The sequence below is a fragment of the Pseudomonas mercuritolerans genome, assembly GCF_025706525.1.
Taxonomy (GTDB): domain Bacteria; phylum Pseudomonadota; class Gammaproteobacteria; order Pseudomonadales; family Pseudomonadaceae; genus Aquipseudomonas; species Aquipseudomonas mercuritolerans.
Window position 1 is genome coordinate 1 of sequence record NZ_JAMSHA010000012.1, and the last position, 57,671, is coordinate 57,671.

Genomic DNA, 57,671 nt, shown 5'->3' on the forward strand with positions numbered 1-57,671 from the left:
AAAACCAGGCAAGCCGCATCCCGTTTGAAATCTGTCGAAAAATATCGTCTGGTCATATCACACCTCGTCGCTGGGCGTAGATTACCGCCCTTTAGAAGTGTCCAGAATCATTAAGCCAGATCAGGTCGGCTCCCTCTCCCTCTGGGAGAGGGCTGGGGTGAGGGTGGCTCACTCCGCCGTCGAAGGCTTCTCCCACAGATTGATCCCGCCCTCCTGGGCAAACCGGTCAATCTCCGCCAGCTCTTCAGCGCTGAAATTCAGATTCTTCAGCGCGCCGACATTCTCGATAATCTGCTCCGGCCGGCTCGCGCCGATCAGTGCCGAGGTCACTCGGGGATCACGCAGCGTCCACGCCAGTGCCAGTTGCGCCAGGCTCTGGCCGCGACGTTTCGCAATCTCGTTCAATGCGCGCACATGGGCAATGTTGGCTTCGGACAAATGCGACGCCTGCAACGAACCGCCGCCCGGGCGATTGACTCGCGCATCGGCCGGTACGCCGTTGAGATATTTGTCGGTGAGCAAACCCTGCGCCAGCGGCGTGAAGGCGATGACGCCAGTGCCGAGTTCGTCAGTGGTATCGAGCAGATCCTTTTCCACCCAGCGGTTGAGCAGGTTGTACGCTGGTTGATGAATCAGCAGCGGCACTTTCCACTCTTTCAGCAGCGCGGCCATCTCGCGGGTTTTCACGCCTGAGTAAGACGAGATACCGATGTACAGCGCCTTGCCCTGCTGCACGGCGGTGGCGAGGGCGCTGGCGGTTTCTTCCAGCGGAGTGTCCGGGTCGAAGCGGTGCGAATAGAAGATGTCCACATAGTCCAGGCCGAGGCGTTGCAGGCTCTGGTCGAGGCTGGCCAGCACGTATTTGCGCGAACCGCCGCCCTGGCCGTACGGGCCGGGCCACATGTCCCAACCGGCCTTGCTGGAGATGATCAGTTCGTCGCGATACTGCTTGAAGTCTTCGCGCAGCAGGCGACCGAAATTGATCTCGGCGCTGCCGTATGGCGGGCCGTAGTTGTTGGCCAGATCGAAATGGTTGATGCCCAGATCGAACGCGGTGCGCAGCAAGGCACGCTGGGTCTCGATCGGCGTGCTGTCGCCAAAGTTGTGCCACAGGCCCAGCGACAATGCCGGCAGCACCAGACCGCTGCGACCGACGCGGCGGTAAGGAATGGAGTCATAGCGGTTATCGGCAGCGGTGTATGTCATCGAATCCTCTCTTGTCTGTCTTGAAATGGGTGTCGACTGCTTCGCGAGCAGGCTCGCTCCCACACCTGGAATGCATTTTCCTGTGGGAGCGAGCCTGCTCGCGAAAGCTGTTACGCAAATCTATTGCCGGGTCGAGCCAGCCCCAGGTTCTGCCGCAACGTGCGCCCTTCATACTCGGTTCTGAACAAGCCACGCCGTTGCAGTTCCGGCACCACGCCATTGGCGAAATCTTCCAGCCCGCCCGGCAGGTGCGGCACCAGCACATTGAAGCCGTCCGCCGCGCCTTGTTCGAACCACTCCTGCAGGCAATCGGCAATCTGTGCCGGCGTGCCGACCAGGCTGTGATGCCCGCGCCCGCCAGCGATCCTGCGACCAAGCTGGGCGAGGGTCAGGTTCTCCCGCCCGGCCAGCTCGGTCAGCAATTTCTGTCGGCTCTGCTGACCGCTGTCAGTCAGCGGCAACTCTGGCAGCGGCCCGTCCAGCGGGTACTTCGATAAATCGAAGTTGCCCAGCATACGCCCAAGCAGCGCGACGCCCACCTCGGGTTCGACCAATTGCTGAAACGTTTCACACTTTTCCTGCGCTTCAGCCTCGGTAGCAGCGACCACCACGAACACACCGGGCATGATTTTCAGCGAATCGGTGCTGCGCCCGAACTTGGCCAAGCGTCCCTTGATATCAGCGTAAAACGCCTGTGCGGCGGCCAGCGAAGTCTGCGCGGTGAACACCACTTCCGCCGTTTGCGCCGCCAGTTCGCGCCCGGCTTCGGAAGAACCGGCCTGGACGATCACCGGTTGCCCCTGCGGCGAGCGCGCGACGTTCAGCGGGCCTTTGACCCGGAAATGTTCACCGACATGATCGAGCACATGCAGCTTGTGCGGGTGGTAATAGGCGCCGCTGGCCTTGTCGCGGTGGAAGGCATCGTCTTCCCAACTGTCCCAGAGCCCGGTGACCACCTGATGAAATTCACGGGCGCGGCTGTAGCGTTCGGCATGGCCGATGTGTGCGTCGCGGCCGAAATTAAGCGCCTCGGCGGCGTTGTCCGAAGTCACCAGATTCCACCCGGCCCGTCCGCCCGACAAATGATCGAGCGAAGCGAACTTGCGCGCCACGTGGTACGGCTCGTTGTAACTGGTGGTGGCCGTGGCAATCAGGCCGATGTGCTCGGTCACTGCGCTCAGTGCCGAGAGCAAGGTCAGCGGCTCGAAGTGATCGGAGCGCGCCATGCGGCTGGCGATATCTTCGGTCGGTGCGGCGACGCTGTCGGCGACAAACAGCGCATCGAACTTTGCCGCTTCGGCGATCTGCGCCAGACGTTTGTAGTGGGCGAAATCCAGCCCCGCATCCGCAGGCACATCGGGGTGCCGCCACGCCGCCACGTGATGCCCGGTGGCCATGAGAAATGCACCGAGTTTCATCTGTCTGCTCATCTCAGAAATCCTTGCGCAATTGCACGCCGAAGTAGCGCTCGTCATCGCGAGGCACGGCGCGATAGATGTAGCTACCGCCACTGGCCAGCAACGGCGAATAGGACTTGTCGGCGAGATTCTTGCCGAGCAGCGCGACGCGCCAGCCATTGCTGTAATCGGCCAGGGCGACGCTGGCGTTCCACAGCCCGTAAGCGCCCTGTTTGGTATCCGGGTTCTGGCTGATGTCGTACTGCACTTCGCTTTGCCAGCTGTAGTCGGTGCCCAGTTCGATATCGAGACCGTTGTCCAGCGCAATTGTGTAGTCAGCGCGGACGTAGCCTTTCCAGTCCGGGCTGAATGGCAACGGTTTGCCGTTGACATTGCACGACGCCGCCGCGCCGGCCGGGCAAGCGAATTCGTCGATGCGTGCGCGGGTGTAGGCCAGTGCGCCGGAGAACTTCAGTTGCTGGGTAGCTTGCAGGGCATAATCGAGTTCGATGCCTTCGCTGGTGACGCTGCCGGCGTTGATCAAACGCGTCACCACCTGCCCGGCGACGGTGTCGAAAAAGTTCGCCTGATAGTTGTCGTACTCGCTGTGGAAGATCGCCAGGTTGGTGGTCAGGCGGTTGTTCCAGGAGGTGGCTTTGATCCCCGCTTCCCAGGTGTTGGAGGTCTCCGGTTTCAGCGCTTCGGTGTCGCGCGGCTGCATGTTGAAAAACACGTTGTACGCCGGGCCTTTGTAACCGCGCGAATAGGTCAGGTACGTGGTGACGGTATCGCTCAGGTCGTACTGCAAACCGAGGCGACCGGACCAGCCATCTTCGTCCACCGAACCTGAGCTGCTGGTCGCCGGTTGAATGCCGCTGACGGTGGTTGCTGATGTTGAAACGCGACGGTGATCGTATTCCAGATCGTCGTGGGTGTAGCGCAGGCCGGCGATGCCGCGAAAGTGCGAAGTGAAGTTCAGCGTGCTCTCACCAAACACCGCGTAGCTGTCGCTGGTGGTGCTGTAATCGGCAACGCCACGGTCGGTGCGTGTGGTGGTCGTGAGGGTGCGCTGATAGGTCTCGTCGTCCTTGCCGTGCATGTAGAACAGGCCGCCGACGTACTCGAGAAACTCGCCCTTCGGTGAGGCCAGCCGCAGCTCTTGCGAATACTGGTCGAAGGCCAGATCGCCCTTGTCGGCGGTGCCGGGGAACGCCGCCGTCACGGTGCCGAGGCGATCACCATCCTGATACTGGGTGTTGTCCCAGCCGCGCCACGCGGTGATCGACGTCAGCGTGAAATCACCCAGTTGCCAGTCGAGCTGGCCGGACAGGCCTTTGTTGATGTCCTCGATGTGAGAGCGGGTGTCGGTGTTGATGTCGCGATTGTGGCTGGTCGCATTCACCGGACTCAGCGCGTTGGCGAAGGCCGGCGTCAACGCTTGGCTGACGACGCCATTGGGCGCGTCGTCGTGGGACTGCATGTAGTCCGCGATCAGGGTGAAGGTGATGTCGTCATTCGGAGTGAATTCGAGTTTGCCGCGCACGCCGCGATGGTTGTAACCGTTGACCTCGTGGCCGTTGTGCTGGTTGTCGACGTTACCGTCGTACGTGCCGAACAAGGTGCTGATCGAGCCCTTCAGCGTGTCCGGAATCAGACTGCCGCCAAGGCCGAAACGGCTGCGGCTTTCGTTGCCGCTATAGAACGCCTGATCGATATAGCCGTGGGTCTCGACGGTCGGTGCTTTGCTGGTGATGTTGAGTACACCGGCCGAGGCGTTCTTGCCGAACAGCGTGCCTTGCGGGCCGCGCAGCACTTCGACGCGCTCCAGATCGAGCAGATCCAGCGTGGCCTGGCCGGGACGCGCATACACCACGCCGTCGATGACCGTGGCCACGGTCGGCTCGACGCCGGGCGAGGTGGAAATGGTGCCGACCCCGCGCACGAATAACGAGGTGTCCTTGTTCGAGGCGCCGGTACGGAAATTCAGCGATGGCACTTGCTGAACGATGCTCGCCACGCCGTTGCGGTTGTCGCGTTCGAGCTGTTCGCCGTCGAGCACGGAAACCGCCACCGGTACTTTTTGCAGTGACTCTTCGCGGCGAGTCGCGGTCACCGTGACGGATTTCAGCGTCGGTTCCTGATCGCTGCTGTCAGCGGCAAACGCCGTGGGCAGCGGCAGCGCCGCCAGCCCGGTAAAAATCCAGCCCGCCGCGCGAATCGACTGCGTCAGTGTGTGTAATGCCCCAGGAAAATTACGCATAGATGTTCGCTCGAAAATGGCCCTGAACCGCTGCCGTTCTGTGACGACAGCGCCTGAATCTGTCGTGGGCATTCGCTCGAGCGAGTAGCAGACAACGCGCATTGTTAGCGCTAACATCGCGAATATTGGCGATCTGGCTATAGAGCGTCCAATACTGAAAAATTACTTTTATATGCGATTTGGTTTTTAGAAAGGATCGAGTCTTGAACGTTGAAAAGCCGCGTAAACGCCGGGGCGCCGGACGTGTGACGCTGAACGCCGTGGCGCGTGCAGCCGGGGTGTCGGCGATTACCGTGTCGCGGTATTTCAATCAGCCCGAGCAGGTTTCGCCTGAGCGGCGCGAGCGCATTGCGGCGGTGGTCGCCGAGCTCGGTTATGTGCCTAATCTGGTCGCGGGTGGTCTGGCCTCGGCGCGGGGGAAAATCGTCGGCATGGTCATTCCGAACATCTCCGGGCCGATCTTCGCCAACACGATCCAGGGCTTCAGCGACACCCTCAGTCGTCACGGTTATCAACTGTTGCTGGCGTCGAGTTATTTCGATATCGAGCAGGAAGAAAATGCCGTGCGCGCCTTTCTCGGCTGGTCGCCGGCAGCGCTGGTGCTGACCAGCCACTTCCATAGCGAAGGCACCGAGAAGATGCTCGCCGAGGCCGATATTCCGGTCATCGAAACCTGGGATTACCAGCCGGAGCGCGAGCCCATGCAGATTGGCTTTTCGCACTTCGAAGTGGGCGTGACGGCAGCAAGGCATTTGCTCAAGAAAGGCTACCAACGCATTGCTTTCGTACAGAACAGTGCGCCGGGCGACTTCAGTGCACTGGAGCGCCGCGATGGTTATGCCGCCACTGTGCGTGAAGCAGGACGTGAGCCATGGATCTTCGCCCCAGACGCCGACCGCGCACCGTTCGAGGCCGGCAAGCAAGCGATGGACGCCCTGATGAACGCCTCACCACGCCCCGACGCGATCATCTTCGCCAACGACAATCTCGCCGCCGGAGGTCTCCTCGCCGGACAGCGCGCGGGTATCAAAATCCCCGCAGACTGCGCCGTGCTCGGCTTCGGCGATTACCCGTTTGCCGAGATGTTATTGCCCAGTCTGAGCACGATCAAACCACCGGCACTGGAGATCGGTGTACTCGCCGCGACACGCGTGCTGGAAAGCCTTGGCGTGTTGCCGAGCGACGAAGTGCAGCGGCTGAATCTGCTGCGATGCCAAGTGATCGAGCGCGAAAGCATCTGATGAATATGGCGGGGGGCTGGATTGGCTATGCTCTAGGTCATACCGAGGTGGCGCCTTCGCGGGCAAGCCCGCTCCCACAGGTTTCAGTGTTGGATACAAAATCTGTGAACGGCGCAAAACCCTGTGGGAGCGGGCTTGCCCCGGTGGCGGCGGTGGTGCTGTTCATGGTGCTGAGCGCCGAGGCGTAAAAACCTCTCGGCGCTCAGCCGTTGGATCAACGCACCAGATGCAGGAACTGCATGTGCCGTTCGTACTGGTCGAGGATGTCGTTGATGATCTGCTCTTTGGTGTAGCCGACCAGATCGTAGTCCTGACTGCCCTCGCTCAAGTGCACTTCGGCGCGGTAGTAGCGACGATTGTTGAGTTGCTTGGAACCCATGCCGCCGCGCGCGAACGATGGCGTGAAGTAGCCGCGCATCTGCACCTGATAGATGAACGGATGCTGCTCGCCATGGCCGATTTCCAGGCTGACGTTGTCATGCGCCGGATCCGGCTGGGTGACCACGTGCAGACCTTTTTCGACGAACACGGCGGTCACTTCCTCGATCGCCGGGCGCACCGTGCTTTCCATGAAGCGGTACACCTCGTCGCGGGACGGGAAGTGCACCGCCTGACTCAGGCGCTGACGCCAGCCACCGGTGCCGCGCCGTGAGCCGGACACCGGCGCCAGCGAATGCAGCTGCGCAATCTGCTTCTGCGATTCCAGATAGAACGCTTTGTGCAGGCCCCACATCATCAGCAGCAGAATCAACGAGAACGGTAACGAGGTCAGCACCACCGCTGACTTCAGCGCGTCGATGCTGCCGGAGAACAGCAGCGCGCTGGTGATCAGCGCGGTCATCGCCCCCCAGAACACCCGCAGCCATTTCGGCCCGTCTTCATCCGGGTTACCGCCCTTGGCCGACAGGGTCGAGAGCACCACGGTGCCGGAATCCGCAGACGTCACGAAGAATACGAAGCTGATGAACACCGTCACGGCAATAACGGTCTTGCTCCACGGGTAGGTTTCCAGCAGCAGGTAGATACTCATCGACGGATTGTCGATGGCCGACATGCCCAACGCACTCATGCCGTGATTGAGTACCTGATCCAGGGCGCTGTTGCCGAAAATCGACATCCACGCCAGGGTGAAACCGAGCGGAATCAACAGCACGCCGAAGACGAATTCACGGATGGTGCGACCACGGGAAATCCGCGCAATGAACAGGCCCACGAACGGCGACCATGCAATCCACCAGGCCCAGTAGAACACGGTCCAGCCGCCCAGCCAGTCGCTTGGTTTGTCATAGGCGTAGAGGTCGAAACTTTTCATCGGCAGGGCGCCGAGGTAATCGCCGACGTTCTGGATCAGGGTGTTGAGCAGGTGCTGTGTCGGCCCGGCAAACAACACGAACAGCAGCAGTCCGCAGGCGAGCAGCATGTTGATGTCGGACATCACCCGCACGCCTTTATCGACGCCGGAGACCGCAACGATGATCGCCGCGCCCATCATCAGCGTGATCAGGCCGACCTGTATCCACTGGGTGTGAGCGATGCCGAACAGGTAGTCCAGGCCGGAGTTGAGGTGCAACACGCCGAAGCCCATGTCGGCACCAAGACCGAACACCGTGGCGATGATGCCGAAGCCGTCCACCGCATAGCCGATCGGGCCGTTGATGCGTTTGCCGATCAGCGGATACAGCGCCGAACGCAGGGCCAGCGGCAGATTGTGCCGATAAGCGAAATAGGCCAGTGCCATGCCGACAAAGGCAAACACGCCCCAGCCATGCAGGCCCCAGTGCAGAAACAGAATCTGCATCGCCTGGCGCGCGGCGTCAGCTGTGCCGGCCTCGCCTTGCGGCGGCTGCAACATGTGCGTCAGCGGTTCGGAAACGCAGAAGAAAAACAGCGTGATGCTGATCCCGGCGGCGAATAGCATGCCGGCCCAGGACAGGTAACTGAATTCGGGCTCGTCGTGGTCGGCACCGAGTTTTATCTTGCCGTAGCCGGATAACGCGGTGACCACCACGAAGACCAGATACAGGGTCATCGCGAGCATGTAGTACCAGCCGACCGTATTGGCCGCCCAGTTTTGCGCTTCCAGCAACCAGGCGCCGGCCTGCTCGGGGATGGCAATGACGACAAGACCAAACAGCAGAATGACCGTCGCGGCGAAGTAGAACACCGGCGGATTCATGCGCACCAGACCGCTGGCGGGGGTAGACGATGCACTCATGAAACGTGCACCTCGAGGGGTTGAAACGTGGCTGAAATGATCAGACTCAGCAAAGGCAAGCCTCCTGTTGTGAGCGGGCAGCGAACCACCGGTTTAACTTGAATGAACGTTCAAGTTAAACATGAATGGGGTGGTAAGGACTAATCGCAGGGCTGGGCGGTAGGTTTCCTACAGCGCCCGAGGAGAGGTATGACGTGGGTTTGGAGGGATTCGTTCACTGATGAATTGGCTGAAGGCCACTACCTTGATCCGGCCTGGAGATCTTTCGCGAGCAGGCTCGCTCCCACATATGAAACGCATTCCAATGTGGGAGCGAGCCTGCTCGCGAAGAGGCCCGATACAACAACGCAGATTCAAGACTTACTTCTGCGTCCCGTCATCATGCTGCAGATTCGCCTGAGTCAGATTCGCCCCCGCCGGCACGCTACGCGTCAGCCACACGTTGCCGCCAATGGTCGAACCCTTGCCGATGGTGATCCGTCCGAGAATCGTCGCCCCGGCGTAAATCACTACGTCATCCTCAACGATCGGGTGGCGCGGGTGGCCCTTCTGCAACTGGCCGTCCTCATCCGCCGGGAATCGCTTGGCGCCCAAAGTGACCGCCTGATAAATCCGCACTCGCTCGCCGATGATCGCCGTTTCGCCAATCACCACACCGGTGCCGTGATCAATGAAGAAACTGCGGCCGATCTGCGCCCCTGGGTGGATATCGATGCCCGTCGCCGAATGCGCGATCTCCGCGCTGATCCGCGCCAGCAGCGGCAGGCCGGCACGATACAGATGGTGCGCCAGACGATGGTGAATCACCGCCAGAATGCCCGGATAGCACAGCAGCACTTCATCGACACTGCGTGCCGCCGGGTCGCCGTGATACGCCGCCAGCACATCGGTGTCGAGCAGCGTGCGCAGTCCCGGCAATGCAAGGGCGAAATCCTGCACGATCTGAATCGCCCGAGCCTCGACTTGGCTGTCATCCTGCGCGCTGTGGCGAGCGACGTAACGCAGCTCCAGGCGTGTCTGCGCCAGCAATGCATTGAGCGCTACATCTAGTGTGTGGCCGACGTAGAAGTCTTCACTTTCTTCACGCAGATCGACCGGCCCCAGGCGCATCGGGAACAGCGCACCACACAGCGCCTCGAGGATTTCAGCCATCGCCGCTCGCGATGGCAATTCGCGGCCGCCCTGCTCTCCTGAAGCGCGGCCATTCTGTGCGCGCCACTGATCCCGCGCGCTGCGCAGCTGGCTGACGATGGTCTGCAATTGCCAATGGCTGGAACGCTCGCTCACGGTAAAGACTCCTCACGGGCGGCCGGACTGTCTGGCCGCGTCATCGGCGCCTACTTTACGGCATGCCTTTGCCGACGAATTAAGAACCGATAGTGCTGGCCTCAGTCCATTTGGCTATAAGCGATTGGCGGTTGCCCGGGCAAAAACGCGTGCCTATAGTCCTTTCATTCTTCTGCGCCAGTACAGACCCATGATCAATCAACAGCTGCAACGCTTCCCCCGTCTCGAACTGCTGAGCCACCCCACGCCACTGGAAAAACTCGAACGCCTGTCCGTCTGGCTCGGTCGCGAGGTGTACGTCAAGCGCGATGACCTGACGCCGCTGGCGATGGGCGGCAACAAGCTGCGCAAACTCGAATACCTCGCCGCCGACGCGCTCGCGCAAGGTGCTGACACGCTGATAACTGCCGGTGCGCTGCAATCGAACCACGTACGCCAGACCGCCGCACTGGCGGCGAAACTCGGCCTCGGTTGTGTGGCGCTGCTGGAAAACCCGCTGGGCACTGATGACGGAAATTACACCGGCAACGGCAACCGCTTGCTGCTGGATCTGTTCGACACCAAGGTCGAGCTGGTCGACAACCTCGACAATGCCGACGAACAACTGGCCGCTCTCGCCGTGCGCCTGCGCAGCAACGGCAAGAAGCCGTATCTGGTACCGATTGGCGGCTCCAACGCGCTCGGTGCCTTGGGCTATGTGCGCGCCGGGCTGGAGCTGGCTGAGCAGATCAAGGACAGCGGCCTCGATTTCGCCGCGGTGGTGCTGGCTTCGGGCAGCGCCGGCACTCACAGTGGTCTCGGATTGGCGCTGAGTGAGGCGCTGCCGCAACTGCCGATGATCGGCGTAACGGTTTCGCGCAGTGAGGAGGATCAGCGGCCGAAGGTGCAGGGTCTGGCCGAACGCACGGCAGAGCTGCTGGGCGTCGAGTTGCCGACCAGCTTCAAGGTCGAGTTGTGGGACGAATATTTCGGCCCGCGTTACGGCGAGCCGAACGCCGGCACACTCGCGGCGGTGAAACTGTTGGCCAGTCAGGAAGGTCTGTTGCTTGACCCGGTCTACACCGGCAAGGCCATGGCCGGTCTGCTCGACGGGATTGGCCGGCAGCGCTTCGATGACGGCCCGATCATCTTTCTGCACACCGGTGGCGCGCCGGCGTTGTTTGCGTATAAGGATTCTTTCTAAGAGCAGATCAAGAGATCGCAGCCTTCGGCAGCTCCAACATGAGATCACCTGTAGGAGCTGCCAAAGGCTGCGATCTTTTAAGAAATCACTGTTATTCCTTAAATGAATAAAAGATTCCATATTAGGTATTTTCAAGTCTAAAACAGACATCTTATAGTCTCGCCGCAGGCGAATTTCGGGCGAGACGCTTAAGCTGCTTTAAGGCAGGATAGCGCTGTCGTTCAAATCACCAATTTGCCTACATTCCTTAAGCGTCTTCCATAAGAAAACACAGGGGCTTGTCATGAATTTTTCCGCACTACGTCGCACTCTGCTGGTCGGTTCGCTGGGTCTGGCGCTCAGCGCTGGCCTGATCGGTCAGGCAGTGGCCGGTGAGCAGTTGCAACAGATCAAGGACAAGGGCGTTCTCAACGTCGGCCTGGAAGGCACCTACCCACCGTTCAGCTTCGTCGACGAGAACGGCAAGCTGTCGGGTTTCGAAGTCGAACTCTCCGAGGCGCTGGCGCAAAAGCTCGGCGTCAAGGCCAAGATCCAGCCGACCAAATGGGACGGTATCCTCGCTGCGCTGGAATCCAAGCGTCTGGATCTGGTGGTCAACCAAGTGACCATCTCCGACGAGCGCAAGAATAAATATGATTTCTCCGAACCGTACACTGTCTCCGGCATCCAGGCCCTCGTGCTGAAAAGCAAAGAGTCGGCCCTGAACATCAAGACTGCCGCTGACCTCTCCGGCAAGAAAGTCGGTGTCGGCCTGGGCACCAACTACGAGCAGTGGGTCCGCGCCAACGTGCCGGGTGCTGACGTGCGCACCTACGATGATGATCCGACCAAATTCGCCGACCTCAACAACGGTCGTACCGATGCCATCCTGATCGACCGTCTGGCTGCCCTCGAATACGCCAAGAAAGCCCCGAAAACCGTGGCTGCCGGTGAGGCCTTCTCGCGTCAGGAAAGCGGTATCGCCCTGCGCAAAGGCGAGCCGGAACTGCTGGCTGCGGTGAACAAGGCGCTCGACGAACTGCGTGCCGACGGCACTCTCGAGAAACTGTCGAAGAAGTACTTCAACGCAGACGTCACTAAATAATGGAAGAGGCTTTCCAACTCGCGCTGGATTCCGCGCCCTTTCTGTTGAAGGGCGCGTACTACACGGTAATCCTCAGCCTCGGCGGGATGTTCTTCGGTCTGCTGCTGGGCTTCGGCCTCGCGCTGATGCGCCTGTCGCGCTTCAAATCGGTCAGTTGGCTGGCACGCATCTACGTGTCGTTCTTTCGCGGCACGCCGTTGCTGGTGCAGCTTTTCGTGATCTATTACGGCTTGCCGCAACTGGGCATGGAGCTTGATCCGCTGCCGGCAGCGCTGATCGGTTTCTCGCTGAACATGGCCGCCTACGCCTGTGAAATCCTGCGTGCCGCGATCGGTTCGATCGAACGCGGCCAGTGGGAAGCCGCTGCGAGTATCGGCATGACCCGCGCGCAGACCCTGCGCCGGGCCATCCTGCCGCAAGCGATGCGCACGGCATTACCGCCGCTGGGCAACAGCTTCATTTCGCTGGTCAAGGACACGGCGCTGGCCGCGACCATTCAGGTGCCGGAGCTGTTCCGTCAGGCGCAGCTGATTACCGCCCGGACTTTCGAAGTCTTCACCATGTATCTTGCCGCCGCGCTGATCTACTGGATTCTGGCCACGGTGCTTTCGCACTTGCAGAACAAGCTGGAAGAGCGGGTCAATCGGCACGACCAGGAGTCCTGACGCGATGATTGTCGTGGAAAAACTGACCAAGCAATTCAAGGGTCAGGTCGTGCTCAACGGCATCGACCTTGAGGTGAAGGAAGGCGAAGTCGTCGCGATCATCGGCCCCAGTGGCTCGGGGAAAACGACGTTCCTGCGTTGCCTGAATTTCCTCGAAGAACCCACCAGCGGCCGGATCAAGGTCGGCGAAATCGAAATCGATACCAGCCGCCCGCTGAACCAGCAGCAAAGCCTGGTACGCAACCTGCGCCAGCACGTCGGCTTCGTGTTCCAGAACTTCAACCTGTTCCCCCATCGCACCGCATTGGAAAACATCATCGAAGGCCCGATCGTGGTCAAGAAGATGCCGCGCGACCAGGCAGTTGCTCTGGGTAAAAAGCTGCTGAACAAAGTGGGGCTTGCCGGCAAAGAGGACGCGTATCCACGCCGTCTCTCCGGTGGCCAGCAACAACGCGTGGCGATTGCCCGGGCGCTGGCGATGGAGCCGGAAGTCATTCTGTTCGACGAACCGACCTCCGCCCTCGACCCGGAACTGGTCGGCGAAGTGCTGGCGACCATTCGCGGTCTTGCCGAAGAAAATCGCACAATGGTGATTGTCACCCACGAAATGGGCTTCGCCCGTGACGTGGCCAATCGCGTAGTGTTTTTCGACAAGGGCGTAATTGTCGAGCAAGGTGAAGCCAAGGCACTGTTTGCCAATCCTAAAGAAGAACGCACTCAACAGTTTCTCAGCAAGTTTCTGAATCACGCCTGACAAATTTCTCAGCAATACCCCTCTACTTCCACGGATGGAAGTTACCTCTCTCCCGGCATTTTAAACTTCTCTAAATTTGTTACTTGCGGGCGCAGATATATATTGCGCAACGGTTACGCGCATCTTCGAATCGTCATATTTCCATACGTTTACCCGCGAACAAACCCGCGCAAAACCCTGCGCAATAGCCGTTTATCTGTAGCTGGTTTCGCGCGTACCACTAGGCATATTGCCTAGGTGACGTAGGAGCCTTCTGATTAACTTGTAATTCACGCATTAACTAAGCCCCTCTATTGACACCCCTCTCCGCAGACTTTTATCTAGTCGGCAACCGGCGCCACTTAGTTCAAAATCTTGCATTAAAGCCGAGCTAATACTTGTCGCTTTTATTGCCAGTTGATTCGCGCCTTTTTTTGTTTTCCAGAAACGGATTTCGCTGCAAGACTTCAAGGAGAGAAACCGATGACCCGCACTTCGCACACCCCCGAACTTGCAGCGCCAACGCTGGCATGCGCACAAATAACCGGCATCAACCAAGCGACAGCGGCCCACCTGCTGATCGATGTACCCCCCTACGGCGACATGGACGTTGGCGATCTGATCGAACTGTTCTGGAACAAATGCTATGTCGCGTCAAAAGTCCTCAGCGCGGCCGATGTGGGTGAGTCAGTCAGCCTACGGGTGCCGGAGAGTTTCATCAGCAACGGCATCGCGCGCATTCACTACCGCGTGATGCAGGTCGGCCATGGCCCGGCACTGTCGGCAGCGACCCGGGTGCAGGTCAAACTCGATTGCCCCGGTGGCCAGCCCACCGGGCAGTGCGAAGACGAAAATCAGCAACTGGCACCGGTGATCATCCCCGAAGCGATTCGCCGTCAGGGCGTGAACCCCAGCCAGATCAAACGCGGCGTGCCGCTGACCATCGAGCCCTACGTGAACATGGCCGAAGACGACGCCATCACCCTGCGCTGGGGCGATGTGCGCATGGACCTGGCGCCTGTCACGGCGGCCGACGTCGGGCTGCCGATTCAGGTCTGGGTGCCACCAGCGGTCATTGTCGAAGCCGGTGAAGACCTGCGCCTGGACGTGACGTACTGCATTCTCGACCGGGTCGGTAATAACTCGCGCTGGGCGCCGCCGCGTACGTTGAAAATTGGTTGCGTGAATCCGTACGTAAAAGTCCCGTTGAAACCCGAATTCAAGGCTGCCGAATCGCGTACCAAGTGAGACCTGCCCAAGGTGGGAGGTCAGTCACCTCTCACCTGAAACTCGTTAACCAAGCCGAACATCCCTCCTTCTATGCATATTCCTAAAAGTTAGTTTATTTAATATTTATACACGCTTAGGGTATATACACCGGACCACCGGACATTCTTTCAATCGTCGCACTTCGCGGCGTTTTTCATGAGATGTGAGGTAGGTATGGTCCGGAACACAATCACCCCAGTGCAGATCGCCAGGGCATTGCGTGCAGCCAGGGAGCGGCACTGATGTCCAGTCTTGCAGATGCCAACGTGCAGTCCGATCTGGACATCGCCCCGCTGTTGTTGCCCGCGCAAGTACTGCGCAACGATGCTCAAGCGATCAAGGCAGCCCAAGACCTGGCGCAGATCGCCCGCGTGCAGGCGGCCAAACGCGACCGTCAGCGCAAGCTGCCTTGGTCAGAAATTGAGCAGTTCACCCGCAGCGGTCTGGGCAGCATTGCTATCCCGCGCGAATACGGTGGCCCACAGGTTTCGTTCGTTACGCTGGCTGAAGTATTCGCGATCATTTCCGCCGCCGACCCGGCCCTCGGGCAGATCCCGCAGAACCAGTTTGGCATCATCAATCTGGTGCTCGGCAGCGCCACCCAAGCGCAGAAAAAACAGCTTTTCCAGAGCGTTCTGGAAGGCTGGCGCATCGGCAATGCCGGCCCGGAACGTGGCACCAGAAACACCCTGGAACTGAAGGCGCGAATCAGCGCCGACGGCGACGATTACGTGATCAACGGCCAGAAGTTCTATTCAACCGGCGCGCTGTTTGCGCACTGGGTCGCGGTGAAAGCGCTGAACGATGACGGTAAACAGGTGCTGGCCTTCGTCCGGCGCGGCACGCCGGGTTTGCGCATCGTCGATGACTGGTCGGGCTTCGGCCAGCGCACCACCGCCAGCGGCACGATCCTGCTGAACAACGTGCGCGTCGAGTCGAGCCTGGTCATCGACAACTGGAAGATCAACGACAAGCCGAACACCCAGGGCGCAGTGTCGCAGCTGATTCAAGCGGCCATCGACGCTGGCATCGCCCGTGGTGCCATCGACGACGCCATCGACTTCGTCAAAACCCGCGCACGGCCATGGATCGACGCCAAGGTCGAGCGCGCCAGCGATGACCTCTACGTGATTGCCGATATCGGCAAACTGAAAATTGAACTGCACGCCGCCGAAGCGCTGCTGCGCAAGGCCGGGCAAGTGCTTGATCAGGTTCACGCGGCGCCACTCACAGCTGAGTCCGCTGCTCGCGCTTCGATCGCCGTGGCTGAAGCAAAAGTACTGACTACCGAGATCTCGCTGCTGGCCAGCGAAAAGCTCTTCGAACTGGCCGGCAGCCGCGCGACCCTCGCCGAATTCAATCTCGACCGCCACTGGCGCAACGCCCGCGTGCACACCCTGCACGACCCGGTGCGCTGGAAATATCACGCGGTCGGCGCCTATCGCCTGAACGGCACTTTGCCGGCTCGCCATTCCTGGATCTGAGACGACCAGTCATCTGGAGAACCCCCTATGACGCTTTCCCATCACGTCGCGCTCATCACCAGCGATGAGCAAGCCCTGATCGTCGCCAGCGACCTGGCCGAAGATTTCAAACGCGACAGCGCCCTGCGCGACCGCGAACGCCGCCTGCCATTGGCCGAGCTGGAAGTGTTTTCCCGCTCCGGCCTGTGGGGCATCAGCGTGCCGAAAGAATATGGCGGCGCGGGCGTATCCAACGTCACCCTGGCCAAAGTCATCGCACTCATCGCTCAGGCCGACGGCTCGCTCGGGCAGATTCCGCAGAACCATTTCTACGCACTGGAAGTGCTGCGCGTGAATGGCAGCGATGAACAGAAACAGCGCCTGTACGCCGAGGTCCTCGCCGGCCAGCGCTTCGGCAATGCGCTGGCGGAACTGGGTACCAAAACCGCTCATGATCGTGTCACCAGTCTCAAACGCGACGGCGCTGGTTATCGCATCAACGGTCGCAAGTTCTACTCGACCGGGGCGATTTACGCGCAGCGCATTCCGACGTCGGTGGTCGATGAAAACGGCGTGCAACATCTGGCCTTCGTCCCGCGCGAGAGCAAGGGCCTGACGGTGATCGACGACTGGAGCGGCTTCGGCCAGCGCACCACCGGCAGCGGCTCGGTGGTGTTCGAAGATGTGTATGTAGCGGCCGAAGACGTGCTGCCGTTCCAGAGCGCTTTCGAACGCCCGACCACGGTCGGCCCGCTGGCGCAGATTCTCCACGCCGCCATCGACACCGGCATCGCCCGCGCCGCTTACGAAGACGCTTTGCACTTCGTGCGCAGCAAGACCCGTCCGTGGATCGATTCGGGCAACGACAAGGCTACCGACGATCCGCTGACGCTGAAGAGCTTCGGCCACTTGAGCATTCGTCTGCACGCCACCGAAGCCTTGCTCGAACGTGCCGGTGAATTCCTCGATGCCGCGCAAGCTGAAACCAATGCCGAAACTGTCGCCGCCGCGTCGATAGCAGTTGCCGAAGCGCGGGCGATCAGCACGGAAATTTCCCTCGCCGCTGGCAGCACGCTGTTCGAGCTCGCCGGCAGTCAGGCGACGCTGAGCGAACACGGCCTCGACCGGCACTGGCGCAACGCTCGCGTGCACACCCTGCACGACCCGGTGCGCTGGAAGTATCACGCCGTGGGCAATTACTACCTCAACGATGAAAACCCTCCGCTGCGAGGGACGATCTGATGAGCGCTGCGAAAAAGAAGATTCTGCTCAACGCGTTCAACATGAACTGCATCGGCCACATCAATCACGGCCTGTGGACCCATCCGCGCGACACCTCGACGCGCTACAACACGATCGAATACTGGACCGAACTGGCGCAGTTGCTTGAGCGCGGATTGTTCGATGGCTTGTTCATCGCTGACATCGTCGGCGTCTACGACGTCTACCAGAACTCGGTCGACGTCACGCTGAAAGAGTCGATCCAGTTGCCGGTCAACGATCCGCTGCTGCTGGTTTCAGCGATGGCAGCCGTCACCAGAAACCTCGGCTTTGGCCTGACCGCCAATCTCACTTACGAGCCGCCGTATCTGTTCGCCCGACGCATGTCGACGCTCGATCATCTGAGTCGCGGCCGCGTTGGCTGGAACATCGTCACCGGTTATCTGGACAGCGCCGCCAAAGCCATGGGTCTCAACGAGCAGGTCGAACATGACCGCCGCTACGACCAGGCCGAAGAATATCTGCAGGTCTTGTACAAGCTCTGGGAAGGCAGCTGGGAGAACGGCGCGGTGCTCAACGACCGCGAGCAGCGCATCTACGCCAACCCGGACAAAGTGCACAAGGTCGAGCACCAGGGCGAGTTCTATCAGGTCGAGGGTTATCACCTCTGCGAGCCGTCACCGCAGCGCACACCGGTGCTGTTTCAGGCCGGCAGCTCCGACCGCGGCTTGCTGTTTGCCGGGCGTCATGCCGAGTGCGTGTTCATCAGCGGCCAGAACAAACCATCGACCAAAGTGCAGGTCGACAAGGTCCGCGCCAGCGCCGTCGAAGCCGGACGCAATCCTCAAGACATCAAGGTGTTCATGGGCCTCAATGTAATCGTTGGCGCCACCGCAGAAGCAGCGTGGGCCAAGCATGCCGAGTACCTCAGCTATGCCAGCGCCGAGGCCGGCGTGGCGCATTTTTCCGCCTCCACCGGTATCGACTTTGCCCAGTACGAAATCGACGAACCGATCCAGTACGTGAAGAGCAACGCCATTCAATCGGCAACAAAAAACCTGCAGAACAATGACTGGACCCGGCGCAAATTGCTCGACCAGCACGCCCTCGGCGGTCGTTACATCACCGTGGTCGGCTCGCCCGAGCAAGTGGCGGATGAACTGGAATCGTGGATCGCCGAAACCGGTCTGGACGGCTTCAACCTCACTCGCATCGTCACCCCGGAAAGCTATGTCGATTTCATTGAGCTGGTGATTCCGGAGCTGCAGCGGCGCGGCTCTTACAAGACTGCGTATGACAGCGGGACCTTGCGCGAGAAGTTGTTTCACGGTGAGGCGCAGTTGCCTGAGCAACACAGCGGATCTTCGTACAGGCATCAGAAGCTTCGCGAGCAGGCTCGCTCCCACATTTGAAATGCGTACCCCTGTGGGAGCGAGCCTGCTCGCGAAGAGGCCCTCCCCCGACAGCAAAATTCATGCACTGACTGGAAAAACCACCATGACCAAGAAAACCCTGTTCCACCCAGTCAAAGCACTGGCCCTGGTCTTCGGCCTGTTCAGCTCGGCTATCTTCGCCGCCGACGCCCCGTTGAAAATCGGCACCACTGCCGCTTTCGCCATTCCGCTGGAAGCCGCCGTCGAGGAAGCTTCCAAACAAGGCCTGAAAGTCGAGCTGGTGGAATTCACCGACTGGATCGCGCCCAACGTCAGCCTCGCCGCTGGCGACATTGATGTGAATTATTTCCAGCACATTCCGTTTCTGGAGAATGCCAAAGCCGCGTCCCGTTTCGATCTGGTGCCATTCGCGCCGGGGATCATCAACAACGTCGGCCTGTATTCGAAGAAATACAAAAGCTTCGATGAGCTGCCCGAAGGCGCCAGCGTCGCCATCGCCAACGACCCGATCAACAGCGGACGGGGTTTGCAATTGCTCGCCAAGGCCGGTTTGATCACCCTGAAACCGGGCGTCGGCTACAAGGCTACCGAGGACGACATCGTCGCCAATCCGAAAAAGATCAGGATCCTTCAGGTCGAAGCCGTGCAACTGGTGCGCGCTTATGACGACGCTGATCTGGTCCAGGGTTATCCAGCCTACATCCGTCTGGCAAAGACCTTCGATGCCGGCTCGGCGCTGCTGTTCGACGGTCTCGATCACAAGGAATACGTGATCCAGTTCGTCATCCAGCCGAAGAGCAAAACCGACCCGCGCCTGATCAAGTTCGTCGACATCTATCAGCATTCACCGGCCGTTCGCGCAGCACTGGACAAGGCCCACGGCAAGCTCTATCAGGCCGGCTGGGAAAGCTGAACATGACTGCGGCGATCCAACGGCGACTGGAGTTTCCAGAGCCACACCACGCTGAAAAAACCGAGCTGCATCCCGAGCTGAATCGCGCCCACGTACGCTTTATCGGCGTGGGCAAAACCTACAACGGCCGACAAGGTCCGGTCGCGGCTTTGCAGGGCATCGACCTGGCGATTCAGCGCGGCGAAGTGTTCGGCATCATCGGCCGCAGCGGCGCTGGCAAGTCGTCGCTGATCCGCACGATCAATCGCCTGGAGCAGCCAACGTCGGGGCGGGTGTTGATCGATCAGGTCGATATCGGCGAGTTCGATGAAAACCGCCTCGTCGCCCTGCGCCGGCGCATCGGCATGATCTTCCAGCACTTCAATCTGATGTCGGCCAAGACCGTCTGGCAGAACGTCGAGTTGCCGCTGAAAGTCGCCGGCGTGCCGAAGCAGCAGCGCGACAACAAGGTCCGCGAACTGCTTGAACTGGTCGGCCTGCACAGCAAGCACAAGGCCTATCCGGCGCAACTCTCCGGTGGGCAGAAACAGCGTGTCGGCATTGCCCGCGCGCTGGTGCATGACCCGGACATTCTGCTCTGCGATGAAGCGACATCGGCGCTCGACCCGGAAACCACGCAGTCGATCCTCGGCCTGTTGCGCGAGATCAACAAACGCCTGGGCCTGACCATTGTGCTGATCACCCATGAGATGGCGGTGATACGCAAGATTTGCGACCGCGTCGTCGTCCTCGAACATGGCCATGTGGTCGAGCAAGGGCCGGTGTGGCAAGTGTTCGGCAATCCGCAGCACGAGGTCAGCCAGACCTTGCTCGCACCACTGCAACACGCCTTGCCGGAAGAATTGCAAAGCCGTTTGCAGGCGCAATCCACGGCTTCTGATGCAGCGGTGGTGTTGCGTTTGCAGTTCACCGGCGGTGCCGCTGATGAACCGGATCTGGCTGCATTATTTGCGGCGTTGGGCGGCCGAGTGAAGCTGCTTCAGGGCGGCGTGGAACGGATTCAGGGTCATGCGCTGGGGCAGCTTTTACTGGCCGTCAGCGGCTCGACATTCAGCGCCGGACAATTGCGCGAACGCGCCGGGCAATGGGCGCAACGAGTGGAGGTATTGGGCTATGTGGTTTGATCGCTTGCTGCAGGGTTTTATCGACACCTTTTTGATGGTCGGCGTGTCGTCGCTGATCGCGCTGCTGGTGGGCATTCCCATGGCGGTGATTCTGGTCACCAGCGACAAGGGCGGGATCTACGAAGCGCCGCTGTTGAACCGTGCGCTGGGCGCCTTCGTCAATCTGTTCCGCTCGATCCCGTTCCTGATTCTGATGGTCGCGCTGATTCCATTCACCCGCCTGATCGTCGGCACCACGTATGGCGTGTGGGCCGCTGTGGTGCCGCTGACAATCGCCGCAACGCCCTTCTTCGCGCGGATCGCCGAAGTCAGTCTGCGCGAGGTCGATCATGGTCTGATTGAAGCTGCGCAGGCCATGGGTTGCCGACGCTGGCACATCGTCTGGCATGTGCTGTTGCCCGAGGCGCTGCCGGGAATTGTCGGGGGGTTCACCATCACCCTGGTGACGATGATCAACTCCTCGGCCATGGCTGGGGCAATTGGTGCTGGTGGGCTGGGGGATATCGCTTACCGCTACGGTTATCAGCGCTTCGATAGCCAGATCATGTTGACGGTGATCGTCTTGCTGGTGGCGCTGGTGGCGGTGATTCAGTTGGGTGGCGACAGGCTGGCGCGGGGGCTGAATAAGCGCTAAGGTCGATAGCGGCAGGTGGCCATCAACCAGGCCAATGTGATCGCAGTATTTTGGGCGATGCCCTTCGTGAAAATCAGATGCTTCCTACACGAATTTTGTCTTTTCGCCAGCCCGAACCACGCGGGTTTGCAGGACGATTCCTAGAATAATTTACCCGCTTGTACCCGAAATATCCTGTAGCTAATCTCCGGTCGTCACTGTTTTGCGGTGACTGGATTCAGTTGTCCGGCCGGCAACTGATCCGCGTGCAGCCGCCGTCCTGCTCGTTTAGTCGCGAAATGGTTGGCTCCCACTTGAAGTCAGGAGTTTACCCATGGAAAAAAATCTTGCCGATCCGCCACTCAGCCTTACCTCAAGCAAGCGGTTCACCGAGGATTTGCTCAAGGATCGCTCTGCACTGTGCCGCGCCGTCGACTCACATCTGGCCGGCAATCAGGTCACGTTGGCGGGGCAGAAACGCGTCTACAGCATCAGCGAAGATGTGACGCTGGAGGACGCCCAACTGTATGTTGCCGATCTGCTGCGCTGCGCTTCGGTGACCGTCCATCAATGCGGTGACCAGCTCGGGGGCGCGGATCGGGCCATGGTGTTCTCGGTCTGGCATCTGCTGGAAATGGCCAAGGCGATGATGGACCGCTCGATCGATTGTCTGGGAGCGAAGCAGCACTGAAGCCTGGCACCCATCGCCGCCTGCACTGGCCCCAGCGCAGGCGGCGTTTTTTTGCCGGTGAAAAAGCTTATAGTCCGCCCTCACACCGCCAATACAGCATCGATCATGAAGCAAACGCCCAGCGACCTCGAACAGATCACCGCCACTACCCTCGGTCACTACAACTCGGTGGCCGAGGACTTTCGCGAAGGCACTCGCGACCACGATGTCAGCCAGAACATCGAGGCCTTGCTGCGCCACATTCAGTCTGAGTCGCCGTTGACGATTCTCGATTTCGGCTGCGGTCCGGGCCGAGATCTGCAGACCTTTACACGTATGGGCCACGTCGCGATCGGCCTCGATGGCTCGCAGGAATTCGCGCGCATGGCCCGCCAGGACAGCGGTTGCGAAGTCTGGCAGCAGGACTTTCTCAAGCTTGATCTACCCGCCGAGCGCTTCGACGGCATCTTCGCCAATGCCGTGCTGTTTCATGTGCCGTTGCAGGTGTTGCCGCAAGTGCTACGGCAACTGCACGGCACCTTGAAACCGGGTGGCGTGCTGTTCAGTTCCAATCCGCGTGGCGACAACCAAGAGGGCTGGAACGGGCCGCGCTACGGCTCGTATCACGATCTCGAAGCCTGGCGCGGGTTGCTGACGGCGGCGGGGTTCGTCGAGCTGGAGCATTACTACCGGCCCGCGGGCTTACCGCGTGAACAGCAGCCTTGGCTGGCGAGCGTGTGGCGCAAAGTCTGAGTCAGGGCGCTGCCTGTACCTGATATTGGCTGACGCTGCCGTCCGCGAACAATGCAGTCAGGGTGTGTCCCGGTAACGTCCGGCCCTGCCAATTGCGTGGAGCGGCGTCGAAATTGGCCAGCAGTCGCGTGCCGTCGGCAAACGTCGTCTGCTGTACCAGGCGGTCCTCGCTCAACCAGTCAAAAGCGGTCAGCGCTTGCGTCGCCAGACGTTCGTGCAGCGGACGAAAGAATCGATCCTGACGCACGATCAACGGCAAGCGCTGATCAAGGCTGGCCGCACTCAGGTGGTACAGCGGCGGTACGTTGTAGAGCAACTGGGTGAGCTCGTTTTCCACCCGCACGTCGCTCAACTTCAGGTTATCGAACAACCAGTGATGACTGGTGATGACAGAGCCGTGGAATACCGTCTGATACAGCGGTAAACGGCTGGCGGCGGCGAAATGAACGCGTCGGTAGTCAGCCTTCAACCGGGTCGGTTTGAAGAACACCGCTGGCTGCTCCGGTGGGTACCATTGGCCGACGACAAAGTCCGCTGTGCCCGGCTGCTGCATGTCGCGATCGCCCCAACCGATCACTGGCGTCTGCATGCCATGTGCGAACAGAACTCCCCGAGCGGTGGCGGCATTGCCATCCTCGGAGCCGCTCGGCAGCTGCAACACCTCGTTGATCCAGCGCGATGCTGCAACATTGCCCGCGGCATTCTGCGCCTGGGTCATCGGTGCGCCGGGACGATAACTGTCGAAGAGCATCCCAGCGGCATAGGCATCGAGAAACCAGCTGTTAAAGCCGGCAACCTTCTGGATTGCATCGATGCGCCGCTCAAGCAACGGTCGCACACATCGCGGATCGGTATAGTGACCGGACTGCTGAAACCCGCTTTTCAGCGCACCGTTTTCCTCCACGATCGCACACTCGGTATTGGCCCGGTCGCCCAGGTGCGCAGTGGTCCAGTCCGGATTTTCATCCCGGCGCAGCGCGGTTTCGTAGGAGTCATAGGGGGCAATCAGATACCCCGCAGAGACGGCGGCGCGCACCGCCTCGGGATGCCAGAGTCCACCTTCCCAGCCCTCGCCGAGCCCAAGCCATAAACGCGAAAGTCCAGCGCTCTGCAAGCGTTCAATGGTTCGCCGCGACAAGGTACGCCCCCAGCGCGAAGGATCAGGCGCCAGCGTACCCTTCAGAACAACGGCCAGCTGCTCGCGCACCTCAGCGTACCCGTTGACCAGCGCCTGCATGTCCGGCACCGCCCGCGCCTGCCAGGTTTTGCGCGCCTGAGTGTTCAGCGCGCGATTGAGACTGCGCAGCATCACAGTCTGTTGATAGCGATTGAGTACGGTCTCGCTGGCGAGCAACCGCAGCGCTTCAGGATCCATCGCCGCCCGAAGTTCACTGACCAGCACACCCGAGCCGCGCAACCGGGCAATCAGCAGCGGCCAGTTGCGCACATCGTCAGGGCCGAGCAGGTCGTTGCCCCACAGATAGACATGCGCGGCACCGATCAGCTTGGCGGCTTGCGGGGTCTTGATCAGCTTGTTCGCCAACGTTTCATATTGATCGCTTTCGACCAGCCACTGCTTGTAGCGCTTGGCGCCAGCCAAGGGATCGACAGCGCCGAGAAACAGGCTGAAGGTCAGCGGCTTCGAGGGTTCAAGCGTAGTGAAACGGTGCCTGGCCGACAGCTCCAGCGCATCGCCATTGGCCTTGAAGCGCAGTTGATTGTTGTAAGGGTTGGTCAGCAACCAGTGCAGGCTGAACTTCTCGTACTCCATCCCCCAAAGCGGCAGGCTCAAGTCCTGGGTGGTATCGAGCGCGCCCTGCGCGACCAGGAATTTTTGCCACGCCCGGTCACCGCGCGGCACGTAGCGCCCTTCGGCAAGCGGCCAGATCAGCGCCTGGCCCATTGCACTGGCGGGCTGATGAATAAACTCGATTTGCGAGGGCGAGTTAGCCGTAATCGAAAACGTCAGGTCACGCTGGTCCAGGCCAACACTGAGCAACCAGCGCCCATCGTCCCATTGCCAATCAATGCGATTGCCATGCCTGACCATGTCGCTGACCTTGTGCCGCAGCACGCCTGCCGAAGCTTGCACTGGTGGCGCGCCGGCCGATTCAACCCGCACCGCCAGCGTCGCAGGATCGACCTGCACCCGCCACAGCTGGTTTTCCAGCAGCACTTCGGCCAGTGCTGCCGGCGACAGGCTCAAGCCAGCGAGCAGCAACCATCCGCGTAACCAGCCGGAAACAGTCGACATGGCACGTCCCTCCTCGAATGAAGAAGGGACGTTAGCGCAGTCCTCTCACGCTGTAAGTCAGACCTTTCCCAAATATCGCAGGGCTATCTCACTGCGCCGGTTTTTCATCCTTCTGCGGTTCGCGGATCTTGTACCAGGCGACATACAGCGCCGGCAGAAACAACAGCGTCAGCAGCGTCGCCACGACGATGCCGCCAATCATCGCGTAGGCCATCGGCCCCCAGAACACTTCGCGGGCTATCGGGATCATGCCCATGCTCGCCGCCGCAGCGGTGAGCAGGATCGGTCGGCGCCGGTGTTCGGTCGCTTCCACGACCGCGTCCCACGGTGCGTAGCCTTTCTGCTCGAACTCATCGATCTGCGTCACCAGAATCACCGAGTTGCGGATGATGATGCCGATCAGCGCGAGAATCCCGAGGATCGCCACAAATCCCATCGGCGTGCCGGTCGGCACCAGCGCCAGCACTACGCCGATCAACCCCAGCGGCGCGACACTGGCGACCAGGAACATCTTCTGCACGCTGTGCAACTGGATCATCAGGAACGTCGCCATGAGGAACAGCATCAGCGGCAGCACCTTGGCAATCGGCCCCTGGGCCTTGCCGCTTTCCTCGACCGTACCGCCGGTAGCGACCTTGTAGCCGACCGGCAGTTTCGAGGCAAAAGCATCGATCGACGGCTTGAGCAATTTCACCAGATCGGTCGGCTGGATTTCGTCGCGCACCGAGGCCTTGATGGTGATGGTCGGCAAGCGGTCACGACGCCACACCAGCGGCTGTTCCAGTTCATAACGCACGGTGGCGAACGCCAGCAGCGGAATCGAGGTGCCGCTCGGCGTGACGATCTGCAGGTTCTGCAGGGTTTCCGGCGTGCCGCGTTCGGAATCCACCGCGCGACCGACCACGTTGATCAGATAGATATCGTCATCGACCTGGGTCAACGGCGAGCCACTGACAATGCTGTTCATCAGGTTGGCGACGTCTTCGGACGACAGCCCGAGTTGCCGCGCCTTGTCTTGGGCGATGTCGATGCGCAGGACTTTGCCCGGCTCGTTCCAGTCGTAAATGATTTCGCCGATGTGCGGGTTCTTGTCCAGTTCGGTGGCCAGGTCGATGGCGTGTTTGCGCACCTGATCGACATCTTTGCCGCTGACTCGATACTGAATCGGACGCCCCACCGGCGGGCCCATTTCCAGGGCCTGCACGTAGCTGCCGATGCCGACGAAGTCTTTGTGCAGGCGCTCACGCAGGCGCTGACTCAACGCCTCGCGGGCTTCGAAATCCTTGCTGACGATCACCAGCTGCGCGTAGTACGGGTTCTGCAATTGCTGATCCAGCGGCAGGTAGAAACGGATCGCGCCCTGGCCGATGTAAGTGCTCCAGCGCACGATGTCCGGGTCGCCTTTGAGCGTCGCTTCGAGCTTATCCACCGCTTTGCGGGTTTCGTCGATCGAGGCGTTTTGCGGCAGGTTCAGGTCGACGAGGATTTCCGGGCGATCCGAAGCGGGGAAGAACTGGTTCTGCACGAAACGCATGCAGAACACCGCCAGCACGAACAGCAGCACGGTGATGCCGATCGCCCACCAGCGGTTGCGCATGGCCCACAACAGGCCGCCGTTGAAGGCGCGACCGATGCGCCCCGGCTCGGCATCATGCGCCTTCACGTTGGCGCTGAGGATGTGCACGCCGATCACCGGTGCAAAGAACACTGCGACTACCCACGAGACGATCATCGCCACGGCGATCACCGCAAAGAGCGTGTAGGTGTACTCACCGGCCGAACTGGCATTGAGACCGATGGGCACGAAACCGGCGACGGTCACCAGCGTACCGGTGAGCATCGGGAATGCGGTCGAGGTGTAGGCGAACGTCGCCGCCTGCTCCTTGCTCTCGCCCATTTCCAGGCGCGTGACCATCATCTCTACGGTGATCATCGCGTCGTCCACCAGCAGACCGAGGGCGATGATCAGCGCGCCGAGGGAAATCCGCTGCATGGTGATGCCGCTGTATTCCATGAACACAAACACCATCGCCAGCACCAGCGGAATCGAGCAGGCCACCACCAGACCGGCGCGCACGCCGAGGCTGATGAAGCTCACCACGAGCACGATGATGACTGCTTCGAACAGCGCGCTGGTGAAACCGCCGACGGCCTCTTCCACCACCACCGCCTGGTCGGAAACGGTGTGCACGCCGACGCCCACCGGCAAGTCGGCGGTGAGCTGGTCGATGCGCTCGTGCAGCGCCTTACCGAATTCCTGAACGTTGCCGCCCTTCTGCATGGCAATCGCCAGGCCGATCGCCGGTTTGCCGTCGAAGCGGAATTCCGGTGTCGCCGGATCGACGTAGCCACGGCTGATCTCGGCGATGTCCGCCAGACGATAGAAGCGATCGTTGAGCTTGAGATTGACCTCGGCGAGGTCTTTTTCCGAAGCGAACTGGCCCGAGGTGCGCACGGAAATCCGCTCAGGTCCCGCCTCGATCACGCCGGCCGGAGTCACGGCGTTCTGCGATTGCAGGCTCTGCACCACCTGGCGCTGGTCGATACCCAGCGCTGCGAGTTTGCGCGTGGAGAAATTCAGGTAAATCGTTTCGTCCTGCTGGCCGATCATTTCGATCTTGCCCAGCCCCGGCACGTTGCGGATTTCTGCGCGCGCCTGTTCCACGTAATCGCGCAACTGACGCATGGTCAGGCCGTCGGCGGTGAAGGCGTAGACCGAGCCGTACACGTCACCGAACTCATCGTTGAACCCCGGCCCCTGAATGCCCTGGGGAAACTGGCCGCGAATGTCATCAATCTTCTTGCGCACCTGGTACCAGATTTGCGGAATGTCCTCAGCGCTGGTGGTGTCGCGCAGGTACACGTAAACCGTCGACTCGCCGGGGCGGGTGTAGCTTTTCACGTAGTCGAGGGAATCGAGCTCTTCGAGCTTTTTCTCGATGCGGTCGGTGACCTGTTTGAGGGTTTCTTCCTGGGTCGCGCCCGGCCATTTGGTCTGGATCACCATGGTCTTGATGGTGAACGACGGGTCTTCTTCGCGGCCGAGATTGAAGTACGAAAACACCCCCATCAGCAGCCCGACGAACATCAGGTACCAGACGAATGACTGGTGCTTCAAGGCCCATTCGGAGAGGTTGAAAGAGCCTTTCATTGACTGTCCTCGTCAAGTTTTACCGATTGTCCGGGTTTGAGACTGTTGACGCCGGCGCTGACCACGCGCTCGCCGTTTTGCACGCCACCGGCCAGCACCACGCTGTGGTCGCCACGGCTGACCACACTGACGTCGCGCGGGTTGACGGTTTTGTTTTGCGTGTCGATCACCCAGATTCGGGGTTTGCCATCGACTTCCTGCAACGCCGTCAGCGGCAGTTCGATGCGCGGCTTGATCGCCGAGCTGAGGGTCACGCTGATCGCGGTGCCGAGGCGGAAACCGTCCGGCGTATCCGACAGGGTCAGGCGCGCGCGGCGGGTGCGCGTGGCGCTTTGTGCCTGGGGTTCGATCTCGCGGATGATCGCCGTGGTGCTGATGCTCGGGTCGAGTTGCGCAGCCACCGAGAACACCACGTCGCTGGGCAACTGATCGACCAGGGTATCGGGCAGATCGATCACCGCTTCCTTGATGTCCGGTTGCGCCAGCGTCACCACTTGTTGCCCGGCGGTTACCACTTGCCCGGCTTCGGCGTTCCACGCGGTGACCACGGCTTTGTGATCGGAGCGCAGCTCGGTGTAGCTCAGTTGATCCTTGCTCTGGCTGACCGCCGCGCGCGCCTGATCGAGCGAGGCCTGAGTGGTTTTCAGGTCGGTGTTGGCGACGTCCAGTTGCGCCTGCGCACCGACGCCGCGATCGAACAGCGCTTGCTGACGGCGCGCGTTGGCCTGGGCGTTGATCAGTTGCGCCTGGATCCTCGCCAGATCGCCCTGGGCCGAACGTAACTGGTTCTGCTGGTCGGATGGGTCGAGAGTGGCGAGCAAGGTGCCCTTCTGCACCTCGGCGCCGACATCGACGTTACGGCTGGCGATGCGTCCGCCGACGCGGAAACCGGTGTTGCTCTCGTAGCGCGCCTGAATGCTCCCGGCAAAGCGTCCGAGGCTTTCTTCGTTGAGCGCTTTGACCGTGACCGAAAGCACCGGGCGTACCGGTTCCGGCGGCGTTTCCTTTTCCGAGCAGGCGCCCAGCAGCAGCGCCATGCACAACAGGCCGAGACGCTTCATGGCTGCGCTCCGGGTTGCAGATCCTTGTAGGTGTTTTCGGCAATCTCGACTTTCATGCCTGGGTGCAGCAACTGGCCGCCGGCGACAATGACTTTCTCGCCGCCCTTGAGGCCTTCGCTGATGATCACTTTGCCGGTCAGGTAACGGCCGACCGTGACCGTATGCAACTGCGCTTCGCCTTTGTCATCGACCAGCCACACCGCCGGGTCGCTGATGTTTTTTGTCAGCGCCGACCAGGGCAGTTCCACCGCCGATTTGCCGGTGCCCTTGGCGGTGGCACTCACTACCGAACCGAGCTGCATGCCCGGCGGCAGCTTGTCGAGGCTGACCTTGACCTGCACGGTGCCCGATTGCGCCGACACCGAGGGGGTGATTTCACGCACGGTGCCGGTGGTTTTGATCTCGGGGTTGTCGAGCAGGCTGACCACGATCGAGCGATCGGACGGCCGCTCGGCCAGCAGCGATTCGTAGACATTGAATACCGCGTCGCGGTCGCCATCGCGGGCAAGGCTGAAAATCGGCGCGGTGGCCTGCACCACTTGGCCGACTTCGGCCTGGCGCTCGGTGATTACCCCGGGTGCATCGGCGATCAGCGAGGTGTAACTGAGCTGGTCCCTGGCGTTGGCCAACTGCGCCTGCGCCGCGCTCAATGCGCTCTGGCTGCTGCGCAGCGCGGCTTGCGCCGAATCGTATTCGCTCTGGCTGGTGTAGCCCTTGGGCAGGAGTTTTTGCTGACGCACGAAAGCGGCCGCCGCTTGCTTCACGCGGGCCTGTTCGGCGACGACTTGGGCTTGAGCGAAATCGACGTTGGTCTGCAGATCTTTCGGATCGAGTTTGGCCAGCACCTGTTTGGCGGTGACGCGGTCGCCGACATCGACCATGCGCTGGATGATCTTGCCGCCGACGCGGAATGAAAGCTGCGTCTGCACCCGCGCCTGCACGTCACCGGTGAGGGTCACCGCGGCGGCGTAGTTGGCCGGTTCGACCTCTTGCACAAAGACCCGTGGCAAATATTCCTGAGCAGGTTTCTTGTCGCCGCAAGCGCTGAGCAAAGTGAACAGACTCAGCATGACTGCTGTTTTCATTCCGGGACTTGCCATGCAGACTCCTTCCTGTGTACGAACGTGCAAGTGACGATACGACTGTGAGCTTAGAACAGGGTTCAACGTTCGCCTGAGCGATCACAACATTTCCGTGCAGGAGCTGCCGAAGGCTGCGATCTTTGCTTTTTCAAGATCAAAAGATCGCAGCCTTCGGCAGCTCCTACAAGGGCCGCCCGAAGAGAAGGAATTCCATGCTTTATACCTTGGCCGTGGCCAATTACCGCTCGATCAACAAACTGGTGATTCCGCTCGGGCGTCTGAACCTGATCACCGGGCCGAACGGCAGCGGCAAGTCGAATCTCTATCGCGCGTTGCGCCTGCTGGCGGAAACCGCCCAGGGCGGCGTGGTCAACGCGCTGGCGCGTGAAGGCGGCCTGGACTCGACGTTCTGGGCCGGTCCGGAAACCATCAGCCGGCGCATGCGCAACGGTGAAGTGGCGATCGAACCGACCGTGCGCCACGGCGTGAAAAGGTTGCGACTGGGATTCGCCGGCGAGGATTTCAGCTACGCCATCGGCCTGGGCCTGCCGGAGCCAAGCACTTCATGCTTTGCCCTCGACCCGGAGATCAAGCGTGAATGCATCTGGGCCGGCCCGGTGTTTCGCCCGGCGAGCCTGCTGGTCGATCGCAACGGTCCGATGATCCGCGCCCGCGAAGGTCGCACCTGGGATGTGCTGGCGCAACACACGCCGAACTTCGACAGTTTGTTCGATCAGGTCGGCAATCTGCGCAGCTCGCCGGAAGTGTTCCAGATGCGCGAATTCATCCGGCGCTGGCGCTTTTATGATCACTTTCGCAGCGATGCCGACGCGCCGGTGCGTCAGCCGCAACTGGGCACGCGCACGCCGGTGCTGCATCACGACGGTCGCGATCTGGCGGCAGCCTTGCAGACAATCATCGAGATTGGCGATCCGCAGGCGTTAACAGCGGCGATCAACGATGCCTTTCCCGGTGCGCGGCTGAACATCGCGCCGTTGGCGGGTGGACGCTTCGCTATCGAGTTTTATCAGGAAGGCTTGTTGCGGCCATTGTCAGCGGCGGAGCTGTCGGACGGCACCTTGCGTTATCTGCTGCTGGTTGCGGCGTTGCTGACCCCGCGACCGCCAACGCTGATGGTGCTCAACGAACCGGAAACCAGCCTGCATCCGGACTTGCTGCCGGCGCTGGCGCGCTTGATCATTCGCGCTTCGGAGCAGTGTCAGGTGTGGGTGGTATCCCATGCACGGCGCCTTATTTCGGCGTTGCAGGAAGATCCGCAATGCAATTGCATCGTGCTGGAGAAGACGCTGGGGCAGACCGGGATTGTCGGGCAGCGGGTGCTGGATGAGCCGGCGTGGCATTGGCCGGATTGAGCGGTGACTGAAAAATTCGCGAGCAGGCTCGCTCCCACAATCGTACGCGGTCGAATGTGGGAGCGAGCCTGCTCGCGAAAGCGATTCAAGCGTCACCGCTGAATCAAGGCACTAGCCCTGCCACTTGCCTCCTTCAACAATCACACTCTCAGGCCGGGTGTCATCGCTCAGTTCTTTGCGCACATATTGGTCATACAGCTTGAGCAGGTATTTCTCCTCGCCCAATTTGGCCAGCTCGGTATTCACCCAGTCACGCAACTCGAGATTGCCCTTCTTCACGGCCGGCGCAATCGGCGCCTCGGCTCCGAGCTTTTCCTCGAGCACGCGATAGCCCGGGTTCTGCTTGGCCCAGCTGAACAGCACCAGATTGTCCTGCGCGTAAGCATCGCCACGACCATTGGCCAAGGCTTGCAGCGATTCGGAGTTCTTCTCGAACTTGAGCAGTTTCCAGTCCGGGTGGTTCCTGGTCAGCCAGATATCCGCGGTGGTGCCGGTGGTGACAATCGTGGTGCGCGTCGCCAGATCATCCAGTTTTTTCACTGAACTGCCCTGCGGCACCAGCGCCTGCACGGCCACCTTGAGGTTCGGGTTGGTGAATTCCACCGCTTCCTTGCGTTCCGGGGTGACGGTCATGTTGGCGAGGATCAGGTCGACCTTGTCGCTCTGCAAAAATGGAATGCGACTGGCCGGCTCGACGGCGACGAACTCGACCTTGTTTTCGTCGCCGAGCAGATCCTTGGCGAAGCGCCGGCCAATGTCGGTGTCGAAGCCGACGTAGCGCCCGGCCTCATCGACGAAACCGAACGGGGGCTTGTCGGTAAATACACCAACGATCAATTTGTCGCGGGCCTTGATCTTGTCCAGATAACCGGCCGGCGCGGGGCTTTCGCTGGCGACTTTCGGCTTTGGTGGCTCTTCGGTCTTACCGCAACCGGCAAGCAAGGCGAGGCTGAGCAGGGGCAGTAACAAAGCGGCAGTTTTCATAGCAGTTCCAGTTCCTTTTTCGGATTCGATTCTGGCGATGTGGCAACGAAGGAGAACTTCTCCAGAAACTGCTGCGCGCGTGCGGTTTGCGGGTTCGTAAAGAAAATCTCGGGTGGGGATTGTTCGAGGATGCGCCCGGCATCCATGAACACGATGCGGTCGGCCACCGCGCGGGCGAAGGCCATTTCGTGAGTGACGATCAGCAGGGTCATGCCTTCGCGAGCTAGACCCTGAATGACTTGCAGCACTTCCTTGACCATTTCCGGGTCGAGGGCAGCGGTGACTTCGTCGAAGAGCATGACCCGTGGATTCATGCACAGCGATCGGACAATGGCGATGCGCTGCTGCTGGCCGCCCGAGAGCTGACGCGGGAAAGCATCGCGCTTGTCCAGCAGGCCGACACGCTCAAGCAAGGCTTCGGCCTGCTGTTGCGCTTCGCGGCGCTGACGCTTCTGCACCTTGAGCGGGCCGAGCAGCAGATTGTCCAGAACGCTCATGTGCGGGAACAGGTGATAGCTCTGGAAGACCATGCCGATCTGCTGACGGATTTCGCGCCAGTCGGTCGCCTTGTCCAGCAGTTCGCGGCCAAGTAATTTCAGACTGCCGCTGTGCGCCTCTTCCAGGCCATTGAGGCAACGCAGCAGAGTGCTTTTGCCGCAACCGCTGGGTCCGAGAATGACCACCACTTCGCCGCTCTGCACTTGCAGATCGATGCCATTGAGCACCTGCTGCGCGGCATAGAATTTATTGAAACCGTGAAACTCGATCAGTGCGCTCATGCTTGCGTCCAGCGCCGCTCCAGCACGCGCGAGGCGGCCGACAACGGGTAGCAGATGAAAAAGAAAAACAGGAACAGCGCACCGTAGATCAGTACCGATTCGTAGGTGCGCTCGATGATCTGCTGGCCGACCTTGATCACATCGACCACGCCGATCAGCACCGCCAACGAACTGGTCTTGATGATCCGCGTATAGACGTTGATGGTCGGCGGCGTCATGCGCTTGAGCGCTTGCGGCAGCAGCACGTAGCCATAGAGCTGCGCGGCGTTCAGGCCAATCGACAGCCCAGCTTCGCGCTGCCCGCGCGGCAACGAATGCAGCGCACCGCGCGCCACCTCACCGACCTCGCTGGCGCCCCACAGCGACAGCACCAGCACCGCGCACCAGAAGCTCGGCAGGCTCAGGCCGAAGAAAATCGGCAAACCGAAGAACAGCAGATACAACCAGACCAGCACCGGTATTGCCCGGAACAGCTCCAGATAGATGCGCAAAATCGCGTTCAGCCACGTGACGTTCAACGTGCGCAACACACCGTAGAACACGCCGCCGATCGTGCTGATGGCGATGCTCAGAAACGAGATCGACAGGGTTTGCCCGGCGCCTTTTGCCAGTTGCGGCAACGACACCCAGAGCAGTTCAAGACCCGAACTGGCCATGCTGGAGCCTCCTTTCCAGACGGCTGAGCAACAGCGACAGCGGCAAGAACAACAGCACGCAGATCAGCGTCAGCACGGCGAGCATTTCGTAGGTTTTGTAATAGAGCGCGATGTAGCTTTTGGTGGTGTAGAGGATTTCCGGCACCGCTACCGCCGAGACCACGGTGGTTTCCTTGAGCAGGAAAATGAAATTGGCGAAAAGCGAAGGCAGGCTGAGAATCCCCGCCTGCGGCAGGATCACATAGCGCAGCAACTGGCCGTGGGACAGGCCAATCGACCGCCCGGATTCCAGTTGTGCCTGGGGCACCGCATCGACGCCGGCGCGCAGCACTTCGGTGAGATAGGCGCCGCCAAGGAAAGTCATGGTGATGATTGCCGCAGTGAAACCGGAAACCTGGATCCCCACTGCCGGCAACGCGAAGTAGACGAAGAACAGTTGAATCAGCAACGGCGTGTTGCGCGCCAGCTCTACGTAGAGGCCGACCATTTTCTGCAGGTATGGCGTGCGAAACACCAGAATCGTCGCGTTGAGCAGCGCGACCAGCAGCGAAGTGCCGATCGCGATCAAACCGACCTGCAGAGTCACGCCGACGGCTTTGAGAAAAGCCGGCAAGGTGCTGAGGATAAAGGCGTAGTCGAAAGTCATGAAGCGTCCTGACGCTGCTTGGTAAGCGGCGATGATGCAATCCATGGACGGCGGATGGCTGTCCGGCAGGCACTGACTTTATAGGTATAAAAACAAGAATTTAAATACCGTTAAAGCATATTGATATCACCCAAAAAACTATCCTGTGGGTTTGCCGGGAAGGAATAAGACGGCTATTTTTCTTTGCGCTGTAGGACGGATCTTTTTTTCACGAAAGACCTCCAAGGAACCACAGCTTTTGGCCAGACTCTCCGGCCCATTCACCACAAGGAAGAAAGACATGGACGTAAAAGTACCGCAGCGGCTGGATCCGCAGGACATTGTGAAATTGCTGGTGGCGTTGAGACGGGCGTTGAAGACCACAGCGTAAATCAAAAGCCCCTCACCCCAGCCCTCTCCCGGAGGGAGAGGGGGCCGACCGAGGTGTCTCGCGTTGTACATCGACCTGGAAGATCTTGGCGATTATGGCTTGGCTGGGCTTCAGCGATGCTGGATTCAGAGCGATACGTTCAGGTCGGCGTATCTCTCGAATATCCCCGTATCGGTTCCCTCTCCCTCTGGGAGAGGGTTAGGGTGAGGGGCTTTTTAACGCACACACAAAAACGCCGATGACCATCAAGGCCATCGGCGTTTTTGCATCTGAAGCAGATTCACTCAAGTCAGATCAGAACGCCGGCAACACCGCGCCGCTGTACTTCTTCTCGATGAACGCTTTGACTTCCGGGCTGGTCAGCGCCTTGGCCAGTTTCTGGATCGCGTCGCTGTTCTTGTTGTCCTCACGGGCCACCAGGAAGTTCACGTACGGCGAGTCAGCGCCTTCGATCACCAGCGCATCTTTCTGCGGGTTGAGTTTGGCTTCCAGGGCGTAGTTGGTGTTGATCATGTCCAGATCAACTTCTTTCAGTACGCGCGGCAGCAGGGCCGATTCCAGTTCCTTGAACTTGAAATTGTGCGGGTTCTTGGCGATGTCCTTCGGCGTTGCCAAGGCGTTTTTCGGATCTTTCAATTCGATCAGACCGGCCTTCTGCAGCAGGATCAGGGCGCGGCCGCTGTTGCTGCCTTCGTTGGGGATGGCGATGGTTGCGCCGTCCGGCAGTTCAGCCAGGGTCTTGTACTTGCTCGAGTAACCACCGAACGGTTCAACGTGCACGCCCTGCACGGTCACCAGGTACTTGGATTTGTCATCCTTGTATTTACCCTGGTTGAAGCTATTCAGGTACGGCAGGGTCTGGAAGTAGTTGGCGTCGAGACGCTTCTCGCCAACCTGTACGTTCGGTTGCACGTAGTCGGTGAAGACCTTGATTTCCAGATCCACGCCTTCTTTGGCCAGGGTCGGTTTGATCAGCTCAAGGATTTCAGCGTGGGGCACCGGCGTTGCGGCAACCACCAGTTTCTCGCCGGCATTGGCGAAAGAAGCCGTCAGAGCAGCCGCCAATGCGGTAAACAACAGAACCTTTTTCATGCAGTGTCCTTATCGAAAATCACGGTCGTCATCGACGACGGCATTTAATACGTGTGCCAGTGAAGTGATATCGCTGGCGTGAGGCGGACAATACCCGTATTTTTTATTCCCGGACAATAACGTTTATTCAGCTTCATATTCCATTTTGTTCATGTTGAAAAAAATGTTCACACCGCCTCGCTCAAGCGAATCAGCCAATCTTTCAAGGCCTTACGCTCTGCACTGCTACCACCTATATGGGTCTGCCTGACCAGACGTTCGATCTGAACCTGCGGCGCAGACGCGTCAGGCAGGTTCAGGTGTTCCGGCAAAATCTCGTCACCGGTGCTGACCAATAGAGCGAAATGAATGACGTTTTCCAGTTCGCGAGTGTTGCCCGGCCAGCTGTGTTGTTCGAGTACATGCTGAGCGGCTTCGCTGATCAGCGGCACGGGCAAGTCGAGACGCTGGCTGTAGATGCCAAGGAAATACTCCGCCAGCGAGAGAATGTCGCCGGTACGCGCGCGCAACGCCGGCAGCTCCAGATGACCTTCGCTGAGGTAGTGATAGAGCCGCTCGTGGAATTTCCCGGCGTCCACGGCCTGGGCCAGATCGATGCTGGTCGCCGCCACCAGACGCACATCCACCGGGCTCGGCTGATGCGCACCGACGCGGGTGACTTCGTGGTTCTCCAATGCCGCAAGCAACTTGATCTGAATCGGCAGCGGCAGATCGCCGATTTCATCCAGGTACAAAGTGCCGCCGTTGGCCGAACCGAACCAGCCGGCGCGGCTGCTGGCCGAACCACTGTAGCTGCCGGCGGCGTAGCCGAACAGTTCGGCGTCGGCGTAAGTCGGGCTGATCGCGCCGCAGTTCACCGAAACGAACAGACCACTACGGTCGCTGGCGCGGTGAATATGCCGAGCGAGCAGCTCTTTACCGGTTCCGGTTTCACCGCGAATCAACACTGAAATCGAACGTGGAGCCAACTGCTCCAACTCCTCGCGCAATTGCCGCGAGCGCGGGTCGACAAACACCAGCGCCTTGGCGCGAATGCTCAGGGGACTTTTTTCCGCATCGGGAAAGGTCAGCAAGGGCTGACCGAAGGTTTCGAAACTCATGGCAGGCTCCCGCCCAAAACCGCCAGCCGACGGGGGCGTTGAATAATAAGGTCAGGCGCGACGGCGGGCGTGGTGTTCCAGGCGGTTCTGCAGGCGATAGAGATAGGCGAAACCCTGCTCCCAACGCTGGTGCCCGGACTTGACGTTGATGTGCCCGGCCCCGGCAAGAATCCCCGCCTCCGCGCCCCAGTTGCGCGCCAGCTCCAAAGCGCGCGGCGCACTGACGGCGGCGTCGTTGTCGGAGCTGACGACCTGACTGGGGAACGGCAACAGGTCCGTCGGAATCGGCGCGAAATTGCGCAGTGCCGGCGCACATGCAGGGCGCTCGACATCGGCCGGCGCAACCAGCAACGCCCCGCGCACCTGACGCAGGTATTGCAGGGGCGCTGTCGCCGCCCAGTGGGCAACGGTGATGCAACCGAGGCTGTGAGCGATGAGAATGACCGGCGTGCTGTCGGCGGCAATCGCTTCGGCCAGCGCGGCGACCCAGTCCTCACGGCGCGGCGTCAGCCAATCGGCCTGTTCCACCCGCGCGCTGTTTGGCAGGCTGTTCTGCCAATGGCTTTGCCAATGATCTTCTGGCGATCCTTGCCAGCCCGGCACAATCAGGTAGCGGATTGATTCGTTGCGCATGGGAAGCTCTCCTGCGGCGTGTCTGTTCCGGGTCGAGTATAGGGAGAGGAGTTATATTCGTTAAGGAATAAGAAGCTATTTATTAAGACCTGTATCGAATATGTGATTTGTGTAGGGTATAAGATTCCTCCCCCTCACCCCAACCCTCTCCCCCAAGGGGGGCGAGGGGGAGAGGGAGCCGATCTTCATGCCGTTCAAATCCTGAGTTCGACTCGAAATCTCAGGTCGGCGTACCTTGAACAATCACCACGGTCGGTTCCCTCTCCCTCTGGGAGAGGGCTAGGGTGAGGGCTTTGCTTCTAATGCCAGAAATAAAAAAAGGGCCGCACCCTGCCAAGGAGACGGCCCCGGAAAAACGAAAACCTGTCACCGCGTGGTAATCACCGACAACTTGGTAATCCCCGCCCGTTCAATCGAAGCCATGGCTCGCGCCACTTCGCCGTAATTCACCCCGTCATCGGCCTGCAATTGCACGCGCACTTCCGGGTCCTTGGCCTTGGCCGACTTGAGGTTGAATTCGAGCAAGTCGGGCTGAATCTCGTCCTTGTTGATAAACAGTTTGCCGGCGCCGTCGATGCTCACCACCAGCGGGTCTTTTTGCTCGACCGGCGCCACCGCTTCGGTCTTCGGCAGGTTGATCGGTATTGCGTTGGTCAGCAGCGGCGCGGTGACGATGAACACCACCAGCAGCACCAGCATTACGTCCACCAGCGGCGTCACGTTGATTTCGCTGAGCACCTCATCCGTGTCTTGCGTGGAGAAGGCCATATCAGGACGCCTCCTTGACTTTTGCCGCGTTGCCCGACGTTGCAACCTTGTGTGCGGTCGGGTGGATCAGCACGCGGAACGCACTCTTCTGCGCCAGGCTGTAGAAGTCGTGGGCGAAGTCATCGAGATCCGCTGCGGTCAGTTTCAGCCTTCGCAAAAAATAGTTGTAAACCAGCACCGCCGGCACCGCGACGGCGATCCCCACGCCAGTCGCGACGAGTGCCGCACCGATCGGCCCGGCCACCGTTTCCAGGCTCGCCGAACCGGCGGCGCTGATGCCTTTCAAGGCCTCCATGATTCCCCACACCGTGCCGAACAGACCAATGAACGGCGAGGTGCTGCCAATACTTGCGACCACTGCCAGACCGGTTTCCAGCGAACGCCGTTCGCGGACGATCTGCTGGCGCAAGGCACGCTCGAGGCGATCCTGATGGTTGATCGCCTGGCTCAGATCATTCGCCTGCGGCGCCTCGCCCACCTGGATCGCTGCATAGCCAGCCTGCGCCACTCGCGCTGCGGCGCCGGGCTGGGTTTCGCTTAATTCGGCGGCGGCATCCAGACTCGATGCTGCCCAGAAACGTTTGTGAAAGCTCCGATCCTGCGCTTTCAGACGACCGAACTGCACAGCCTTGAGCAACGCCAGGCCCCAAGTGGCGACGGAAAAAACCACCAGCAGCCAGATCACAGCGCTTTCGATGGATTCCAGTGGAGATGCCAGTAACGTCATGATGTGTTCCCTCGTGTAAACATTTCGCGCGAATTTGGTTGCGGTTTAATGAATCTTGAAATCGATGGGCACGCTGACCCAGCCGTCCTGGGCGACATCACCCTGCTTGGCCGGGACGAAACTCCAGCGCTTGACGGCATTCAGCGCCGCATCGTCGAGCTGCTGGCGGCCGCTGCTTTTGGCAATCTGAATCTCGCCCGGTTTGCCGCTGGCCAACACATGCACCCGTAACAACACCGTGCCCTCCCAACCGCGACGCTGGGCCAGCGACGGATATTCCGGTGCCGGGTTTTTCAGATACGCAGCGTTGGCTGACGCCGGGGTAACGGGCGCCGGTGCCGGTGGCGCAGGAGGCGCTGGCGCGGCGACCGGGGCTGCGGGCTTCGCTGGCGCTGGCGGTTGCTCTACTGCCTTCGGCGCCGGTTTGGGCGGCGGTTTCACCACCGGTTTGGGTTTGGCGATCGGCTTGGGCGGCGGCGGTTTCACCGCCAACTCGTCCTCCACTGGCGGTGGCGGCTCGACCACCGGTGCCGGTGGTGGCGGCGCAACAACCGGCCGCGCGGGCGGAGCCGGATGCGAAAACTCGATGGTCATCGGCGGAATTTCCGGCGGTACCACCGGCAGCACTGGCGTCGGTTTCTGGCTGACCCAGTAAATCACCGCGCCATGCACGACCAACGCGAGCACACCGAGCAAAAGGGTTTCGCGTCGACTCAAAATGCTCTTTGGCGCACGTTGCAAACGCAACTGCCCCAACGGCACCCGATGCGGCCGGCCAAGATCGACCAGCTCGCCACTCGGCATGTGCCGCCACAGCAATTCCCCTGCGCTGGCGGCGGTCTGGACATTGCCCATTGTTCAACTCCCTGCGGTCTTTTTGCGTTCTCTACAAAAACTGCCGATCAACCGTTTGTTGAATCCCCCACGGTGGATCGGTGGGTGAATCATTGGGCTTGCCGCTTATCTCCGAAAGTAATCTTTAACGTTATCCATAGGCTTTTATGGAATATATAAATTGATTAATTCCGCCAAAGCCACGTGCCACGCGGGCTGCAGCGACAGGTGAGAAAGTGCATGCTTTTCAGGCATCGAAAGTATTCATGCAACGCATCAAATTCGCCTGCCCCGGTTTTGCAGGACGACTAATACCAAGTAGATAGTTGATAATGATTTTTTCTGAATAACAAAAAAACCGGAGCACTTTCGTGCGCCGGCCTTTTAATTTTTCAAGCAAGACTACTGTTTTACAAATTCCCCGCCCAAGGTCACCACATCACCATCGAAGTTTGTACGGGAGCCGGCAGCGCGCAATTTTGCGTAGTTATGATCCGGCGAAAACAGTGTCCATGTCTGATAACCGCTATTACCATTCTGAGCAAGTACTGCAATGGTGGTCGGGTTACCGGTACTGTTCTGGAAATGGTAGTTTCCATAACGGATGTCGTAATTCACGCCACCCTGACTCAACGTTCCGCTGAACGAGCCGTTGGAATCATTACCATCGGTAATCACCAGCTTGGCGCCAGAGTTTGAATTTACATAAGTGCCATTAATGCTTGACATAACGAGATTTCCTTTATCGTTGGATAAGTATCTTCCGATGAGAGCAAGTTTCCTCCTGGAAACTCACGACAGTCAGAATGGTCGGACATTTACTTATTGTCCACGTGACTTACTAACGAATTTGCAATAAGCACTATTCATCCGCCTCATAACTTATCGCCGTTCGTTCGCGCATTAATTCCAATTCAACTAACGGCTGGCATTGGTTTGCTGCACGCCGACAACGGGTGCAATAACCGCTGTCTCGGAGCGTGGCGTGCCCGTTGGCACCCAGTCATAACTCACAGGGAGCGCCCGATACACCCAGTTGCTGATCGCATCGCTGCCCGGTGCCTTGCCGAGATACGGGCTGATGTATTCCCAGACGTTTTCACCGTTGGCCGTCACCTGGAAAAACCGTCCGTTCATGCCCTCGTCAATCAGCGTGTTGCCATTGGGCAAGCGCCGCGCACTGCTGATGAAAGAACTGTAGAACGCCCACCCAGGCTGCTTGGAACTTGCCGCACTGTACTGCCAGACGATCTGGTTTTTCTGCGGATCGATTTCCAATACCCGCGAACCGGAAATCAGCCCGAGGGTGACGTTCGGATAACCCGCCGCCCCCTGGTTGTCGAACACCAGCAAATTGCCCGCGCCAGGCAATCCAGCCGGGATGATGTGCGCATCATGCTGACCGACAAACTGATCCACCGGGCGCGGCAGTTTCTGCGCGGTTTTCGGGTTGATCAGCGGCAGGTTCGGGCCGAGGCGCCAGACCACTTTGCCGCTGCTCTTGTCGATGATCGCGATGAAGTTGGCGTTGCGTGAATCGACCAGCAGGTTGTCCGGATTGAAGCGCTTGTCACCGGCATCGAACCACTTGTTCGGCCCTACCAGGCTGAGGTTGTTGATATGCAGGTAGTCCGGATTTTCACTGGCACGCACCAGTTTCAACTGCTCGGCAGTGAAGCCGAATTCATTGAGATGTTCGGAGGCCAGCCACTGCCATTTCACCGCACCGTCGGGACTGACTTCATAGATCGCATCGTCGATCACCTCGGGCACTTTGAAGCCTTTGACCTTGTGCACCTTGTTCGCCAACACCACGGTGTTGCCGTTGCTCAAACGGCGCTGATCATGGTGCTGTTGCGCCGCGCCACCAGGTGCCTTGTCGCCCCATTGCCAGACGACTTTGCCGCTCCAGTCCAGCTCGCCGACGCTCTGATTACCCAGACCGTTGCCGGCCGAACCGAGCTTGCCGGGATTCTTTTCACTCAGTTGCAGCAGCACATGCCCACGCTCGCCGCCGACCAGTTTCGGATCGATAATCGCCGACGGGAAGCCCGCCTGCGGCCAGGTTTTCACCTCGTTGCCATTCATGTCGATCAGGTGCGTCTGTTTGTCGGCGCCGCTGAAAATCACGTACTGGTTGAACGCCTTGTTCGGGTCGTAACGAGTGACGCCCGTCGGGTAAACACTCGGTGCGGCGAGGGCGCCGGCACTGAGCACTGCGCCGGACAGCAACACCGGCAAAGCCGTTTTGATACGCAACATGATGCAGCTCCTTGAATGACCAATCAGAAGTCGTAGCGACCGGTGACGCCCAACGTGCGCGGTGTGCCGAGCAGGCCTTCATAGCCGCCGTTGCCGCCCGTCCACAGGGTCGTGTAGTAGGTTTTGTCGAAGGCGTTTTTCAGCCACAGCGAGACGTCCCACTGGCCCTGATTGAAATCGCCGCGCAGGCCAGTGGAGAAGTTGACCACCGCGTAACTGGGGATCTGCCCGTAATCGGAATCCTCCACCGTGCCCACCGCTTTGGAGCGGAACGCGTAGCTGCCGGTGACGTAGGGTTCGAAGCCGTTAGCCAGATTCCATTTGTATTCGCCGTTGGCGTTGCCGATCCATTTCGACGCGCCGACCACTTGATGACCGCTGAGGTCGCAGGACGCCGGTGCACCCGGGGCCTGGCTGACTTCCGGCGGGCACGGTGCATCTTTGTAAGAGAGGTAGCTGACGTCGTTGTACGAACCGTTGAAGTTCAGGGTCAGGCCACGCAGCGGCACCACGGTGCTTTCGAACTCGATGCCGCGCGAGCGCACGGAACCGGCGTTGGTCAGGTATTGCACGCGGTTGGCGGCGTCGTAGGCATTGGTCTGGTAGGCGTTGACCTGGGTCCAGAATACGTTGGCGTTGAGTTGCAGGCGGCGGTCCCACAGGGTGCTTTTGAAACCAAGTTCGGCGTTGTTGGCGCGCTCGGTGCCGATCAGTAACGAGTCGGCGCCAGCGGTAGGTGCGGAGCCGACCGCAAGGTTGACCCCGCCGGATTTCTCGCCGTGGGACAGCGTGGCGTAACCGAGCACATCGTCGGTGATGCGATAGCTCAGGTTGAGCAGTCCCGAGGGGCTGGAGCTGTACTGATTCAAGTCTCCGGAATCGTAGACGCCGGCACGCCCGCGACGCGCATTGGCTGCCGCACCCGCCACCGCCACGCCACCGAGCGGCGCGTTGCGGCTGACCGAGGCGTTTTTTTCCTCGTAGGTGCCACGCACCCCGGCGGTGAAATCCAGGCGTTCGCTCAGGTGCCAGGTGCCTTGGGCAAACAGGGCGAAACTGTCGGTCTGGATATGGCCGTTGCCGACGCTGGTGACATTGGCCAGGGCACCGGCCGGCGTGCCGTTCCAGATGTCCGCTTGCGGGCCGTAATAGGCGAAGGATTTGTTGTCCAGATCCGAGCCGAAATAGTAGGCACCGACCACGTAATCGAAGAACTCGCCCTTGGGCGAGGCAAGGCGAAATTCCTGTGAATACTGTTTGTCTTCCACCGACACGCCGGCGTTGTAGCTGGCCGGCACGTTGAGGCCATCGTCATTGCGCGGGGTGAAATTCCAGAAGCGGTACGAACTGACCGACGTCAGGGTGAAGTCGCTCGGCAACGTCCAGTTGGCTTCCACCGACGTGCCGCCCTGATGCACGGTGACGTGCTGGTCGTTGTCGAGATTGACCTTGCGATGCCGGCCGTTGACCAGCGTCGCCCCGGCCGCACTGGCCCGCGATTCATACAGGTTGACGCCGTTGATGGTCGGCCCGGTGTTGTACAACACGCGGGTGCCGGCGCTGGAATCTTCTTCGTTGTAATCGCCGATCCAGCGCAGATTGAAATCTTCATTGGGCTTGAACAACAGTTGCGCGCGGAAGCCCTCGCGGGAGCCACCGTTGAGGTCGTGGCCGTCGTATTCGTTCTTGATGTCACCGTCGCTGCGGGTGCGATACGCCGAGAAACGCCCGGCCAGTTGATCGTTGAGCGGCCCGGAAATCGTGCCCTTGGTCTGGAAATAACCGTCCTCGCCGACCGAGGTTTCGATGCTGCGTTCCGGCGTGAAACTGGGCGCGCGGGTGCTGATGTTGATCACTCCGGCGGTGGTGTTCTTGCCAAACAGCGTGCCCTGCGGCCCACGCAGAACTTCCAGCTGTTCGATGTCCATCAGATCGAACACCGCCATCCCCGGACGGCCCAGATAAACGTTGTCGATGTACAGGCCAACGCTGCCTTCCAGGCCATCACTGGCCGGGTTGTTGCCCAGGCCACGGATGGACACGCTGGACTGCCGCGCATGCATATAGGCGACGTTGACGCTGGGCACCAGTTGCTGCAAGTCCTGAATCCGGTAAACCCGTTGCGTCTCCAGATTCTGCCCGCTGATCACGCTCATTGGCGTCGGCACATCCTGCGAGCTTTCTTCGCGACGGCGAGTGGTAACGGTCACCGTTTCAAGCTGCGAACCGTTGGCCGCCGCTGTGCCTGCCGGAACCGGCGGCGGGGTTTCGGCTTCGGCGGCATAGCCATGAGTCCAGCTGGCGCTGCCTGCCAGCAACAGCGCCAAAGGCAGGCGTTTGAGCCGTCGGGGAGATGGGGGTAACGCGAGATTCAACGGACTCATGGCGCGGCTCCTGGTCAAAAAACACACAGACATCTTCAGTGCTGCATATTCTTTTCAGTTATTTATTTATGGATTTACAAATATTTACTGCATAAGAGATTGCCTTTATAAGGAGTCGACCTAATGCATATCCAATGCATTTCCCGGATATTTTTTATGTGAAAAATGCATATCGACTTGCGCCAATTGCGTCACTTCATCGCTCTGGTTGAGCAACGCAGCTTCGTCGCTGGCGCGCAGGCGGTGAACCTGTCGCAGTCGGCATTCAGCCGCAGCATTCAGGCGCTGGAACACAGCGTCGGCTGCCAGTTGGTCGACCGTGGACGCAAGGAATTGCCGCCGACCAAAGAGGGCCAGGTCCTGCTCGAACACGCACGGCGACTGGTCAGTGGTGCGCAGCAGATGGCCAACGAGATCAGCCAGTTCAACGGCCTCGAAGCCGGGGAGTTGCGCTTTGGTTGCGGGCCGGCGCCAGCCGCTGGATTGATCCCGCGCGCGATCGGCGCGTTCATCGGCCGCTACCCGAAAGCGCGGGTGCAGTTTCAAGTCGATGACTGGCAGAGCCTGAGCAAACGCCTGCTCAGCGAAGAGTTCGAATTCTTCGTCGCCGATACCCGACAATTCGAGGCCGACCCGGATTACCAGACCCACCGCCTGCGAGCGCGCAAATGGCATTTCTGCTGCCGAGCCGGGCATCCACTGACGGCGTTTGAACGCATCACTGCCGAGCAATTGCTGAGTTATCCACTGGCCGTAAGCATTCGCCCGCCAAACCTTCGCAAGGTCATCGTCGACCTCAGCGGCCGCCCTGATTTCACCCCGAATGTGGAATGCGAAAACGGTTCGACGCTGTTGAGCGTGGTGCTGCGTTCGGAGGCGATCGGAATTGTCGGCGCGTATTCCGATGCGCTGCATCTGGCCAAGGGTGAGCTGGTCTGTTTGAAGATCGAAGGCCTGGCCGATGATTTGGAGGAGCTGTACACCCGCTACGGCATTGTCAGCCGTGCGGGGTATCGGCTGTCACCGCTGGCCGAAGCGATGATTGAGCAGATCAAAGTGGTTGATGCGGAGGATGAGGAAGTGTGTTCGCTGGAGAATTTTGCTGTCTGAGCTGGCCCCTTCGCGAGCAGGCTCGCTCCCACAGGAATACGCATTTCAAATGTGGGAGCGAGCCTGCTCGCGAAGAGGCTGATGCAATCGCTGCATAAAAACCATTCCCCAAATGCACTTGCCGAAAACCCCCACCGACAGCGAAAACCCTCACCTGTCCCACTGACCGGTGAACCCCATGCCCACCCCATCCAACCCCGTGCGCAACGTGCTGTACATCATGTGCGATCAACTGCGCCGCGATTACCTGTCCTGCTACGGCCACCCGCATCTGCATACACCGAATATCGATCGCCTCGCAGCTCAAGGGGTGCGTTTCAGCCGCGCCTACACCCAAGGCACGATCTGCGGCCCGTCGCGGATGTCGGCCTACACCGGGCGCTATGTCAGCAGCCATCAAGTGGCCTGGAACGCGGTGCCGTTGCCGCTGGATGAATTGACGATCGGCGATTACCTGCGACCTCACGGCATCCGCACCGCGCTGGTCGGCAAGACCCATGCGACGGCCAATGTCGACGCCTTGCAGCGCCTGGCGATCAACCCGGAAAGCGCGCAAGCCGAGTTGCTCAATGAGGTCGGCTTCGAACCCTACCTGCGCCACGACGGTATCTACCCCGACGATCCGTCATTCGACGACAAGCGCGAATCCGCGCCCTATACCCAATACCTTCGCGCGCAGGGCTTCGATGGCAAGAATCCCTGGCACGACTGGGCGAATGCCGCCGAAGGCGAGAACGGTGAAATCCTCAGCGGCTGGAAAATGCGTCATGCGAATTTGCCAGCACGAATTCCCGAGCAACACTCAGAGACTGTCTACACTACAAATCGGGCCATCGACTTCATCACCGAGCAAGGCGAGAAATCCTGGTGTTTACACCTCTCGTACATCAAACCGCACTGGCCCTATATCGTACCGACTCCATACCACGCCTTGTACAGTACGAAATCGATTCTGCAACCGATCCGCGCGACGCTCTCCGAAGCCAGCAAACACCCCGTATACACTGCCTTTCGCCAACATGAGGAAAGCCGCAACTTCTCCCGCGATTCAGTACGATTGAATGTAATCCCCACCTACATGGGCCTGATCAAGCAAGTGGATGATCAGTTGGGGCGGCTGTTCGATTTTCTGCAGAGCAACGGGCGTTGGGATGACACGTTGATCGTGTTCACCAGCGATCACGGCGATTTCCTCGGCGATCATTGGCTCGGCGAGAAGGAGTTTTTACTGGAGCAGGCGGTGGGTGTGCCGTTGATCGTTCGCGACCCTCGGCCAGCGGCGGATGCCACTCGTGGCACTGTCGATGAGCGCTTGACAGAAACCATCGATGCGCTGCCGACTTTTCTTCAAGCGCTGGGATTGCCGGCAGCAGAGCATCGGCTTGAAGGGCGTTCACTGATCCCGTTGCTGCACGGGGAACATCACGATTGGCGCCGTTATGCAATCAGCGAGTACGACTACGCCTTCCAGGCCCCGGCGCGGGAACGCCTCGGCCAGCCGATCGACCGTTGCCGCATGACCATGGTGCGCAGCGAGCGCTGGAAATACCTGGCGTACGACGGGTTTAGACCGCAGTTGTTTGATCTGTTGAATGATCCGCAGGAGCTGAATGATCTGGGTGAGGACCCGGCGTACGGGGCGGTGCGCGAGGAGCATGCGGGGTATCTGTTTGAATGGGTACGCGGACTAAAGCGGCGCACGACGATCAGCCATCAGGAGATCGATTTGCGCGGGCAGCGGTTTCGTTATGGTGAGCCGGAAACCGAGAAGGTTGTTCAGATCGGAGTGTGGTGAAAGCCCTTCGCGAGCAGGCTCGCTCCCACAGGGATTGGCGTCGATCACATCCTAGCGTTCGGCACAAATCCATTGTGGGAGCGAGCCTGCTCGCGAAGAGGCCCGATCAGACGCCGACGATATCCGCGCCCTTAATGGTCTGGCTGCGCTGCCCGTTCACCCCCACCGGCACCTCGCCCTTGAGCGTCACCCGGCGCACCACGCGATCCTGGGTGCCGTAATCATCAATGGCGTAATGCTGCGTCGAGCGGTTGTCCCAGATCGCCACATCACCGGCCTGCCAGCGCCAGCGCACGGTGTTTTCCTGGCGGATTACATGGCTCTGCAGCAAGCCGAACAGGTGCGCCGAATCCGCCTGTGAATAACCTTTGATGCGTTTGACGAAATGCCCCAGCAGCAAGCTCTTCTCGCCGCTGATCGGGTGCACGCGCACCACCGGGTGCTCGGTTTCGTAGACGGTCGAGGTGAAGACTTTGCGATAGCGCTCCAGCTTCTCTGCCGAGACGTCCGGCTTCGCACCGGCGTAGTCGTACTCGTTGCTGTGCACAGCGGTCAGTTTGTCGGCCAGCTCACGCAGCTCGCTCGGCAAGCCGCGGTAAGCGGTCGCGGTGTTGGCCCACAGCGTATCGCCGCCGAAGGCCGGGGCGACCACCGAGCGCAGGATCGAGGCTTTCGGGTAAGCGTCGACGAAAGTCACGTCGGTGTGCCAGGAGTTGGCGCGCTGACCTTCGGCGCCGTCCAGCTCGAGCAGGTAACGGGTGCCTTCGCGCGATGGCACGGTCGGGTGCGCCACCGGTTCGCCAAGCAGATGGGCGAAGGCTTCCTGACGCTGATCGTCGAGTTGCGTCTGCTCGCGGAAGAACAGCACTTTGTATTCGACCAAGGCTTGCTGGATGGCTTCGACAGTGGCGGCGTCCAGCTCACCGGACAGATGCACGCCGCGAATTTCGGCACCGATACGACCGGCTACCGGGTGAATTTCCAGCGCGTGAGAAACGGGTTTTACGGCGAGTGCGGCATTGCTCATGGGAAGACCCTCATCGACGATTTGCGGTTTTGGCGGCAGCGAAACAACGCTCTATCTATATTCCAATTACATCTAATAGATATTCATATGCTTCGTTGACGGAATAAGAGCTTGCATTTAAAACCTCAAGCAACCCTCGTCGCAAATGCCTTCGAGCTATTTTTAGGATGCCGGAAAAGCATATGGATCTTCGCCAGTTGCGCTACTTCATCGCCCTCAACGAACACCGCAGTTTTGTCCGTGCGGCAGACGCCATGGGCATCACTCAACCGGCGTTCAGCCGCAGCATTCAGGGGCTGGAGCAGGAGTTCGGTTGCGTGCTGGTCGATCGTGGCAACAAGGATCTGCGTCCGACGCCCGAGGGCCAGGTGGTGCTGCAACATGCCTTGAGCCTGGTGCAGGGCGCAGCGTTGCTCAGCGCTGAAGTGACGCAAATGACCAAGCTCGACGCCGGCGAAGTGCATTTTGGTTGCGGGCCGGCGCCAGCGGTGAAACTGGTGCCCGATGCGGTGGCGCAGTTCATCAATGCGCATCCGAAAGTGCGCACCTGTTTTCAGGTGGATAACTGGGAAAAACTCAGCCGCGCGCTGAGCCGCGAAGAGATTGAATTCTTCATCGCCGATATCCGCCATTTCGAGTCCGACCCTAATTTCCAGACGCAACCGCTGACGCCCAAGCGCGGGGTATTTTTCTGCCGGCCGGGGCATCCGTTGCTGGCCAAGGAAAGCCTGTCGACCAACGACATGTTCGACTACCCGTTGGCCGCCACGCTGATCCCGCCGGGCATTCGCAAGCTGCTGGCGAACCTGAGCGGGCGCATCGATTTCTCGCCGACCATCGAGACCGAGCACTTTCCGGCACTGGTCAAAGTGGTGCTGCAATCCAATGCGATAGGTGTCGGTACCGAGGAGGCGTTTGTCGAGGATGTCGCCAAGGGCTCGCTGGTGCTGCTGCACTGGCGCAACCTGCCGCAGAACCTCGAAAGCATGAACGCGCGCTGCGGTATCGTCAGCCGCACCGGATTCCGGTTGTCGCCGGCGGCGAGGGCAATGATCGAGACGTTGGTGGCGGTGGATCGGCAGGATGTCAGCGTCGCTGTCTGAAAGATCGCAGCCTTCGGCAGCTCCTACAGGGGAATGCGTTTTCCTGTAGGAGCTGCCGAAGGCTGCGATCTTTTGCTTCTAGAGCTTGGCCGCAGAGAGTTCAGGCGCCACCCAATCACTGACCTTGAACGGCTTGCGAATCAGCTTCTGCTGCGCCGCCAGGTCGATCTTGTCCTGCAGGCCGCTCAAGAACACCGGATCCAGAGTCGACGGGAAAATCTCACTGAGATTCTGATCCTTCAGATCCTGAGCCAGAATCACCGGCGGATAACTGGCCAGCCCTGATACCAGCTGCACATAGGCGTCCTTGTTGCTGTCCTGAGTCAGCCACTCGACCGCTTGCTGCTGCGCCTTGAGCAGTTTCGCAATGACCTCTGGATGGGCGTCGACAAACTTGCCATTACCCAGCAACACCGCCTGCACGCTGCCAGCGCCGCCGAGGTCCTTGGTGTTGAGCGGCAATTCCGCCAGGCCTTTGGCTTGCAAGGCACTCAGCGCGGAGCTGCCCCACGAGGCATCGATCTGCTTGGCCGCGAGTGCCGAAACCGCCGCGTTGAAATCCAGATTGATCACCTTCAGATCCTTCTCGCTCAGGCCCTGACTGGCGAGCGCCGCATCGAACGACAGCTGCGTCGCCGTCCCGCGAAAGATCGCCACGCGTTTGCCCTTGAGATCCTGCAGCGTCTTGATCCCCGAGCCGGGCACCACGCCGAGGTATTGCTTGACCCCACGCGCCGTGGCGCTGAGCAGGCGCGTGTCCAGACCATTGGATTTGCCGATGATCGCGGCCAGATCGCCGAGATAGGCCAGATCGACCTGCCCATTGGCAAACGCCTCATTGATCACCGGCCCGGCGCCCTTGAAGAAACTCCACTGGATCTTGATGCCCTGCTCGGCGAAGGCCTTTTCAAAGATCTGCTGATCGCGCAGCACATCGACGATGCCGCCGCCGCTGTGCTGCGTACCGGCGCTGAGGTCGGGCACGGCGATGCGGATTTCCTTGAGCTCCTCGGCTTGGGCGCCAAGCGCGAGAAAGCCTGCAAGCGCCGGGGCGGCCAGCAGGCTGATGATTCGTTTGAAGGGAAGGTTCATGGGTGCGGCTCCTTGATCGCTGAGGAGCCGAAAGTAGGCTGGATGCATACCTTCACTTAAATACTATAAATGCACATTTTTATATCCATATGACCTAAGCGAGGGCGTGTGCGGTTTGCAGCGCGATATGCATTAACAGCATCGAAAATATTCTTCGAATGCATTGGATGCGCGTAAGCAGGCAAGCCTTAAATGGATTTGCTTATCTCCCGATAGCATCTAACGCAACTCTGTTAGATCAGTTTCATATATGACGAAACCCAATGTGGGAGCGAGCCTGCTCGCGAAGAGGCCATGCCAGCCGCCATCAATGCTGCCTTAAACAGCCATTTCGCGAGCAGGCTCGCTCCCACATGAAAAGCGGTTCGCCATGCAACCCGACAACGGAGGTCACCCATGGCCCGTCAATCTCTGCTCAGCCTGCCGCTGGCCGCGCCGCCGCTGAAAAGCCGTCGCACCTGGCCGAGCCTGAATCAACGCCTGTTGCCCTGGCTGTTGCCCGTCAGCCTGTTCGTCCTGTGGTGGCTGGCCGCGCGCAATCAGTGGATGAGCGAGCAGATCCTGCCGGCGCCATCGCTGGTGTGGAGCAGCGCTGTGGAACTGGCCCAAGGCGAGTTGTGGAGTCATTTGTGGATCAGCCTGCAACGGTTGTTCTGGGGCTTGTTGGCAGGCGTTTCGACCGGCGCGGTGCTTGGCGCCGCACTGGGTTTCAGTCGACGTCTGGAGCGCCTGGTTTTTCCGACATTCGCTGGGTTGGCGCAGGTGCCGACGCTGGCGTGGATTCCGCTGTTCATGGTGTTTTTTGGCATCGGCGAACTGCTGAAACTGGTGGTGCTGATCAAGGCCATTGTGGTGCCGGTGACCTTGCACACACTGGTTGGCGTGCGCGATGCACAACCGAAACTGCACGAAGCCGCCGCCGTGTTGCGCCTGCCGCCGCTTCTGCTGATTCGGCGTCTGGTGTTCCCAGCGGCGTTGCCGGCGTTCATGGCCGGCGTGCGCCTGGCACTCGCTGCCGGCTGGACCTCGTTGCTGGCGGTCGAGCTGCTGGCCTCCAGCGAAGGCATCGGCTATCTGATGGTCTGGGCGCGGCAGTTGTTCATGCTCGACATCGTGTTCGTGTGCATCGTGGTCATCGGTGTGATCGGTGTGGCGATGGATCGCGGCATCGGCCTGCTCGACCGCAGACTGGTGCACTGGCCGCACCCGGCCACCGCGCAAATCACTCGCGGCCCGCGCTATCAGGGCTGGCAGCGCCTGCAACCGTGGCTGTTGCCGCTGGGCTTGTTGGCGCTTTGGCAAACGGCCAATGATCAGCAGTGGGTCGACGCGAATATTCTGATCAGCCCTTTGGCAGTGCTGAGCACGGCATGGAATGGACTGCTCGACGGCACGCTGGTCAGCGGCATGGCGCTGAGCCTGAGCCGCACCCTCGGCGGCTTGCTGATCGGTGGCGGCCTCGGTTTCGCCCTGGGCTTGCTCCTCGGCCTGTCGCGTTTCAGCGAACGCCTGCTCGGCCCGACACTCGCCGCACTGCGGCAGATTGCGATTTTCGCCTGGGTGCCGCTGCTCACCGCATGGTTCGGTCTCGGCGAACTGGCCAAGTGGGTCTTTGTCGCCCTCGCTGCATTCTTCCCGCTGTTCATCGCCACCCAGCGCAGCGTCGCCAACCTCTCGCCGCAACTCAACGAAGCCGCGCAAGTGCTGCGCCTGAGCCTCGGCCAACGCCTGCGCCGACTGGTCCTGCCCGGCGCTGCGCCAGGCATTTTTGCCGGGCTTCGATTGAGCCTGATCTACGCCTGGCTCGGCACCATCGGCGCTGAATATTTCATGCCGTCCAATGGCGGCATCGGCAGCCAGATGATCGGCGCGCAACAGTTGCTGCGCATGGATCTGATCATGGCCGGCATGCTGCTGGTCGGCCTCACCGGTGCCCTGCTCAACATGATCGGCCAACGCCTGGAAATTCGCGCGACCCGCTGGAGACACGCATGAACGCACCAATTGTCAGCTTCAACCACGTAGGCAAATCCTTCGCCGTCAACGGTTTCGAACTGGAGGCGATTCGCGAATTCAACCTGGACATCGCCGAGGGCGAATTCGTCGCCATTGTTGGTTCCAGCGGCTGCGGCAAATCCACTTTGCTGCGGTTGCTGGTCGGCCTCGACACCGAGTTTCGCGGGCAGATCAGTGTCGATGGTAAAGCCGTCAGCGGCATCGGCGGCGAGCGCGGCATCGTTTTTCAGGAGCATCGTCTGTTTCCGTGGCTGACGGTCGCCGACAACATCGGCCTGGGCCTGGTCAATGAACCGCTGAGCGGAGCGCAGAAACAACAACGCATCAAAGACTTTATCGAGCTGGTCGGCCTCAGCGATTTCACCGAGGCCTATCCGCATCAACTCTCCGGCGGCATGGCGCAGCGCGTGGCGATTGCTCGCGGCCTTGTCGCCAGCCCGCGCATCCTGTTGCTCGACGAACCCTTCGGCGCCCTCGACGCACTGACCCGCCAGCAAATGCAGGACGAGCTGCTGGCGATCCGCGAGCGGGCACAGATCACCACGATTCTGGTGACCCACGATGTCGAGGAAGCGATTTTTCTGGCCGACCGCGTGGTGGTGATGGAGCCGCGTCCGGGGCGGATCAAGCAAGTGGTCGACATCGCCCTGCCGCACCCGCGCCAGCGCAGCAGTTACGACTTTCATCAGCTGCGCGAAGAACTGCTGCACGAATTGACCAGTGATGACCATTACCAACCGAGCGCGCCGGTGCAGATCCGCGATCTGCCGCTGACGTTCATTGCCTGCTGAACAGGAGTTTCGCGATGCCGCAACGTCCCAACTTTCTAGTGATTCTGGCCGACGATCTGGGCTTTTCCGACATCGGTGCGTTCGGCGGCGAAATCGCTACGCCGAACCTCGATGCGCTGGCCCACAACGGTCTGCGTCTGACCGATTTTCACACCGCACCAACCTGCTCGCCGACGCGTTCGATGCTACTGACCGGCACCGATCACCACATCGCCGGCATCGGCACCATGGCCGAAGCGTTGACCCCGGAACTGATCGGCAAACCCGGTTACGAGGGCTACCTCAACGACCGCGTCGTCGCCCTGCCCGAGCTGCTGCGCGAGGCCGGCTATCAAACCTTGATGAGCGGCAAATGGCACTTGGGGCTGAAGGCTGAACTGGCGCCCCATGCGCGTGGTTTCGAGCGTTCGTTTTCACTGTTGCCGGGCGCTGCCAACCACTATGGTTTCGAGCCGACCTACGATGAGCAAACGCCGGGCCTGCTGAAATCCACCCCGGCGCTGTACATCGAGGACGATCAGTTTGTTGACGAGTTGCCGAAGGATTTCTATTCCTCCGATGCCTTCGGCGACAAGCTGCTGCAGTACCTCAAGGAACGCGATCAGACCCGGCCGTTCTTCGCTTACCTGCCCTTCTCCGCGCCCCACTGGCCGTTGCAGGCACCGGCCGAGATCGTCGAGAAATACCGTGGCCGCTACGACGCTGGCCCGCAAGTGCTGCGCCTCGAACGCCTGGAAAAACTCAAGGCACTTGGTCTGATCGAGGCAGACGTCGAACCGCACCCGCTGATTCAGCTCAGCGCGCAGTGGGACGCCTTGAGCGATGAGCAAAAGCAGATTTCCGCACGAGCCATGGAGGTCTACGCGGCGATGGTCGAGCGCATGGACTGGAACATCGGCCGGGTCGTCGATTACCTGCGCCAGCAAGGCCAGCTCGACAACACCTTCATCCTGTTCATGTCCGACAACGGTGCCGAAGGCGCGCTGCTGGAAGCGTTCCCCAAGTTCGGCCCGGAGCTGATGACCTACCTCAACCAGCATTACGACAACAGCCTCGACAACATCGGCCGGGCCAATTCCTACGTCTGGTACGGGCCGAACTGGGCGCAAGTGGCAACCGCGCCGTCACGCTTGTTCAAGGCTTTCACCACCGAGGGCGGGATCCGCGTGCCGGCGCTGCTGCACTATCCACAATTGCCGCTGAAAGGGCAGATCAGCCATGGTTTCGGCACGGTGATGGACATCACCCCGACTATTCTCGATCTGGCTGGCGTGCGGCATCCGGGCAAACAGTGGAAAGGCAAAGCCGTGGCGCCACTGCGCGGCAAGTCGTGGCTGGGCTTCCTGTCCGGCGAGACCGCGCAGGTGCATGACGAGCATACGGTCACCGGTTGGGAATTGTTCGGACGTCGGGCGATTCGTCAGGGCTCATGGAAAGCCGTGTGGATTCCCGGACCGGTCGGGCCAGCGACCTGGCAGCTGTATGACTTGGCGAGCGATCCAGGTGAGATTCATGATCTGGCGTTGAGTCAGCCGCAGAAACTCACTGACTTGATCGGGCATTGGCAGCGGTATGTGGAAGAGACCGGAGTGATCCTCAGTGCTTCGCCGTTTCAGCCGGATTGAACCAAGATCAAAAGCCCCCTCACCCCAGCCCTCTCCCTGAGGGAGAGGGGGAAAGGGAGCAGATCTTCATGCTTTTCCAACCTGAGGTCGGCTCGAAATTTCAGGTCGATGTATCCAGCATAAACAGCTGGATCAGTCCCCTCTCCCCTGGGAGAGGGTTAGGGTGAGGGGCATCTGTCAGGCCTCCACCGCCTCCCCGGACATCACTTCCTCATCTCCGCGCACAAACCGGTTCGCCCGGCCAAACGTGCCGAAATCATTGAACCGCACACCCATCTCGCGCATGACCTTGTGCGCCACCGGCACGGTCATCTGACGAATGTAAAACGGCTCCTTGACCACAAAATGATGAATCCCATGACTGCTGCCGAAGTTGAAGCAGAACGCTTGCAACGGCCACAGCCACCACGGGTTCAGCACCTGGCATTGCTGCAGCACATTGCCCGGTTCGACGTCGCCGTAGTAATGCATGTTCGAGCTGATGAAGTGCAGGCAAAAAGTGCGCAACACATTCGGGCCGATGATCACCACGGCGGCGATATCGATCACCTGCATCACCGAAAGCGTGGTGGTCGACCACTCGATGGGCGAGCCGAGCAAATGCGCGATGCCACTGGCCGCGTGAAAGCCGAGAAACACATACCACGCGCCCCAATGCAGCAGCGCCAGCGGTGCGTAGACCTTGAGCACGCGTTTGCCGATGCTCCACTTGTGTGCCCAGGTCTTGGCGCGGAGCAGGCGGATAAACGCCGACATCAGGTTGTCGCCAACCATCAGCAGACGGGCAAATCCCCACGGCTCGCCGTTGGTGATTGCGCGCTCTTCCATGTCGGCTTCAGTGCCGGAAACCTTGTGATGGTTGAGGTGCAGATGACGACGGATCCAAGGATTGATCGTGCTCGGCCGCGCCAGCCAGACCAGGCCCATCATCAGGTTGTGCGGCACGCGTTGTTTGCGGAAGTACATGCTGTGGATCAGGTCATGTTCCAGCTCATGGGTCAGCGAGGCGAAAAAAGCATTGAGCAGCAGGCACACCCACCAGGCCATATGGCCAGTGATGTACAGCGCCGCCGAGCCGATCATCCCGGCCAGCGCGAACGCCAGAATCCCCGCACCGAGGGCATCCTGATGCTGAAGAATCGGGTAGCGCTCACGCAATTGCGTGCCTTTGGCCAACACTACCTGGCGAATAAGTGCCGAGCGCTGCGCCGCATTCAGTCGTTCAGGGCTTGCAGAAGTACCGTCCATGCTTCCATCCTCCGGTCTAAGATGAATGCATCGTGCCTTGCCGGGGTTCGATCCGCGCTAGCCAAGAACGCCAACCTGTTGACCGGACGCGCCAATTCGCATGAAGGAACCGACCTCCCTTGCCAGCTGGACCCGCGCCTTGCGCAAGCAACTCGATGCGCTGGGGCTGGACAGCCTTGCCTTGTGCCAACAGGCCGGGCTCGACCCAGCGCTGATGGACGACCCCAACGCGCGCTATCCGCTGTCCGGCACCACGCGCCTGTGGGCGCTCGCCGTTGAAGCCAGCGGCGACCCGGCGCTGGGCTTGCGCGTGTCGCGTTTTGTCAGCCCGACCACCTTCCACGCGCTCGGTTATGCGCTGGTGGCCAGCGGCAGCTTGCGCGAAGTGTTCGAACGCATCGTGCGCTATCACCCGGTGGTCAGCGATGCGCTGGAACTGGAGCTGAGCCGCAGCGAAGACCGCTATCAATTCCGCCTGAAAATCCCGCCCGGCAACCCGGCGCCGGCAGTCGAAGCCATCGACGCCTTCGCGGCGATCTACGTGCGCACCTGCCGCAATCGCCTCGGCCGTGACTACGCACCGCTGGCGGTGTACTTGCGCCGCCCCGAACCGAGCGATGCCCAGCAATGGCACAAAGTCTTCCGCGCGCCGGTGCATTTTTGCGCCGCCGAAGACCGCCTGGAATTCGCCCTCAGCGACTTCGACAGCCACCTCGACGACGCCAACCCGGAACTGGCCGAACACAACGAAGCCGTACTCAAACGCACCCTCGCCCAGCTCAAACCGCTGACCTGGGAGCGCAAGGTGCGCGATGCCATTGAAGAACAACTGCCCGAAGGCGAACCGAGCGCCGAACGCATCGCCCAGGCCTTGCACCTGAGCCTGCGCAGCCTGCAACGGCATCTGGCGGATGAAGGTTGCCGCTTCGACACCCTGCTCAACGAAAGCCGCGAAAATCTCGCGCTGCTGCACCTGCGTGACCCGCAGTGCTCGTTGAGTGAAGTCAGCTATCTGCT

General features: G+C 60.3%; 47 protein-coding genes (1 of these 47 running past the window's edge). 22 read left to right on the forward strand and 25 right to left on the reverse strand.

Features of this window, described 5'->3' with window-relative positions:
- Nucleotides 1–168: 168 nt before the first annotated feature.
- The 3 genes from mgrA to ND528_RS26765 all read right to left on the reverse strand — a co-directional run bounded on the left by mgrA (nt 169) and on the right by ND528_RS26765 (nt 4,863).
- Nucleotides 169–1,206, reverse strand: coding sequence for an L-glyceraldehyde 3-phosphate reductase (gene mgrA / locus ND528_RS26755; RefSeq protein WP_263471622.1), 1,038 nt, complete (start codon nt 1,204–1,206; stop codon nt 169–171).
- Nucleotides 1,207–1,316: 110 nt separating this feature from the next.
- A complete protein-coding gene (locus ND528_RS26760) occupies nt 1,317–2,636 on the reverse strand; it encodes an LLM class flavin-dependent oxidoreductase (RefSeq protein WP_263471623.1) in 1,320 nt (439 codons plus the stop codon).
- 1 nt (nt 2,637) lies between these two features.
- A complete protein-coding gene (locus tag ND528_RS26765) occupies nt 2,638–4,863 on the reverse strand; it encodes a TonB-dependent receptor (protein ID WP_263471624.1) in 2,226 nt (741 codons plus the stop codon).
- 203 nt (nt 4,864–5,066) lie between these two features.
- Here ND528_RS26765 and ND528_RS26770 point away from each other — a divergent pair, with 203 nt between their 5' ends.
- Nucleotides 5,067–6,104, forward strand: a complete 1,038-nt coding sequence (locus tag ND528_RS26770; protein WP_137215056.1) for a LacI family DNA-binding transcriptional regulator — start codon at nt 5,067–5,069, stop codon at nt 6,102–6,104.
- Nucleotides 6,105–6,318: 214 nt separating this feature from the next.
- Here ND528_RS26770 and betT read toward each other — a convergent pair whose 3' ends face one another.
- Complete coding sequence (gene betT, locus ND528_RS26775) at nt 6,319–8,280, reverse strand: choline transporter BetT (protein WP_160768576.1); 1,962 nt, start codon at nt 8,278–8,280, stop codon at nt 6,319–6,321.
- Nucleotides 8,281–8,679: 399 nt separating this feature from the next.
- Nucleotides 8,680–9,606 carry a serine O-acetyltransferase EpsC gene (epsC, locus tag ND528_RS26780; RefSeq protein WP_263471625.1) on the reverse strand — a complete coding sequence of 309 codons (927 nt, stop codon included), beginning with the start codon at nt 9,604–9,606 and terminating at the stop codon, nt 8,680–8,682.
- 190 nt (nt 9,607–9,796) lie between these two features.
- Between epsC and ND528_RS26785 the strand changes: the two genes are divergently transcribed.
- The 13 genes from ND528_RS26785 to ND528_RS26845 all read left to right on the forward strand — a co-directional run bounded on the left by ND528_RS26785 (nt 9,797) and on the right by ND528_RS26845 (nt 22,691).
- On the forward strand, nt 9,797–10,789 hold the full coding sequence (locus ND528_RS26785) for a D-cysteine desulfhydrase (protein ID WP_263471626.1): 993 nt from the start codon (nt 9,797–9,799) through the stop codon (nt 10,787–10,789).
- 283 nt (nt 10,790–11,072) lie between these two features.
- Nucleotides 11,073–11,873 carry a cystine ABC transporter substrate-binding protein gene (gene tcyJ, locus ND528_RS26790; RefSeq protein ID WP_263471627.1) on the forward strand — a complete coding sequence of 267 codons (801 nt, stop codon included), beginning with the start codon at nt 11,073–11,075 and terminating at the stop codon, nt 11,871–11,873.
- Nucleotides 11,873–12,538: a cystine ABC transporter permease gene (tcyL, locus tag ND528_RS26795; protein ID WP_263471628.1), complete on the forward strand. Its 666-nt coding sequence runs from the start codon at nt 11,873–11,875 to the stop codon at nt 12,536–12,538. The genes tcyJ and tcyL overlap by 1 nt, the downstream gene beginning before the upstream one ends.
- A gap of 4 nt (nt 12,539–12,542) precedes the next feature.
- The gene (gene tcyN / locus ND528_RS26800; RefSeq protein ID WP_263471629.1) at nt 12,543–13,292 is read left to right on the forward strand and encodes an L-cystine ABC transporter ATP-binding protein TcyN; all 750 of its coding nucleotides are present in this window, start codon (nt 12,543–12,545) and stop codon (nt 13,290–13,292) included.
- A 462-nt stretch (nt 13,293–13,754) separates the two neighbouring features.
- On the forward strand, nt 13,755–14,519 hold the full coding sequence (locus ND528_RS26805; protein WP_137215052.1) for a hypothetical protein: 765 nt from the start codon (nt 13,755–13,757) through the stop codon (nt 14,517–14,519).
- A gap of 263 nt (nt 14,520–14,782) precedes the next feature.
- The gene (locus ND528_RS26810) at nt 14,783–16,024 is read left to right on the forward strand and encodes an SfnB family sulfur acquisition oxidoreductase (protein WP_137215051.1); all 1,242 of its coding nucleotides are present in this window, start codon (nt 14,783–14,785) and stop codon (nt 16,022–16,024) included.
- A gap of 27 nt (nt 16,025–16,051) precedes the next feature.
- Entirely contained in the window at nt 16,052–17,245 is a 1,194-nt protein-coding gene (locus tag ND528_RS26815; protein ID WP_137215050.1) for an SfnB family sulfur acquisition oxidoreductase, read from the forward strand.
- Nucleotides 17,245–18,636 carry an LLM class flavin-dependent oxidoreductase gene (locus ND528_RS26820; RefSeq protein WP_263471630.1) on the forward strand — a complete coding sequence of 464 codons (1,392 nt, stop codon included), beginning with the start codon at nt 17,245–17,247 and terminating at the stop codon, nt 18,634–18,636. Before ND528_RS26815 ends, ND528_RS26820 begins: the two co-directional genes overlap by 1 nt.
- Nucleotides 18,637–18,721: 85 nt before the next feature.
- Nucleotides 18,722–19,531, forward strand: coding sequence for a MetQ/NlpA family ABC transporter substrate-binding protein (locus ND528_RS26825; protein WP_263471631.1), 810 nt, complete (start codon nt 18,722–18,724; stop codon nt 19,529–19,531).
- A gap of 2 nt (nt 19,532–19,533) precedes the next feature.
- Nucleotides 19,534–20,655, forward strand: a complete 1,122-nt coding sequence (locus ND528_RS26830) for a methionine ABC transporter ATP-binding protein (protein WP_130912084.1) — start codon at nt 19,534–19,536, stop codon at nt 20,653–20,655.
- Entirely contained in the window at nt 20,645–21,289 is a 645-nt protein-coding gene (locus ND528_RS26835) for a methionine ABC transporter permease (protein WP_039756400.1), read from the forward strand. Before ND528_RS26830 ends, ND528_RS26835 begins: the two co-directional genes overlap by 11 nt.
- 313 nt (nt 21,290–21,602) lie before the next feature.
- A complete protein-coding gene (locus ND528_RS26840; protein WP_041477463.1) occupies nt 21,603–21,959 on the forward strand; it encodes a DUF6124 family protein in 357 nt (118 codons plus the stop codon).
- A 105-nt stretch (nt 21,960–22,064) separates the two neighbouring features.
- Nucleotides 22,065–22,691 (forward strand): class I SAM-dependent methyltransferase, encoded by a 627-nt coding sequence (locus ND528_RS26845; protein ID WP_130912085.1) that lies wholly within the window; start codon nt 22,065–22,067, stop codon nt 22,689–22,691.
- Between the two features lies 1 nt (nt 22,692).
- On the opposite strand, the gene ND528_RS26850 is transcribed toward ND528_RS26845, so the two are convergent.
- The 4 genes from ND528_RS26850 to ND528_RS26865 all read right to left on the reverse strand — a co-directional run bounded on the left by ND528_RS26850 (nt 22,693) and on the right by ND528_RS26865 (nt 30,257).
- The gene (locus ND528_RS26850; RefSeq protein WP_263471632.1) at nt 22,693–24,945 is read right to left on the reverse strand and encodes a glycoside hydrolase; all 2,253 of its coding nucleotides are present in this window, start codon (nt 24,943–24,945) and stop codon (nt 22,693–22,695) included.
- A gap of 88 nt (nt 24,946–25,033) precedes the next feature.
- Complete coding sequence (locus tag ND528_RS26855; protein WP_263471633.1) at nt 25,034–28,096, reverse strand: efflux RND transporter permease subunit; 3,063 nt, start codon at nt 28,094–28,096, stop codon at nt 25,034–25,036.
- On the reverse strand, nt 28,093–29,157 hold the full coding sequence (locus ND528_RS26860) for an efflux RND transporter periplasmic adaptor subunit (RefSeq protein WP_212615034.1): 1,065 nt from the start codon (nt 29,155–29,157) through the stop codon (nt 28,093–28,095). The genes ND528_RS26855 and ND528_RS26860 overlap by 4 nt, the downstream gene beginning before the upstream one ends.
- Complete coding sequence (locus ND528_RS26865) at nt 29,154–30,257, reverse strand: efflux RND transporter periplasmic adaptor subunit (RefSeq protein WP_263471634.1); 1,104 nt, start codon at nt 30,255–30,257, stop codon at nt 29,154–29,156. The genes ND528_RS26860 and ND528_RS26865 overlap by 4 nt, the downstream gene beginning before the upstream one ends.
- A 194-nt stretch (nt 30,258–30,451) precedes the next feature.
- Here ND528_RS26865 and ND528_RS26870 point away from each other — a divergent pair, with 194 nt between their 5' ends.
- Nucleotides 30,452–31,612 (forward strand): AAA family ATPase, encoded by a 1,161-nt coding sequence (locus ND528_RS26870; protein WP_263471635.1) that lies wholly within the window; start codon nt 30,452–30,454, stop codon nt 31,610–31,612.
- A 111-nt stretch (nt 31,613–31,723) separates the two neighbouring features.
- Here the strand turns inward: ND528_RS26870 and ND528_RS26875 are convergent, their stop codons facing one another.
- From ND528_RS26875 to ND528_RS26935, 13 genes are all read right to left on the reverse strand, one after another.
- A complete protein-coding gene (locus tag ND528_RS26875) occupies nt 31,724–32,596 on the reverse strand; it encodes a transporter substrate-binding domain-containing protein (protein WP_263471636.1) in 873 nt (290 codons plus the stop codon).
- Nucleotides 32,593–33,375 (reverse strand): amino acid ABC transporter ATP-binding protein, encoded by a 783-nt coding sequence (locus ND528_RS26880; RefSeq protein ID WP_263471637.1) that lies wholly within the window; start codon nt 33,373–33,375, stop codon nt 32,593–32,595. The genes ND528_RS26875 and ND528_RS26880 overlap by 4 nt, the downstream gene beginning before the upstream one ends.
- A complete protein-coding gene (locus ND528_RS26885; RefSeq protein ID WP_071174043.1) occupies nt 33,372–34,031 on the reverse strand; it encodes an amino acid ABC transporter permease in 660 nt (219 codons plus the stop codon). Before ND528_RS26885 ends, ND528_RS26880 begins: the two co-directional genes overlap by 4 nt.
- Entirely contained in the window at nt 34,012–34,677 is a 666-nt protein-coding gene (locus tag ND528_RS26890; protein WP_129998359.1) for an amino acid ABC transporter permease, read from the reverse strand. The genes ND528_RS26885 and ND528_RS26890 overlap by 20 nt, the downstream gene beginning before the upstream one ends.
- Before the next feature lie 664 nt (nt 34,678–35,341).
- The gene (locus tag ND528_RS26895; protein ID WP_016772222.1) at nt 35,342–36,139 is read right to left on the reverse strand and encodes a MetQ/NlpA family ABC transporter substrate-binding protein; all 798 of its coding nucleotides are present in this window, start codon (nt 36,137–36,139) and stop codon (nt 35,342–35,344) included.
- Between the two features lie 167 nt (nt 36,140–36,306).
- On the reverse strand, nt 36,307–37,239 hold the full coding sequence (locus ND528_RS26900; RefSeq protein ID WP_122698836.1) for a sigma 54-interacting transcriptional regulator: 933 nt from the start codon (nt 37,237–37,239) through the stop codon (nt 36,307–36,309).
- Between the two features lie 51 nt (nt 37,240–37,290).
- Nucleotides 37,291–37,872, reverse strand: coding sequence for an alpha/beta hydrolase (locus tag ND528_RS26905; protein ID WP_007918704.1), 582 nt, complete (start codon nt 37,870–37,872; stop codon nt 37,291–37,293).
- Nucleotides 37,873–38,238: 366 nt separating this feature from the next.
- Nucleotides 38,239–38,640: an ExbD/TolR family protein gene (locus tag ND528_RS26910; RefSeq protein WP_263471638.1), complete on the reverse strand. Its 402-nt coding sequence runs from the start codon at nt 38,638–38,640 to the stop codon at nt 38,239–38,241.
- Between the two features lies 1 nt (nt 38,641).
- Nucleotides 38,642–39,367, reverse strand: a complete 726-nt coding sequence (locus ND528_RS26915) for a MotA/TolQ/ExbB proton channel family protein (RefSeq protein WP_137215037.1) — start codon at nt 39,365–39,367, stop codon at nt 38,642–38,644.
- 45 nt (nt 39,368–39,412) lie between these two features.
- On the reverse strand, nt 39,413–40,222 hold the full coding sequence (locus ND528_RS26920) for an energy transducer TonB (RefSeq protein WP_130912301.1): 810 nt from the start codon (nt 40,220–40,222) through the stop codon (nt 39,413–39,415).
- Nucleotides 40,223–40,603: 381 nt separating this feature from the next.
- Nucleotides 40,604–40,930, reverse strand: coding sequence for a hypothetical protein (locus ND528_RS26925; RefSeq protein ID WP_122605710.1), 327 nt, complete (start codon nt 40,928–40,930; stop codon nt 40,604–40,606).
- A gap of 189 nt (nt 40,931–41,119) precedes the next feature.
- Nucleotides 41,120–42,463, reverse strand: a complete 1,344-nt coding sequence (locus tag ND528_RS26930; protein ID WP_263471639.1) for an aryl-sulfate sulfotransferase — start codon at nt 42,461–42,463, stop codon at nt 41,120–41,122.
- A 23-nt stretch (nt 42,464–42,486) separates the two neighbouring features.
- Nucleotides 42,487–44,847: a TonB-dependent receptor gene (locus ND528_RS26935; RefSeq protein WP_263471640.1), complete on the reverse strand. Its 2,361-nt coding sequence runs from the start codon at nt 44,845–44,847 to the stop codon at nt 42,487–42,489.
- A 165-nt stretch (nt 44,848–45,012) separates the two neighbouring features.
- Between ND528_RS26935 and ND528_RS26940 the strand changes: the two genes are divergently transcribed.
- Nucleotides 45,013–45,957 (forward strand): LysR family transcriptional regulator, encoded by a 945-nt coding sequence (locus tag ND528_RS26940; RefSeq protein ID WP_263471641.1) that lies wholly within the window; start codon nt 45,013–45,015, stop codon nt 45,955–45,957.
- Nucleotides 45,958–46,135: 178 nt separating this feature from the next.
- A complete protein-coding gene (locus ND528_RS26945; protein ID WP_130910648.1) occupies nt 46,136–47,752 on the forward strand; it encodes an alkaline phosphatase family protein in 1,617 nt (538 codons plus the stop codon).
- A gap of 106 nt (nt 47,753–47,858) precedes the next feature.
- Here the strand turns inward: ND528_RS26945 and ND528_RS26950 are convergent, their stop codons facing one another.
- Complete coding sequence (locus tag ND528_RS26950) at nt 47,859–48,779, reverse strand: TauD/TfdA dioxygenase family protein (protein WP_263471642.1); 921 nt, start codon at nt 48,777–48,779, stop codon at nt 47,859–47,861.
- 182 nt (nt 48,780–48,961) lie between these two features.
- On the opposite strand from ND528_RS26950, the gene ND528_RS26955 reads away from it, so the two are divergent.
- Nucleotides 48,962–49,882 carry a LysR family transcriptional regulator gene (locus tag ND528_RS26955; protein WP_212615023.1) on the forward strand — a complete coding sequence of 307 codons (921 nt, stop codon included), beginning with the start codon at nt 48,962–48,964 and terminating at the stop codon, nt 49,880–49,882.
- 78 nt (nt 49,883–49,960) lie between these two features.
- Here ND528_RS26955 and ND528_RS26960 read toward each other — a convergent pair whose 3' ends face one another.
- Nucleotides 49,961–50,974, reverse strand: a complete 1,014-nt coding sequence (locus ND528_RS26960) for an ABC transporter substrate-binding protein (RefSeq protein ID WP_263471643.1) — start codon at nt 50,972–50,974, stop codon at nt 49,961–49,963.
- A gap of 396 nt (nt 50,975–51,370) precedes the next feature.
- On the opposite strand from ND528_RS26960, the gene ND528_RS26965 reads away from it, so the two are divergent.
- From ND528_RS26965 to ND528_RS26975, 3 genes are read left to right on the forward strand one after another with little or no spacing between them, the layout of a single operon-like run.
- The gene (locus tag ND528_RS26965) at nt 51,371–52,969 is read left to right on the forward strand and encodes an ABC transporter permease (RefSeq protein WP_263471644.1); all 1,599 of its coding nucleotides are present in this window, start codon (nt 51,371–51,373) and stop codon (nt 52,967–52,969) included.
- Nucleotides 52,966–53,781: an ABC transporter ATP-binding protein gene (locus ND528_RS26970; protein ID WP_137215028.1), complete on the forward strand. Its 816-nt coding sequence runs from the start codon at nt 52,966–52,968 to the stop codon at nt 53,779–53,781. The genes ND528_RS26965 and ND528_RS26970 overlap by 4 nt, the downstream gene beginning before the upstream one ends.
- A gap of 14 nt (nt 53,782–53,795) precedes the next feature.
- Nucleotides 53,796–55,406: an arylsulfatase gene (locus tag ND528_RS26975; protein ID WP_122508382.1), complete on the forward strand. Its 1,611-nt coding sequence runs from the start codon at nt 53,796–53,798 to the stop codon at nt 55,404–55,406.
- A 177-nt stretch (nt 55,407–55,583) separates the two neighbouring features.
- Here ND528_RS26975 and ND528_RS26980 read toward each other — a convergent pair whose 3' ends face one another.
- Complete coding sequence (locus ND528_RS26980) at nt 55,584–56,654, reverse strand: fatty acid desaturase (RefSeq protein WP_263471645.1); 1,071 nt, start codon at nt 56,652–56,654, stop codon at nt 55,584–55,586.
- A 100-nt stretch (nt 56,655–56,754) separates the two neighbouring features.
- Here ND528_RS26980 and ND528_RS26985 point away from each other — a divergent pair, with 100 nt between their 5' ends.
- On the forward strand, nt 56,755–57,671 hold the 5' portion of the coding sequence (locus ND528_RS26985) for an AraC family transcriptional regulator (protein ID WP_137215025.1). Its footprint extends 88 nt past the window's final position; the window shows 917 of its 1,005 coding nt (coding positions 1–917); the start codon lies at nt 56,755–56,757; its stop codon lies off the right edge, out of view.

Coding starts and splice junctions, on each gene's coding strand:
- mgrA (WP_263471622.1), bottom strand. CDS start 1,206: ATGACATACACCGCTGCCGATAACCGCTATGACTCCATTCCTTACCGC.
- ND528_RS26760 (WP_263471623.1), bottom strand. CDS start 2,636: ATGAGCAGACAGATGAAACTCGGTGCATTTCTCATGGCCACCGGGCAT.
- ND528_RS26765 (WP_263471624.1), bottom strand. CDS start 4,863: ATGCGTAATTTTCCTGGGGCATTACACACACTGACGCAGTCGATTCGC.
- betT (WP_160768576.1), bottom strand. CDS start 8,280: ATGAATCCGCCGGTGTTCTACTTCGCCGCGACGGTCATTCTGCTGTTT.
- ND528_RS26785 (WP_263471626.1), top strand. CDS start 9,797: ATGATCAATCAACAGCTGCAACGCTTCCCCCGTCTCGAACTGCTGAGC.
- tcyJ (WP_263471627.1), top strand. CDS start 11,073: ATGAATTTTTCCGCACTACGTCGCACTCTGCTGGTCGGTTCGCTGGGT.
- tcyL (WP_263471628.1), top strand. CDS start 11,873: ATGGAAGAGGCTTTCCAACTCGCGCTGGATTCCGCGCCCTTTCTGTTG.
- tcyN (WP_263471629.1), top strand. CDS start 12,543: ATGATTGTCGTGGAAAAACTGACCAAGCAATTCAAGGGTCAGGTCGTG.
- ND528_RS26805 (WP_137215052.1), top strand. CDS start 13,755: ATGACCCGCACTTCGCACACCCCCGAACTTGCAGCGCCAACGCTGGCA.
- ND528_RS26810 (WP_137215051.1), top strand. CDS start 14,783: ATGTCCAGTCTTGCAGATGCCAACGTGCAGTCCGATCTGGACATCGCC.
- ND528_RS26815 (WP_137215050.1), top strand. CDS start 16,052: ATGACGCTTTCCCATCACGTCGCGCTCATCACCAGCGATGAGCAAGCC.
- ND528_RS26820 (WP_263471630.1), top strand. CDS start 17,245: ATGAGCGCTGCGAAAAAGAAGATTCTGCTCAACGCGTTCAACATGAAC.
- ND528_RS26825 (WP_263471631.1), top strand. CDS start 18,722: ATGACCAAGAAAACCCTGTTCCACCCAGTCAAAGCACTGGCCCTGGTC.
- ND528_RS26830 (WP_130912084.1), top strand. CDS start 19,534: ATGACTGCGGCGATCCAACGGCGACTGGAGTTTCCAGAGCCACACCAC.
- ND528_RS26835 (WP_039756400.1), top strand. CDS start 20,645: ATGTGGTTTGATCGCTTGCTGCAGGGTTTTATCGACACCTTTTTGATG.
- ND528_RS26840 (WP_041477463.1), top strand. CDS start 21,603: ATGGAAAAAAATCTTGCCGATCCGCCACTCAGCCTTACCTCAAGCAAG.
- ND528_RS26845 (WP_130912085.1), top strand. CDS start 22,065: ATGAAGCAAACGCCCAGCGACCTCGAACAGATCACCGCCACTACCCTC.
- ND528_RS26850 (WP_263471632.1), bottom strand. CDS start 24,945: ATGTCGACTGTTTCCGGCTGGTTACGCGGATGGTTGCTGCTCGCTGGC.
- ND528_RS26855 (WP_263471633.1), bottom strand. CDS start 28,096: ATGAAAGGCTCTTTCAACCTCTCCGAATGGGCCTTGAAGCACCAGTCA.
- ND528_RS26860 (WP_212615034.1), bottom strand. CDS start 29,157: ATGAAGCGTCTCGGCCTGTTGTGCATGGCGCTGCTGCTGGGCGCCTGC.
- ND528_RS26865 (WP_263471634.1), bottom strand. CDS start 30,257: ATGGCAAGTCCCGGAATGAAAACAGCAGTCATGCTGAGTCTGTTCACT.
- ND528_RS26870 (WP_263471635.1), top strand. CDS start 30,452: ATGCTTTATACCTTGGCCGTGGCCAATTACCGCTCGATCAACAAACTG.
- ND528_RS26875 (WP_263471636.1), bottom strand. CDS start 32,596: ATGAAAACTGCCGCTTTGTTACTGCCCCTGCTCAGCCTCGCCTTGCTT.
- ND528_RS26880 (WP_263471637.1), bottom strand. CDS start 33,375: ATGAGCGCACTGATCGAGTTTCACGGTTTCAATAAATTCTATGCCGCG.
- ND528_RS26885 (WP_071174043.1), bottom strand. CDS start 34,031: ATGGCCAGTTCGGGTCTTGAACTGCTCTGGGTGTCGTTGCCGCAACTG.
- ND528_RS26890 (WP_129998359.1), bottom strand. CDS start 34,677: ATGACTTTCGACTACGCCTTTATCCTCAGCACCTTGCCGGCTTTTCTC.
- ND528_RS26895 (WP_016772222.1), bottom strand. CDS start 36,139: ATGAAAAAGGTTCTGTTGTTTACCGCATTGGCGGCTGCTCTGACGGCT.
- ND528_RS26900 (WP_122698836.1), bottom strand. CDS start 37,239: ATGAGTTTCGAAACCTTCGGTCAGCCCTTGCTGACCTTTCCCGATGCG.
- ND528_RS26905 (WP_007918704.1), bottom strand. CDS start 37,872: ATGCGCAACGAATCAATCCGCTACCTGATTGTGCCGGGCTGGCAAGGA.
- ND528_RS26910 (WP_263471638.1), bottom strand. CDS start 38,640: ATGGCCTTCTCCACGCAAGACACGGATGAGGTGCTCAGCGAAATCAAC.
- ND528_RS26915 (WP_137215037.1), bottom strand. CDS start 39,367: ATGACGTTACTGGCATCTCCACTGGAATCCATCGAAAGCGCTGTGATC.
- ND528_RS26920 (WP_130912301.1), bottom strand. CDS start 40,222: ATGGGCAATGTCCAGACCGCCGCCAGCGCAGGGGAATTGCTGTGGCGG.
- ND528_RS26925 (WP_122605710.1), bottom strand. CDS start 40,930: ATGTCAAGCATTAATGGCACTTATGTAAATTCAAACTCTGGCGCCAAG.
- ND528_RS26930 (WP_263471639.1), bottom strand. CDS start 42,463: ATGTTGCGTATCAAAACGGCTTTGCCGGTGTTGCTGTCCGGCGCAGTG.
- ND528_RS26935 (WP_263471640.1), bottom strand. CDS start 44,847: ATGAGTCCGTTGAATCTCGCGTTACCCCCATCTCCCCGACGGCTCAAA.
- ND528_RS26940 (WP_263471641.1), top strand. CDS start 45,013: ATGCATATCGACTTGCGCCAATTGCGTCACTTCATCGCTCTGGTTGAG.
- ND528_RS26945 (WP_130910648.1), top strand. CDS start 46,136: ATGCCCACCCCATCCAACCCCGTGCGCAACGTGCTGTACATCATGTGC.
- ND528_RS26950 (WP_263471642.1), bottom strand. CDS start 48,779: ATGAGCAATGCCGCACTCGCCGTAAAACCCGTTTCTCACGCGCTGGAA.
- ND528_RS26955 (WP_212615023.1), top strand. CDS start 48,962: ATGGATCTTCGCCAGTTGCGCTACTTCATCGCCCTCAACGAACACCGC.
- ND528_RS26960 (WP_263471643.1), bottom strand. CDS start 50,974: ATGAACCTTCCCTTCAAACGAATCATCAGCCTGCTGGCCGCCCCGGCG.
- ND528_RS26965 (WP_263471644.1), top strand. CDS start 51,371: ATGGCCCGTCAATCTCTGCTCAGCCTGCCGCTGGCCGCGCCGCCGCTG.
- ND528_RS26970 (WP_137215028.1), top strand. CDS start 52,966: ATGAACGCACCAATTGTCAGCTTCAACCACGTAGGCAAATCCTTCGCC.
- ND528_RS26975 (WP_122508382.1), top strand. CDS start 53,796: ATGCCGCAACGTCCCAACTTTCTAGTGATTCTGGCCGACGATCTGGGC.
- ND528_RS26980 (WP_263471645.1), bottom strand. CDS start 56,654: ATGGACGGTACTTCTGCAAGCCCTGAACGACTGAATGCGGCGCAGCGC.